This is a genomic window from Aeromonas sp. R1-1, assembly GCF_040908495.1.
Lineage (GTDB): Bacteria > Pseudomonadota > Gammaproteobacteria > Enterobacterales > Aeromonadaceae > Aeromonas > Aeromonas veronii.
Genome location: NZ_JBFODV010000211.1, coordinates 57,672 through 112,273 on the forward strand (window position 1 = coordinate 57,672; position 54,602 = coordinate 112,273).

Here is a 54,602-nt window from a genome sequence, read left to right on the forward strand (position 1 = left end):
CGAGCTGCGTGACCGGCTGTTTTCAGATACTTCATGATCAGAAGGCTTGAGTGCCTTGCCGACCGACTTCAATTTGCGACCGCCAGCCAGCTGGGCCTCGGTCAACGGAATGCCGTAAGGCACTTCCGGCCCCTTCTCGTGCTTGCGGATGAAATGCTTTACCAAGCGGTCTTCCAGCGAATGGAAGCTGATCACTGACAGACGGCCATGTGGTGCCAGCACCTCCAGCGCACCGTTGAGTGCGGTTTCGATCTCGTCCAGCTCGCTGTTGATATAGATGCGAATGGCCTGGAAACTGCGGGTTGCCGCATGCTTGCCCTTCTCCTTGCTCGGATTGACCCGGGCAATCATCTCCGCCAGTTGACGGGTACGCACATAAGGCTCGGTCACACGGTCATGCACGATGGCGCGGGCGATCTTCTTGGCAAAACGCTCCTCACCGAAGGTCTTCAGCACCCAGGCGATGTCATCCACATCGGCCTTGGCCAGCCACTCGGCGGCGCTCTGACCGGAGGTGGGGTCCATCCGCATATCGAGCGGACCATCTTTCATAAAGCTGAAGCCTCGCTCGGCATCATCCAGCTGGGGTGAAGAGACCCCCAGATCCAGCAGGAAGCCATCCACCTTGCCCAGCAAACCGCGCTCATCCAGATAGGAGGCGATACCGGAGAAGGGGCCGTGCACGATTTCGAAACGGGGATCCTGGATCTTGGCTGCTTCGGCAATCGCCTGGGGATCGCGGTCGATGGCGATCAGGCGGCCATTGGGGCCAAGGTGCTGCAGGATCAGACGAGAATGACCACCACGGCCAAAAGTACCGTCGACGTAGACACCGTCCGGCTTGATGGCCAGACCTTCAACGGCTTCGTGCAGCAGCACTGTGATGTGTTCAGCGGCTTGGGTCATTTATAAAGAGAAATCCTGTAGTCGTGGTGAGCTTGCCCAATCGTCCCCGGGCAGACCCAAGATGTCGTCATTGACCTGTTGTTGCCAGCGGGCTTCATCCCACAGCTCAAACTTGTTGAGCTGGCCCACCAGCATGATTTTCTTGTCCAGCCCCGCATGGTTGCGCAGTGGCTGACTGAGCAGCAGACGGCCATTGCCATCCAGCTCGCATTCAGTTGCATGTCCCAGCAGCAGTCGCTGCAAACGGCGCTCTTGCGGATTCATGCTGGAGAGAGTCTTGAGCTTGCGCTCGACCTCTTCCCATTCATTCAGGGGATAAAGCAGCAGACAGGGATGTGCAATATCGATGGTGCAAACCAGCTGGCCGTCGCTTTCATCGCGCAGCCAATCACGGAATTTGGTCGGAATTGCCAGCCGCCCTTTACTGTCCAGGCTGATGGCATGAGCGCCACGCAACAAATTGCAGTCCCTTGAAGGTGAGTGAGCAGGCAGATTGCCCCTCTAAAAACCACTTTGATCCACTTTTCCCCACCTTGAAGTTTAAGGACGTGCAGGGGGCTTTTCAAGCAAGGAGATGGGACAGAGGGAACATATTGACGCAGCAGTTGCATACCGCAGATTGAGTGGGTTGATTTTCCAAGAGTTATTGCTGAAAAAACAGAAAGTGATTAATAAGCAGCAAGTCGGTGAGCGGTCACTATCTGGGCGATATGATGAAACGGAACAATACCACGGCACAGAGCAAAATACTGACACATATCACTGGATAGATGATGTAACCATCTTTCGAACGGCGAGCACGCAGAGACACCAGCTGACAAAGCAACAGATTGTAAATAATCAGCAGGGATGTCAGCAGAATATTGGTGGCAAATGCCAGCTCTTGAGCGTAACCAATGTACAAGCCCATCAGAATGAAATTGGCGAGTATCAGATACAGCAAAAACTTCTGAATCGCTTTACCCGAATTTGGGCTCTTTTTTACTCGTGTTATCATGCTTGCTACGTCCTGGATTACACATGATCAGACGACCTTAAATTCAAAAAACTGTTGAGATATATCATGTTTTTATTATTGCGCGATCCTTGCTCAACAATTGCCCCATGACCAGGCTCATTTCTTTACTAATGTGCGGGATGTTAATGATATCAACATCTTGCCATGCTTATCACAATTATCAGTGGCAAGCTGGTTTCCCTGTCCCGATGCAGGGTAAAGGGGCAGATTTGGTCGGTCAGCAGCAGCAATTCTTGCTGAAGCAGCGCCCTTATCTTCAACAACGTCTTGCGGAGACACAGCCCGTTATTCGCTGGGTCGCGGAACAGGTTCACGAACGCAAACTGCCGCCCTTGCTTGCCTTTGTTCCTTTACTGGAAAGCAGTTACCGATTGGATGTGGTCTCTTCTGCTGGCGCCGCAGGCCCCTGGCAGCTGATGCCAGATACCGCCACCCGATTTGCCATTCCCATCACCAGCGAATTTGATGGGCGCTATTCACTGCCATTGGCGACAGAGGCTGCCCTTTCCTATCTGGCATGGCTGTATCGCTTCTTTGGCAATGACTGGCTGCTTGCTTTGGCCGCCTACAACGCAGGAGAAGGGCGGGTACTCAATGCGGTTTTAAAAGCGGGGACACGTAATATATGGGAACTGGAGCTTCCGACTGAAACACGCTTTTATGTCGCGCGCTTTGTTGCGCTGGCAAGACTGCTTGATATGGCTGACAGCTATCAGTTTCAACTTCCGCCATGGCACAGCGGCAATGACTTGCAAATATTCCGTCATCCGAACGGCTGCTCACTGCCCGCGTGGGCTCAGGCAAAAGGCGTATCAATGAATGAAGCCAGCCGCTGGAATCCGGCCTGGCAACTCCCTGTCGCGCAAGGGATAACCAATTGTCCGATCGTCTATAGCAAGGGCAAAGCCCCCACCGCCAACCAGAAGAAAGGGGCGACCGCCATTGTCAAAGCGGTCTCACTGGACAGTCTGCATGATCCCCTGTTGCTGAAAGCTGCCAGGGGGCTTGATATGAGTCGAGGCGAGATCAGGCTGGAACGCTTGCCTGATCCTCTTGGGATTCAGCAGAAGCGGCCGCTGATTGCGGCACCATGAAACAGTGGCGCCAATGGCTCAGTACCGGAGCCAAATCAACCTCTTCCGGATATGACCAGCGAGCACCATAAAAGCAGAGCTGCCGGCCAATGGCGCGACGATGAGTGATGTTGCAATCCAGCGCAATTCGCGGCAACAGGGCGAGCTTCACCGTTTCGGGTAATTCAAATCGAGCAGGAGCAAGGAAACCGACCCCGCCCGGACCAATATCTTTGATCACTGCGCGGCCAATGCTCTTGTCAAACAGCAATCCGGAAATCAGCAATCTGGCCGCAATACCACAACTCTGTGACTCGAAAGGCGTTGTTCCATCGTGCAGATACCAGCGCGGTACTTTTCTGCGTGGATCATTGTGCGAGGTATGCAGCGGAAACTCGATCTCAGGGTCGTCCATGGGAAATCATCTCCTTGGCATGGGTGGTTGCCGCTTGCGTTTGGGAGCTGAAAAGTTGCTCCAGATTAGTTTCTGCCTGGGTTGTCATGACCAGCAATTCAATGCGCCGATTACGGCTGCTTTGTGGATTCCGGGTATCTTCCAGCATGGTATCGGCCATCGCGACAACCTGCCCGACCCGTTCAGGTGGCATGCCTCCCGCCAGCAACACCCGTCTTGCCATCATTGCGCGGTCTGACGACAGCTCCCAGTTGCTGTAATTGTCACCGGCAAACGGTGTGCTGTCGGTATGGCCAGAAATCATGACCCGATTCTCGATACGCTGGAATATGGGGGCCAATGCCATCAACATATGGCGAAAGAAAGGGCTGATACGGGCACTGCCGCGGCTATACATTTCCCGATCCGCGTCATCACGGATCAGGATCCGCAATCCTTGGGGAACAATTTGAATCTCGAGGTTATTCTTCGCCTGCATCTGCTCAGCAAGATGGTCGATAAAGCTGGCCAGCTGCTTCATCTGGGCTTCACCTTCAAGCTTGCCTATCAACAGCTTTTCATACCCACCACCCGGGCCGTCAGAAAAAATGCTCTGATTACGGTCCATATGCTTGGGCATCAGCTGGCCCTGCTGATCGAACTTGGGATTCAACTCATCCATCACAGAGGGGTTACCCCCGAGATCGACAGGATAGGGGCTGTTGCGAATATCAAACGGGTTGGCTTCACTGTCCATGATGCTGTAGTCCCGCAGGCGGCTGGCAACGACTTCCCGCTCCTCCTGATTGGACACAGCCAGGATCCACAGCACCATGAAGAACGCCATCATGGCCAACGTGAAGTCGGCAAATGCCACCTTCCAGGCGCCTCCCCCTTTGGGACCGCTGTTACGACGCTGCTGACGCTTGACGATAATCTGTTCGTGATTGCGCATTACATCGCCCTGTTGGTCACCCAATCTTCCAGCTCAAGGAAGCTTGGTTTGACTTCAGGCTCCAGGATCTTGCGACCCGAATCGACGGCAAGCAGCGGTGTCTTGCCACGCAGCTGGGCAATCAGGATCGACTTGATGCACATCAACAGGCCGATACGGCGCTTGACCATCTCTTCCATGGCATTGCTGATTGGCTCCAGCAAGCAGTAGCAGAGGAAAATACCGATAAAGGTGCCCACCAGAGCAGCCGCCACATGGACACCGATATTGCTCAGAGGGCCATCCAGTTGCTGCATGGTGATGATGATCCCCATCACCGCAGCAAGAATGCCGAAGCCCGGGCAGGCCTCGCCGGTTTTGTGCAAGGCATGAGCAGGCTTGAGCATGTCCTCTTCAATGGCCATGATCTCCTGCTCCAGCACGGTATCCAGTTCATGGGGTGTGATCTTGCCCATTCCGAGCAGACGCAGGTTATCGATAATGAAACCAAGCAGTTGGGGATCTTCCGAAATCTGGGGATACATCAAGAAAACCGAGCTCTGCTGGGGATTTTCAATATGCTCGTCGAGCGCCTTCATCCCCTTATTGCGTGTCTCTTCAAGCAGTTGATGCATCAGAGTCAGCAGCTCACGATAGACCTCTTTCTCTTCTTTATTCGCTTTGAAGCACATCTTTATCTGCCGCCACATTTCATGCATCACCTCTTTCGAGTTGCCCAGAAACATGGAGCCTACCGCTGCGCCGATGATAATGATGAGCTCGGCTGGCTGCCACAAGGCTGCGAGGTTTCCCCCGGCCATCATGAAGCCACCCAGCACGCACACTAATATGACGCCGATGCCAATCTGTTTTTGCATGAATGTTCCCGCACGATACAAGAAGGGTCACCAGTAAAGGTGAAGCACTACTATATGGAGTCGACCAATCGCTGCTTTAGCTGAAGTACACATTGTTTGTGCAGCTGACAAACCCGGGATTCGGTTAATCCAAGCACCAGCGCGATCTCTTTCATATTGAGCTCTTGCTGGTAATAGAGGGAAAGCAATAACTGCTCGCGTTTATCCAGAGTGGCCAACACCTTGCTGATGGTCATCGCCATATCGACATCATCAGACTCTGTGGTCGGAGCTTTGCCGCCATTCTCCAGCCACTCTTCCAGACTCTGCAGCGCTTCAGCCTGGCTGGCGTAGGACAACTGACGCACCTCATCCACCGAACAGTCGAGCGCAGCAGCAAGTTCTTGCTCTGAGGGGGGGCGCCCCAAACGATTGTGCAGTTCACGCTGCGCCTGATTATGGCCGTGTACCTGCTGTCGCAGTTGGCGGGGTCGCCAGTCCAGACGGCGCAACTCATCGAGCATGGCGCCACGAATCCGTTTGAAGGCATAACTTTCAAACTGGGCATCGGGCTCGCTGCCATAACGGCGCCACGCCTCCAGCAATCCCATCATTCCCACCTGCTCCATGTCCTCCTGATCAAAACAGGCACTGACCTGGCTGCGCAGATGGCTGGCGGCTCGCTTCACCAAGGGTAGATAGCGAGCAAGAATAGCAGGCTCTCCCGTGCGAGGAAGTTGCGGAGTATCGGCAAACTCTTGTTGAGCATCCCAAACGGAATCAGTCATATCGTGGCTACTGTACCAGTACCTTGGTGATCAGCACTTCATCAAGATAGGGCTTATAGCCATATCCCTGTACCGTAGTGACCAGCTTGTCGCGCAGAGAGACTTGCAACTTGGAAATATTCTGCAGCTCGACTTTTACGTCATCATGGGAGCGGTGGCTGAAATACTGCACCATGGCATTGCGGATCAGTGGAGTCAGCTCATCCAGCTTGGCAACCTGCTCCGGGTTGTAGGTCACCAGTGCCAGCTCCAGCACCAGATAATGGGACTGTTCGCCCCCTTCCAGACTGATAACGAAGCGCTCCATCGGCTTGAACAGCGGAGTGCTGCTCAGCTCTGGCTTTGGCTCTGCCAATCCGAGCCAGACTTCAATTACATCGCGTTTCAACCAGGCACCATATGCCAGCAAAACCAGCAGACACAGGGCAATGACGACAACCATCAACCACTTCATGACACGCCGCATAATGTAAAACCACTCTCGTTATTACGTGTTAAAAATCAGACCAGAGTATTGAGCCAGTCGTGCATCGTCCCCCATTGGGACTCTGGTTCATCCAACCACTGACGGCGGCCAGCCAGGATCTTCTCCTGTTGCCACCGATCCTGCTGCCCCTGCTCGCCGCCTTGCCCCACATTGACCTCAACGCCGCCGGCATGATGGGGAGCCAGGCTCATGCGCAAGCGCTCCATCGACTGGATCATTGCATCGCGCACCGCCGGGTTAGTCACATTCAACTGGACATTGAGCCGGTCACCATCGAGCTTGACGGTCAACTCCAATCGCCCGAGCTCTGGCGGATCCAGCCGGATGTGGGCCTGTTTCACCTGTTGATTGACCTGCAGCTCAACCTTGTCCTGAAGCAGGCTAACCAACTGTTGCCCCCACTGGCTCTGGTTGTCTGACAACCGGACAGGTGCCCACTGATAGTCGGCAGGTCGCAACGGCGTCGCAGCGAGTTGGCCAACTGCCAGCTGGCGAGCATCTGGCAGCCTGTTTTCTACCGCTGCGGTATCAGGCACATTTCCAGCATCGAAACCGGCAGCCATAACCGGCAAGGTGAAGCGGCCGGGCAATACACCGGTTTGCCCATTTGATTTGGCAAGCAAGGTAGAGAGCGCCTGTTCCGCAGCGGCAGAAACCGTCTCACGACGCGGCATCACCTCTTGCTCGGGCAGCGTGGTCGCACTCCCCATCAAGGCACGAAGAGAGGGCGGCAATTTGTTATCCACCACCACCTGCTGCCCACCAGTGCTACCTTCAGCTCGGGAAAAAGTACGGCTTACACGAAAACCATCAAGATCGGCATCACTTACTCTGACAAAGAGAGGAGGCACATTGGTAAACGCTTGCAGCTGTTCAACCGGGTCGCCTTCCGCTCCTGATTGTTCGCTCTCTGCTTCGTCTACCGGAACATCACTGGCAACCAACTCGGGCAAGGGCAACGCAAGCAGAGGATCAACCACCTCATCCAGCGGTTGATATAACTCCCCTTCACTGCCGGCTTGGCCGGACAAACGGTTCAAGGCCGTGACATCTGGCGAATTCACCGCATCAAAACCGCTAAATTGAATCAATCCCATTGCTCTGTCTCACCGTAAGCAGTCAAGCCTTCACGAATCGAAGAAAGCTGCTGCCACTCCTGTTTACGAATCAAGGTCTCCTGCTCGCAAAGCTGCAATGCTTGTCGATACAACACCCGGGCTTTATCTCTTGCTGGTTGCAACGCAGCCCAGAGTTGGGGATTCCGGCTAACTTGAGAGACAAATTGCGCGAAGCGTCCATCGGTTAGCCTGACAGCTTCCCACTGGCCAGCTTGCGCTTGTTGCAGCAATAGCGTACCCAACCCCAATAACTGGCGCTGGCGCGTCTGCAGTTCGGTCTCACGTAACACGGGCGCAATACCTGACATGACGAGCCCCAAAAAGAAGATGAACCAGCCCACAAGCAAGGAGTGGGCCAGACCGAGAACCAAGAAATTTCAATATGTTGGGCGTGAGGAAGAACAGAGAGGAAGGAAGTACTACTTCCGTATTACCGAGGATGACGCGCCATTGCTTCCCAACCCTCTTTCAGCTCTTGCAGGATTTTGCGCACTTCGGCAAATCCCTCAACATTGTTGGAAACGCTGATTTCGAACAATTTCTGACCGCAGTAGTCATAAAGACGATGCAGATTGACCGCCAGTTCGCCCCCCTTATTCATATCAAGTGCACTGTCCAGCCCACCCAGGATCTGCAGACACTTGTTGATGGCCAACCCTTTGCGCTCAAACTGTTTCGCCAAGATATGCCCTTCGGCTCTGGCAATCTCGTCAAGTAAGCCATCCATCAACATCAGCACCAGCTGATATGGATCGGCACTGGCCGCCTTGGCTTCTGTGGCAGCAAATCGATAGGCGTCGTAGCCATCTTCGGATTCAAACATGGGTCACTCGCTATTGCAGGTTCAAAACCAGTTCATCCAGGGAAAAAGCTTAAAGTGCTCCCATGGTCTGCATCATCTGGTTCATGGTGGTGAATTGATTGAGGTAACGCTTGTAAACAGACTCCATCCGTTTATCCAGCGACTCCATTTTATCATCAAGTCGCTTTTGATTGGCTTCCAATGTGCTCTTGCGAGTGGCCATCACCCCGTTGCTCTTGGAGAAAGGGTCGAGCACCTTGCTCATCCGCTTGAGCAAACCGTCATCCCCCATCAGCGCCTTGCCCAGCAGTTCAGGGTCCTTCTCGAGCGACTTTTTGAAATCAGAGTCACTAAACACCAGCTTGCCCGACTTCTCAGTTTTGATACCAAGCTGAGTCAGGGTCATGCCAGCAGGAAGATTGCGAACCGCGTTGGCCAGCGCACCTTTCAAACCTCGCACCGTGGCATCAGAAGCCAGTACGCCTTTCGCCTTGATATCGGTGGATGTCTCTTTGTTCAACAGATCCAGCAACTCATTGTAACTATCAACAAATTTCTTCAATGAGCCGGTGACGGCTTCATTGTCATAAGCCACTGTCACCTGCATCGGGCCATCGGTTGGCTTTTGCACCTTGGTGAGATCCAGCGTCAGCCCTTCAACTACGTTTTCAATTTTGTTGGTCGGCGACTTGATCTCCAGCGCACCGTCACCAACCCCCATCTTGATGATGGAGTCCTGACCCGGTGTGATCACCTTGCCATTGATAAAAGCCTTGCCTAACGCAGAAGCCGGGTCGCCATCATAGGTGGGGGTAAACACCTTGGCTACTCCGCTCTCTTTGCTGGTCAGCACCAGGTTAACCTTGCCATCCGTGCGGATCAGGCTTGCCTTGACCCCAGGGTTATCCGCCGAATCATTTATCGCAGAAACCAGACTCTGGGCTGTCGCCCCCGCAGGCAAGGTCGCCAAGTCGATAGCAAACGCCTTGCCATCAAGGGTGAACGACACTTTGCCGGTGGTTGGCAATAGCGCCTTTTCATCTGCCAGTTGCACCCCGAACTGATGGGCCTGTGCCAGTTGCTTGACCTCAAAGTTGTATTGCCCCGGGGTCGCCTTGCCATTGCTGGTGACCGTCATGATCCCCTCTTGTGAGAGGCTGGCTTTCTGGGCCTGCAACGCCGCCGGCTTGTTCAAATCTTTCAGCAGAGTCTGAAAGCTGGAGAGTTTGGAGTTAATGGATGACAGCGAACTCTGCTGCGCCTTGACATTGGCTAGCTGCCCCTTGAGCAGCTTGTCCATGTTCTTGCGCTCATTGGTCACCATATTCATCGCGGCTGAAGCGGGATCGACCTGCATATATCAACTCCTTCGGTATCAGGGCAAGACTTGCTTGTTGAAAAACGCTGTTTCGCCAGCACTTTTCAACCGGCAAGGGAAAGGAAAGAGGCCGCCACACAGGTAGCGGCCCTTATAGCGATTAACGCAGCAGACCGGTGACCATACCAGTCATCTGGTTTGCCTGACCCAGCACAGACATGCCAGCTTGCATCAGCATCTGGTTCTTGGTCATGTTGGTGCTTTCGGTGGCGAAATCGGCATCCATGATACGGCCCTTGGCGATATCGGTGTTCTCTTTCATGTTGGAGAGGTTGTTAACGGTGTGCTCCAGACGGTTGATATTGGCACCGAAAGCGGAACGTACGCTGGTGATATCCTGCATAAAGGATTCCAGCTCGCCGATGGCAGCCTGGGCATGCTTTTGTGACTTCAGACCGGTTTTCAGCGTCTCGGAATCCAGACCATCACCCACAGTCATTAATTTTGCAGTCGCGCCATCAAACGCTTTGGTAGCCTCATCCATAGCGGTTTTTTTAGGAACGATCGCCGTCTCTTGTGCTTCCAGCGCTTTTTTAGCGTTTGTTACTGCTGCTTGCAATCCACCAGTTTTGGCTGGATCGGTGTTATCCAACAGTGCCTTTTCAGCATCGGTCAGTGTCAGTTGCAGGGCTGGCAACTTATTATTTTCTGTATTGAAGTCGTCGGTAGCGGTTTTAAGCTCCCCCTGCTTGGTAGTAACATCGACTGAAATACCCTGCTCGGCGGCAGTCAGTGTTCTGCCCCCCACCACCTTCTTCAAGGTATCACCGATGGACACGGTCAGACGCTCGCCGTCAGCGCCACCGATCTGGAAGGTCACTTCACCCTTGGCGAACTTGCCGTTTTTGCTATCCAGCAGGTTTTCGCCACCGAAGGTGGTGTTGCTGGCGATATTTTTCAGCTCTTTGGTCAGCTCGCCAAATTCGGCGTTCATGGCGGCAATATCTTTCTCGCTGCTGGTGCCGTTGGCAGCCTGGGTAGCCAGATCCTTCATACGCTGAACGATATTGGTCATCTCGTCCATTGCACCTTCGGCAGTCTGCATCATGGAGATGGCATCCTGGGCGTTGCGCATACCGATCTTCTGGCTGTTGGACTGGGATTGCAGACGAGTAGCGATTTGCAGACCAGCGGCATCGTCAGCGGCAGAGTTGATGCGCAGACCGGTACCCAGACGCTGCATGGCAGTGCTGGCCAGCTTGTTGGTGGTGGTCAGTTGGTTCTGGGTAACCATGGATGCAAAGTTGGTATGAATTGACAGACTCATTTTCGTTTCCTCGAAATAGATGCTGCCACAGGCAGCGTTTGGGTTGACCCCAATGAAGAACGACCACGGCGTCGTGAAAATTAAATCTTTTTTTGCTGAACGGCAGTTTCTCTTGGCCCCCCGTTCGGATGCGAAACAGTGGGCCCGCGAGCAGATAGCGTCGTCACTGGCTCAAGAGGGCATCACAGAGATAAAAAAACCGCACAAGTCAGCTTGTGCGGTTTTTTACGAGGAGACAGCCCAGCGCTATCAAGTGAGTAACGCAACCACCCCTTGCCGAGTGACGTTGGCCTGCGCCAGCAGACCGGACATGGTGCCCATATAGCCGCCTTGTGAGAGGCGGGCGGCCAGAGAGGATTGCAACTGTGCCAGCTCTTCCTGTTTCAGGTTCTGACTGCGAGCCTTGACCTTATCCAGTTGCAGCACCATCTTCTGGCGAAACTGTTTCAACTCCCGAACCGATTGCTCAATCTCGCCAAGTACTTTTTGCAGCCGCTGCCGCTCCTGACGGATCTCCCCTTTGGCAATCCCTTCGGCCATGTGAGTAAGCGCTCCGGCCCTGGGCTTGAACTGCACCGGGATCGGGTTGCCTGCCGGGATACGAATCCCCTCGCCCCGGATCAGTACCGGCTCATCCAGTTTGCGACGATGGGGGTCAGCGACAGAGAGCTCCAGCTTGCCCAGCTCATTCAGCCGAGCCCGGATATGCTCTTTGCGCAGCGCCCGATCGAGTATGGTTGCGACCTCCCCCTCTCGTGCTCCGGCGGGGATGGTCACCTCCACCGCACTACTGCTTTGGGGGAAAGAAAACACCAGTCGCTCAGTGCTATTTTTGGCGCTTAATAAATCCAGATGCTCGGCACTGAACCGGGTGCGCAGCTCCTGAGGTGACGCAAGAAGTCTGGGCTTGAGCTCATCAGTCAAAGGGCCTCTTGGTTGGGTGACTTTCTCTTCCAGCATTTTTAAGCGGTTGGCAACGTCACTGCTGGCCAGCTCACGCTGACCTAACTGGCGTTCCAGCCGCTTCAATTCGCCCCAAACCTGATTGAGTGCCTGTTCCCCACCCTGAGCATGGGCAATGCGCTGTTGCGCTGCGCCGATCAGGGCCCATCTATCCATCCGGATAATATTGGGGTGGCGCTCGTTCTGCTTTCGATTTTCCGGAGTGTGAGCCTGTGCAGTTGCGCGGCCCTGCAACTTGGGCTTTGCCTGCGCCTCGGCAACGCCCCCAAGACGGGTTTGCTGGATCTGCATCATGACTCCTTCACTCGTTACGGCATGTAGTTGAACAGGCTAAGGCCATTAACCTTGGCAAAAGCTTGCTGCTGCACCTGCAATGCCATCAGGACATGGGCCTGTCGGGTCGCGGCCTCGACATAATCCAGCGACTCTATCTGGTTGCTCACTTCCTTGCTATAGACACCTTTCTCGGCATGGCTCTCGTCAATCTGATCCAGCAGATTGATCCGGGCACCAATCGTGCTCACCGCCTGGCTGATACTATCTTGCAGTGTCTGGCTGCGGCCGAGCATGGCTCGGGCTTGATCGACGGCGTCAGGTGCTGCGTCATTAATTGCCGTCACCATGCTATCGAGTCGTTTGAAAAAATCGTCAGGCTTCAGAAACAGCTGGTCAGCAGTCTGGTTCAAGCCCACGGTGACGCCGTTTGCAATACTGACCTCACGCACCAGATTGTCCCCCTGGTAGCTGTAGTCACCACTCGCCTGCTTTACCAATGCAGTCTGATCAACCTTGCTACCGGTAAAGAGGCTGGAGCCACTCTCGTTACGCGCATTGGCCAGATCCAGCAGACCATCCTTGATAATGGCGACCTCGCTGGCTACCGCTTTACGATCCGCATCCGACAAAGAGCCTGTTGCAGCTGTCTGGGTCAACTCCCGCAAACGCATCAGCATGTTGGTCATGGTTTCAAACTGCAGCTCCCCTTGAGAGAGCTGGCTCTTGGCGTTGGCAATATTTTTCTGGTACTGCGCCATCGCCACCTGCTCTTTCTGCAAGCCCAGCAGTTGCACACTACCAACAGGATCATCAGAGGGCTGAAGAATGCGTTTTTGCGTGGAGATTTGGCGATCAAGCCGGGCATATTCACCGAAGCCATGCTGCAAATTGTCTAGCATGCTGAGCTGGATCTGGTTGGTACTGATGCGCATGGTCACCCTCCTCAGAACATATTCAGAATGGAATTGAAGAGTTGTTCCGAGGTGCTGATCACCTTGGCATTAGCCTGATAAGCCTTGGTGTAAGCCATCACTTTCACCCCTTCCTCATCGGTATTCACCCCGCTGACACTGCTCAGCTTGGCCGCCATCTGTTTTTCCATATTGGCATCGGCCTGCATGCTCGCTTTCGCCTGCCCACTCTGCACCGCCATCTTGCCAAGCAGGGCACTATAGGCATCGTATTGGCCATTTTTTATCGTCAGCAGGTCCTGCAGGTTGCGGTTATCGCCCTTGCCACCACCTGCCTTGGCAAAAGCCAGGTCGTCTCCGGTAAAACCATCAGCCACCCGCAATGTACCCAACGCATTGATGTAGTTACCATGGATATCTTTTATTTCGTCAAAAGCGAATAGCCGTTTCCCGGTTACTCCATGAAGGTCAACACCACCGGCCTGTTTGGCATTGAAATCCTCTGCCAGCTTGCCCGCTATCTGATTCAACGCCTCTCTGGTCGGCCGCAATACTGTGGTGCGATAATCCATCACCCCCGCCAGCGAACCACCGTGCAATTTAGGAACTTCAAACGTCTGACCACCGAAAGCGAGGCTGAGTTTATCGCCAGCAAGCGCGAGAGTACTGCTGCTTCCCCCCAACACCAGCGGCTGTCCTTGGGGCAGGCTGATCGCGAAAGCGCCGTCACTCTGACGATTAACCCGCACTTCCATATAGGTCGACAACTCACGAACAACCTGTTCGCGACTATCTTCCAGCGCTGAGGTATTGACTCCCTTGGCTGCTTGATCGCCAATCTGGACATTCAATTCGGCCAGTTGTGACAGGTAGCTGTTCACTTGGGAAACCGTGCTGCTCAACTGATCGTCGATCTGTTTTTCCTGGGTGACCAGGCTCTCGTCCAGCTGGGTAAAGCGGTTGGCGAGCGCCCCAGCCGAGCTGACGATCTGGCTGCGCTGTGCCGGGGTTTCCGGACTGTCGAGCGCAGCACTGAGCGAGGCAAAAAAGCTGTCGAGCCCTTTTGCGATATTCATCGACTCACTGCCCAGCAACTGCTCTGTCGTATTGATGTACTGATGAAAGGCATAAGAAGAACCGGTGGCCGAACGGCTACGCCAGTGTTGAGCAACCAGATAGTCATCCGTTACCCTGCGTACACCTGTCACCTCGACACCGGCACCATTATCCAACCGCCCGAAACCGGACAGACTGCCCATCATGGCTTCCTGACGGCTATACCCGATGGTCTTAACGTTCGCGATATTCTGGGCGGTCAGGTTCAATGCAATCTGGGCTGCATTTAGTCCGCTGGCGCCGATATTGAGCAGTGACATCAGTCAACCTTCTTCATTTTTGCCGAGTTGAGAGGCTGGCTGAACGCAGCCAGGGTCTGCTGCTCTGAAGCGACCATCCCGTCCGGATTCTTTAATGACGGAGCCAGCTGGTTGACCATCTGCTCCCGCAGACCGATGCCACCACGTTTGACCATGCTCATCGCCAACTGGCTGTCATACATATCGCGATAGAGGGATTGTCCCTTGATGATCTTGTCGTCCTCATCCTGCAGGGCATCCGTCGCCGAGCGCATATGTTTGAGCACGGTTTGCAGAAAACTGACTTCAAACTGACCGGCTGCAGCATCCAGCGCGGCACGCTGATCCGGGTTGCTTTTGATTTGCTGCAATTCATTGAGATCCTGATAAAAACCGGGATCCGAGCTAATTCTGGTCATGATAATCCTTAGATAACCACCAGCTCACCCTCAAGGGCGCCAGCCTCATTGAGCGCTTGCAAGATGGCCATGACATCATCGGGGGTTGCCCCGAGTGAATTGACAGCCTTGACGATCACTTCCAAGGAAGTGCCATCCGGCCAGACAAACATGTTGTTACGTTCCCGATCGACCTGGATCTTGGAGTTGGGGGTCGTGGTGGTTTGCCCGTTGGAGAAGGCGTTGGGCTGGCTGACCGTCTGACTCTCGCCAATGGTCACCGTCAGACTGCCATGACTGACGGCAGCCTTGTGGACCTTGACCCCCTGCCCCATCACCACAGTACCGGTTCGACTGTTGAAGACCACCTTCGGCCGCTCCTGACCCGGATCCACCTTTATATCTTCCAACAGTGCCATAAACGCGATGCGCTGACTCTCGTCCCTGGGAGCAGCAACCTGAACCCGCCCGGCACTCACCGCGCGGGCAACCGGCCCCAGCTGATGATTGATGGCACGCTCCACATTGCGGGCCGTCTTGAAGTTGGGTTGGTGTAGATTGAGGGTCACTTCCGGCTTTTCGGCAAAATTGCTGACCACCTCTCGCTCGATGGTGGCGCCATTTGGGATAATCCCGGCTGTCGGCACGTTAATCGTGACCGATGAACCTGATTGCCCTTCCGCTTTCACCCCGGCGACGACCAAATTGCCCTGCGCCACGGCATAGACTTCACCGTCGATACCACGCAGGGGGGTCAGCAACAGAGAACCGCCACGCAGACTCTTGGCATCCCCAATGGAAGTCACGGTTACATCGAGCAACTGCCCCTTGCCAGCCAAGGCTGGTAGCGTGGCTTGGACCGAAACGGCTGCCACGTTCTTGAGCTTGGGATCGAGATCGTCCGGTAACTGCACGCCAAACTGCTTGAGCATGTTGGCCATGGATTGGCCGGTAAATTTGACCTGGCTTTTGTCACCGGTCCCGGAGAGACCGACCACCAGACCATAACCCACCAGCTGGTTGGTTCTCAGCCCCTGCACATCGGCAATATCCAGCAAGGCTCGTTTGGCCGGTGCGGCAGCCTGACTAACCCAGGGCAAGCAGAGACACAGCAGGGCGATAAACCATCTGTTCATGTGATTCCTCAAAATGGCGCAAACGCCGAGCTAAAGAAGCGGCCCAGCCACCCCATCTGGTTACTGTCGGCGAGGGCACCGCGACCGGCGTAGGTGATGCGGGCATCGGCAATGCGCTGGGACGAGATACGGTTGCTCTGATCAATATCCTCGACCCGCACCATGCCGCCCAAGCGGATATACTCATCCCCCTGATTGAGACGGATCCACTTTTCACCGCGGATCCCCAGCACTCCGTTGGGCATCACTTCTGCCACGGTCACGGTAATGGAACCTGCCAGGGTATTTTGCTGACTGGAGGTCGCTCCGCCATCAAAATCCCGATCCGCACTGAGGGCGGCCCCCCAGTCGGGGCGCAGTTTACCGCCAATAGAGGGGGCCGGCACATTCATGCTGCTGTTTTTGCTCATGCTGGTATTGGCTTTCTTGCTCGACTGGGTACGCTCTTCCAGCACCACGGTGAGAATGTCACCAACACGGTAAGCACGCCGATCCTGAAACAGGGTCATCATGTAGTTGCCCCGATAGAGGCCACCATCTTCGCCCTGCGCAGTCGCGGTCACCTTGGGACGGGATGGTGCCCATTTCTCGTCACCCGGCTCGGGTGCCTGCAGCTCATAGGTGGCACAGCCGCCCAGCAACAATACCAACCAGATATAACGCAGCATCGACTTCATCATTACAGAGCCTGAGTGACAAACTTGAGCATCTGGTCGGCGGAAGAGACCACCTTGGCATTCATCTCGTAAGCCCGCTGGGTCGTGATCATGTCGACCATCTCCTCAACCACGTTCACGTTGGAACTCTCCAGCGTGAATTGCTTGACGGCCCCCATCGCCTCTTCACCCGGTACACCTTCAATGGGCTCACCGGACGCGCCGGTTGCACGGTAGAGGTTGCCACCGAGCGCTTCCAGACCGGCCGGGTTGGCGAAATTGGTCAGGGTGATGCGGCCCAGCTCGACGTTCTCTTGCTGACCGGGCAACGAGGCGCTGACAGTGCCGTCGGTACCTATGGAGATCTTGGTGGCGTTATCGGGGATCTGGATCTGCGGCACCATGGGCAAACCATCCGCGTTAACCAGTTGCCCCTCGGCATTGCGATGCCATTGACCATTACGGGTATAGGCCGTCTCGCCATCCGGGCGCTCGACGCCGAAGAAACCGGCACCGACCACCGCCATATCCAGCTCCTGATTGGTGTTCTGGAACTGGCCGGAGGTGAAGACCTTCTGGGTACCGACTACCCGCACACCATTACCCATCTGAATACCGATAGGCGCCAGATTCTGCTGATCTTGCTGGGCACCCGGCTGGCGCTGCACCTGATAGAAGAGATCTTCAAAAGCAACTCGATCGCGCTTGAAGCCGACCGTGTTCACGTTAGCCAGATTGTTGGAGATGCTGGACATCTTGGCATCTTGTGCCGATAGACCCGTTTTACTGACCCATAATGCTGCGTGCATTGTTATTTCACCTTGTTCATCAAGCCTCATCCACAGGGATGTGGCAAGGCATCGGATATCTGCCCGATGCCGTCAATATCAACCCTGACCGGAAATCAATTTGGCCCCTTGTCGAGCCTGATCATCCGCCGCTTTCATCAACTTGACCTGCAGTTCGAAATTGCGGGTCAATGACATACTGCTGACCAGCTCATCCACGGCATTGACGTTGGCCCCTTCCAAAAAGCCGGATGCCATCACCACCTGCTCGCTGCTTTCGGCATCCCCCCCCTGGCGCATCCGGAACAGACCATCGTGGCCTTTTACCAGCTCAGCCGGATCAGGATTGACCAGCTTCAGGCGGCCTACATCAAGTCGGGCGCCACCACCCGGAGGGGTGATGCTCAGGGTGCCATCCTTGCCGAAACTGATGTCACGATAAGCGGGCAGCACCAGCTCGCCACCCTCCCCCAGCACCGGCCGACCATTGAGGGTCAACAGCCCGTCGGCATCGGCCTCCAGGTTACCAGCACGGGTATAGGCCTCTTTGCCATCAGGCGTCTGCACCGCCAGAAAACCCTCGCCACGAATCGCCACATCCAGCTTGCGCCCCGTCTGCATCAGAGGGCCAGCCTTGAAGTTGGTACCTGCCATCTCTTCTCGGGCCATTACCCGGCTCTGGTAACCATCGCCCGTCAGGGCATAAGCAGAAACCCGCTCAAAGTCAGCCCGAAAACCGGCGGTATTGACGTTGGCCAGGTTATTGGCCCGGATTTGCTGGGCCATCAGGGTATGTTGCGCCCCGGACATGGCGGTGTAGATAAGCTTTTCCACGGGTTACCCTTAGAAGGAGTTGAACAGAACCTGGGTCATCTTGTCAGCGGAACTGATGGTCTTGGCGTTGGCCTGATAGTTACGCTGGGAAGTCATCAGGCTTACCAGTTCACCGGTCAGATCCACGTTGGAGCTCTCGTAGGCCCCAGCAGTCAGCTTGCCCATGGTGCCGGTTCCCGGCGCCCCCAGTACCGGCTGGCCGGAACTGAACGACTGTTGCCAGGTGGTGTTGTTGGTCTGCAGCAGACCATTGGGATTGGTGAAGTTCGCCATCACGACCTGGCCCTGCAACAGGCTCTGACCGTTGGTAAAGGTGGCATAGACACCGCCATCGGCATCAACCCGTACACCGGTCAGGTCACCTGCGGTATAACCATTGGACTGGTTACGAGTGGCGTTAAAATCGGAGGCATATTGGCTCACCTTGCTGATATCGACGGTGAGCTTGATATCCATGGCACCTGGCGGAGTCAAGTCCAGAATGGGCATAGCGGTAGACTTAGCAAGCGTGCCATCTTTCTCAAAAGTCAGTGCGGTGGTGGGCAGTCCCGTTTTGTCACCATCGAAGGTGTAGTGTACAGCCCACTCATTAGGCTTTTCTTTGACAAAATACTGAGTAACTGTGTGCTCAACCCCCAGCGAGTCATAGACCTTACTGGACTGTGAATAACTGAAAGTTTCAGATTTCTTAGGATCAAAATCGTAAGGTGGTTTGGTATCAATCTCGGTGGCATTAGCCTTCAGGTTCGCCACAAACTCCAGCTTGTCGGATGCCTTGGCTGGCAGGCTGCCCGCCTTGACCTGAATATCCCCGACCACACCGGATTGCAATTTGCCGGCGTCATCCGTGGTATAACCCTGCAGACGGGTACCACTCGCCGTGGTCAGGTAGTTACCGCTATCACGCTGGAACATGCCCGCTCTGGTGTAGGAGGTTTGTCCGCTGCCATCTTTCAGCACGAAGAAACCACTGCCAGAAATCGCCAGATCCAACCCGCGCCCGGTGCGCATCACATCACCGTTGCGATCAAAGTTCTGGGAGACGTTGTTCATCTCGACACCGCCAGCCTGACCACCACCATAGATGGCAGCAAACTCGGCACGGCTGGATTTGAAGCCTGCGGTACTGGCGTTAGCAACGTTGTTACTGATAACGCTCAATTCCTGGTTTACGGCACGCAGGCCGCTCAATCCGATACTGAAAGACACAGTGTCGCTCCTTTCTGATTACGCTGATTTGCCGAACTGGATTGCACTGAACAGCGGGACATCGCCCACACCGGCAACCTGCAGCATGATTTCTCCCGTACCGGGCAAGGCAACACGTTCAACCTTGCTCGCTACATAATTTTTGGTCGCCACCAAGGTCTTGCCCGCCGAGGCCTTGATCTCAAAGCGGTACTCTCCGGCAGGAAGGGGGGGCAGTTCATAATCCAGCCCGCCCGCCTTGCTCTCACCCCAACTCTTGCTGGCCACCAGCACGCCGTGTTGGTCATACACTTTGAGATCCACTTGCTCCGCCGCACCTTGCAGCTCGATTTGACCGCGGATCTTGTGCTCTTGCTGTTGTTTAAGGGTTTTGCTCGGCACCATGACCTCTTTGTCGACCAAAGCGGTACTCTGCAACACCTGCTGGGTATCCATCTTGGTGTTGCTCTGTAGCTGAAGCTTCTTCAGTCCTTCGACGCCCTCTACCATGCTGAACTGGGCCAGCTGGGCAACATACTGGGCTCCATCAAGTGGGTTGGTGGGATCCTGGTTCTGGATCTGCGCCACCATCATCTGCAGAAATTCGTTACGCAGTTGCATCCCGCTATTCTGATTGGCTTGCGTTTCCTGAGCAGCACCGGCGCCATTGCTGGCGATCTTGGGGTCAGCAACAGCCTGACCCGTACCACGCGCCGTATCCAGGCTACTGATCTGTGGCAAACTCATGACTTAGACTCCCTGACCAAGACGCAGCAAACCTTGCTGCATACTGTTGATCCGGTTGATCACCTCCACCGAGGTTTCAAAACCGCGAGAGGCGCTCATCATGTCAGCCATCTCTTCCACCACGTTGACGTTGGAGTAGTAGACAAAGCCATCCTGATCGGCCATCGGGTTGGTCGGCTCCAGCCGTTTCTCTACCTGACGGTCGGACTGCACGATACCCGCCACTTGCACCGACGCAGCCCCGAGGCCATCGGTATCCTGAATCTTCTGATAGAGAGTGGAAAAAACCGGCTTGATGGCACGAAACGCGGCGTCTTCACTGGCGGCCGCGCTATCCACGTTGGCCAGGTTGGAGGCAACGGTATCCAGCCGCACGGTCTGGGCGCGCATGGCACTGCCGGCGATGTCATAAATCTTGTTGAACGACATGGTTAACGGCCCTCGATCGCCTTGGCGATCCCGGTAATCTTCATATTGAGGAAAGTGAGACTGGTCTGAAAATCGGTGGCGTTGTTGGCAAATTTGCCCTGCTCAACCCCCAATTCGGCGGTATTGCCATCCATGGAGACCTGATAAGGAATGCGATAGAGGGGGTGACGCATGTCGTCACGCATGGCGCCCTGGCTGATGGCCTGACTCTCCTCGCCCGCAGCAACTTGCTGCGCGACACGGCCCAGAATCGTCTTATAATCGACATCCCGAGCCAGATAGCCCGGTGTATCCACGTTGGCCAGATTTCCCGCCAGAATACGCGCCCGCTCCGCCCTGACATCGAGGGCATAAGGGTGTACGCCGAGGGCGCTGTCAAATGAGATAGTCATGCTTCATCCTTTATCGTTCACTCAGACCGGGGTTACCCTTATCAAGACTCATGCCAACCATTAAGATACCTAGTTTCAAGCGGTTACCATGCTCCATCCGCCGCAAGCAGATGAGAAATGAGGAAGTGCGACTTCCCGTGTGGAAATGGAGTGGCATCTTCTGGCTACTGCTGAGCGCATTCGCGCACGGTGCCCCGCAGGAGCAAAGCACCATGCTTGAACAGTTGCTTGAACAAGATGCCCGCCAGAGTCTTGATGACTACGTCACTCAACAGGGATGGCCTGCAACCTCAGGGGAGTTTAAGGTCTGGCTTGCTCCTTCCGCCGAGCACCTTCCTCCCTGTCCCTCACAGTCACTCTCGTTACAAGCAGGTGGCCAGTATCGGCAACCCTGGGGACGACGCCCCTATCTCATCGAATGCACAGATCCCGTCTGGCAGGTGCGCGGGCGGGTAGAGGTCTCGCTACTGTTGCCGGTCTGGGTTGCTGCACGGGATATCGCAAAAGGTCAGGGCATCAGCGCCAGCGATCTGGTGGAGAAAGAGTTGGATGTCAGCCGCATACAGCGCGGGTTCACCCCGAGCAATCACTCCCTGCTGGGCCATAAAAGCAACCGGCATCTGAGAAGCGGACAGCTCATCGGTGAGCTGGACTTACAAAAGAGTTGGGCGGTCAAACAGGGGGAAGGGGTACTAATTCGTGCAGGGAAAGGTGAGTTCTCCGCAACAACCAGAGGGGAGGCCCTCGATAATGGCGCAATAGGCGACGGGATCAGAGTGAAAAATCTTAGCTCTGGCAAGCAGATACAGGCATGGGTGACTGATATAGGGGAAGTTGAAACCCGTTTTTGAACCAAGATCGCAATTTGATTCAAGTTCGACAAGCCTTAGGTCGCTAGTCATAAACAGACCATCAGGAAGTTACGTTATGAAAATTACCCGAACTGACCCGCTCTATATTCAAAACCAGTCTGGCCGTAAACCGGATGTAACGACCAAGCCGGAAACCAGACCTGCACAGTCATCCGAAGCGCGGATCAGCAGCACAGCACAGTCAGTAGCCAACGCCCGCAGCCAGCTTGCAACAACCCCGGATGTCGATATGGACAAGGTCAACGAGATCCGCAAAGCCATCAGTGAAGGCAAGCTGGAAATCGATCTGGATGCGCTGGGTCAGGCCATTCTGGATATGCATCGCCGATGAGCGTGGATACCAAGGCCACCGTCAAGGCATTGATCCTCGGGATCCAGCAGGATTACGGCCACTATACCGAACTCACCGCCCTGTTGCTGCGCCAACATGCACTGCTGGCAAGCCATGATGTCGATGGCCTGCAAGTCCATAACGAGCAGCAGACAGCGCTGATGGCCAAAGTGACACAACAGGCAAAGTTACGCTGCCAGCAGCTGCAGACATTGGGCCTCAAACCCGATGAGAAGGGGATGGCCACCCTGATAGCCAAGCTGCCACTTCCCCTGCGCACCACGGTAACCAATCAATGGCAACAGCTTGAACAGCTGCTGCACCAGTGTCTGCGCCAGAATGATCTCAATGGCCGCCTGCTGGCAGGCCAGATGGAGACGATTCATTCGCTGTTGGGACAAGAGTCAGGTTATCGTGACCCGGACAGCATCACGGATTAACCCTCCGTCTTACTCTTTGCGGGTCAGGTGACGCAAACTCGCCAGCTCGTCCAGCTGTAGCTGATCCCGCCTCTCCTGCTGCTGGCGAGCAACATCATCACGTCGTGCCAGCAATAGCTCCAGCCCCTTGACCCGCCCGAACTGCCGGACAAGTTCTCCTTCGTGGCGCTCCAGATCCAGTCTGGCCAGCGCAGATTGCTGCACCTGATGGGAGAGCAAACGGCGCAACTGGCCATCCATCTGTTGCTTGTTTTGCCATAGCAAAGGGTGAAACTTGTCGGAACCGGGCCGCAGCGAGGAGATCACTTCCTGCAATTTGTGTGCTCGCTGCTCTTCCCGCAACGCCAGCTCCCGCAAGCGTCGACGCTCGGCGCCAAGATTTTCCAGCTCTTCCTGTTGCAACCCCAGATAAGACTTCAGCATAACGAATCCTTATCCCTGTCCCAGCACCTGCTTGAGACCAACCATCACCTGTTCAAAGGCCATCTCTTCATGCAGGCCTTGTTGCAGAAATGCCGCAATCCCCGGATAACGCTGAACCGCTTCATCCATCTGCGGATCGGCCCCGGGTTGATAACCGCCCAGTGGCAACAGTTCACGCACCTGTTGATAGCGTCCCCATAGCTGGCGCAAGGTGACCGCCAGCTTTTGCCATTCGGCAGGCACGACTTGTGGCATGACCCGACTGACCGAGGCACCGATATCGATGGCGGGATAGTGGCCCTCTTCCGCAAGACGGCGGGTCAGCACGATATGACCATCGAGAATGGCGCGCGCCGCATCGACCACCGGATCCTGTTGGTCATCCCCTTCCGCCAGCACTGTGTAGAACGCACTCAGACTGCCATCCGGATGTGTGCCGTTACCGGCTCGCTCCACCAGCTGGGTCAGCATGCTGAACACCGAGGGTGGATACCCTCTGGTGGCAGGAGGTTCACCGATGGCCAACGCAATTTCCCGCTGTGCCTGGGCATAGCGGGTCAGCGAATCCATCAGCAGCAGCACATCCTGCCCCTGCTCACGGAAATACTCGGCAATCCGGTGGCATAGCTGGGCCGCTCGCAGCCGCATCAGGGGAGATTGATCCGCTGGCGCCGCAATGACCACGGCGCGAGCCAGACCATCAGCCCCCAGACTGTGTTCGATGAACTCGCGCACTTCACGGCCCCGCTCACCAATCAGTCCCACCACCACAATCTGGGCTGCGGTATTGCGGGTCATCATGCCCAGCAACATACTCTTGCCTACCCCCGAGCCGGCGAACAGCCCCAAACGCTGGCCCTTGCCAACCGTCAGCAGGCCATTGATGGCGCGGATACCGACATCCAGCGGCTCACGTACCGGAGTTCGCAATAGCGGATTGGGGGGAAGAGCAAACAGGGGGACACTGTCACCAACATCGGGTAACGGCTGCCCGTCGAGGGGCTGCAGCAGTCCATCGAGTACCCGCCCCAGCAGATGACGACCAAGCCGAACGGTTTCCTCTCCATCGATCGGTTCGACCTGAGCCCCCGCGAAGAGGCCACTCATCGGCTGCAGCGGCATCAGGTAAGAGATATCCCGGTTAAAACCGACGACCTCGGCCAGCAAGGGGGCGCCACTTGCCGTGCTGACACGACAACGCTGCCCCATCACAAGTTGGCAGCCGACTACTTCCAGAGTCAAACCGGTGACTCGCACCAACCGGCCAAAGCGACGAAATGCGGGTAGCTCATCCAGATTGTCCAGCGCACTGGTCAGTGCCTGCTGCAAGGCTTCATGCATCTTGCGGCACGTCCAGCGAGCTGTTGAGCTGTTCGATGCAGGTTGCCAGACGGGAGCTGGTGCTTACCTCGACGACGGCAGCACGAGTTTCGATACGGGCATCGCCTACCCCGAGCGCTGCATCGACTTGCAATGGCCACCCTTCGCAGCGAGTCACCCCCTGCTCGGCGAGTCGCTGTCGGTCTCCCTCATTGAGGTAGATCACCAGCTCTTCCGATTCACTCGGCAAGGTAGCCAACGCCTGCTCGACCTGATTCATCACCTGCTGCGGATTGAGGGTGAATTCGGCCATGATGACCCGCTTGGCCACCTGCGCCACCAGCTGGGCAATCAGCTCTTTCTGCTCGGCCATCCGGGCCCGGCTCAGTGACTCCCACTGCTCTTGCAGCTTGGCAAACGGCACCATTGCCTGTTCGAAGGCGGCTCGCCCCTCCGAAAGGCCCTGAGCAAACCCACGGGTTTGCCCTTGTTGTAAACCGGTACTCTCGCCTTCCTGCAGGCCGCTGGTCAGCCCTTGCTGGTAGCCGGCCTGATAGCCTTCATCATGACCTTGCTCCAGCCCCTGCTGATAGCCGAATTCAAACTGTTCTTGTTGACTCCGTGCCTCTTCCCCACTCTGACCGAGCGCAGGGAAACGATACAGACGGGTCACCCCAGGCATCAATTTGCGCACATTGTGACTCATGAATGCCTCCTGTTAACTGACGGTGGGCTCTTCGAACAGCTGGAACTCGATCTCGCCCTGCTCCACCAACTCGCGGACCAGTTGCATGACCTCTTCCCTTGCCTGCTCGACCTTGCGCAAAGAGACACTGCCCTGGTTCTGGATCTGATCGTCCAGCGCCTGAGCCATCCGCTTCGGCATGGCACCCAACACCACCTTGCGGAAGCTGGTTTCGGTGTTCTTGAGAGCCAATGCCAGCAATTCGCTGGGCAGCTCCTGCACCAACCGCTGCAAGGTGTCGTCGCTCTGACGGCGCAACGCCATGAAATCGAACATGTTCTTCTCGATCTCCAGCGCCATGTCACCGTCGTGTTCGCGCAACAGGGAGAGCATCTGCTCCTTGTCCCCCTGATAACGGTTGAGAATATCGGCTACCTGCCGAACCCCATTTACCTTGGCACCGGATTGATCTGCCACGTAGGTGAGGCAACGATCCAGTGTCAGCCTGAGCTCGCCCAGCACATGTTCACTGACACTGCTGAGACTGGCGACGCGCACCAGCAAATCGTCATGCACCGAGCCAGGCAAGGCATCGAGCACGGCTGATGCGGTCTGGGGCGGCAGGAAGGCCAGCAGCACGGCCTGCATCTGGGGATGTTCGTTGCGGAAGAAACGGGCCAACACATCGGCAGGCACCCACTGCAGACGCTGGATATCCTGGCTCATCACATCGCCGTACAGACTGTCGAGCAGACTACGGGAGAGTCGTTGCCCCAGAGCAAGATCGAGCGTCTGTTCCAGATACTCCCTTGAAGCACTGCCAATTCCGCTCTGCTCACGGTAGTGATTGAAGAACTGCTGCAACGTCCACTTTGCCTCCATCGAACTGACGCCAGAGAGAGAGGCCATCTTGGAAATCAAACGCTGCACCTCGTCGCGGGAGAGCTTCTGCATCACCTTGGCCGCAGATTCGGTCCCCATGCTCAGCAACAAGATGGCGGCCTTCTCAAGGTTGTCGATATCGATATCGACGGCACTCTGATTCAAGTTAACGCTGTTCATTGCCACTCACCCATGCTCTGACAACCTCCGCCACCCGGGCGGTATCTTTTTCAACCAGCAACTGCAAATGCTTTAGCTGAACCTCCAGCTCGGATCCCGGTTCCGGCAACGACTCCATATCGAGTGACGAGAACTGGGGCTCCATCTTGTTGTCAGTACGGATCAGACTATTTGAAAGTGCAGACGTCAGCTGGGGATCATCGTCATCCCTGCGCATGGACAATCCGACAGTGGGCTCCAGATCTTCCTCAGTCTCACTCATTTCCATATCCGGCTGTTGCTGGGTACGAACCAGATGTTTCACCAACGGCCGAATACCGAAGAAGACCAGTGTCAGGCCAAGCAAACCACCGACCAGATAACGCAGGGAGTCTTGCCAATAAGGGGTTTCCCACCAGCTGGATTCGGGAGCAGCTACTGGTACCGCACCATTGAAATCGAAGGCCTGCAGACTAATCTGATCGCCACGCGTCTCATCGAAACCGACAGCACGCTCTACCATCTGACGGATCTGTGTCAGTTGCTCGGCACTCCAACCACCTTTCGGAGCGATCTGCTGATTGAGCAGAATGGAGACGTTAATTCGTTCCAGACGTCCCTGCTGGTAACGGGTGTGCACTATGGTGCGACTGTTTTCGTACTGCTTGCTGACTTCCTGACGCTCGGTACGAGTGTCGTTCTGTTGTGTAGCGGTATTGGTATTGGCATTGCCTTTGTCAGCACCAGCCTTTTCATCTTTTGCCGCTGTTTCAGGCGGGCGGTTGGATAACGCCCCCGGGATCCCCATCGCCAACGCATCGATGGTCTTGTCTGACTTATTGGACTCGCGAGTCACCACCCCTTGCGGATCGAGCTGCTGCTGGGTCTCTTCGACAGCGTTGAAGTTCACGTCTGCCGCAATCTGCACCTTGAAATTGGTGCTGCCCAGCATGGGATAGAGCATGTCATTGGCACGCTGACGAATGTATTGTTCCAGCTTGCGGACATACTCCATCTGTTGAACGCTCTGCTTGCCAAAACCGACCTTGTCCCCCAGCTCTGCGCTGAGCAACTGGCCGGATTGATCAACCACGGTCACGGCGCCAGGTTTCATTCCGGAGATACTGCCCGCCACCAGATTGGCAATCGCCTCGACCTGACCCGCTTCGATGGATTGGCCCGGTTGCATATCGAGCATTACCGATGCACTCGGTTTCTCCTCATCGCGTCCAACGAATAGCGTGCGCTTCGGAATAGCCAGATGAACACGGGCACTGCGCACGGCATCGAGCGCTATGATGGTGCGAGCCAGCTCCCCTTCCAGGGCATGACGATAACGCGCCCCTTCCATAAATTCGCTGGTACCCAGTCCGGTTACGTTGTCCAGCCCTTCCAGACCAGACGGCATGGCTGCACGCACCCCTCGCGCAGCAAGTGCCATCCGGACATGAGCCAGCTGATTTTCAGGAACCAGTACCTGACCGGTGCTCTTTTCCAGACGGAAAGGTACCTGCTCTTTCTCCAGCATCTCCATGATGTTGGCGGTATCGTATAGTTCCTGTTTGCCATACAGGGGTACATAGTTTTTGCTGGAGGTCCACAGGATAACGACTATGGTGCCTGCCACAATGGCAGCCAGCAGAGCAATGGTCAGGATCGATTTGTTGTCACGGGAGAGGGTACGCCAATTGCGTAATCCCTCTTGTAGCCTGATTTTGAGCGAATCAGGGGCTGCCCCCTGAGGAGACGTTACCAGTTCAGTCATCTGTTACCTCAGAGCGGCATGCGCATAATGTCATCAAAACCGGTCATCAGCTTGTTGCGAACCTGCATCAAGGCTGAAAAACTCAAGCCGGCTTTTTGACTCGCCACCATGGCGCCCACCAGATCATCGCTCTGCCCAGCATCTACGGATGCCATTAATTTTGACGCGACATTCTGCTGTTCATTGACGCGTCCGACCACATCCCGCATGGCATCGGTAAATGATGCTCCCGACAGATCATTGGATTCGATAGAAGGGGTCTGGCTTGCGACACGCTGCATCTCCTGCATCTGCTGCAGTAGCGTCACCTGTGATGACATCATCTGAATCTTCACTTTTTATCCCTCAGCTTGAATCTGCTGCTCAATATCAATGCCTTGCTCACGCATCGCCGCAAGCTTGTAGCGCAGTGCCCTGGTTGTCATGCCCAATGCATCTGCTGTGCGGGTACGATGGCCACGAAAGCGGCGCAAGGTCTCTAATACAAATTGGAACTCGGCATGCCGCCGGGTTTCACTTAACCCCTCGGGAGCATGCCACGTGTCTGATGCGACGGTTTCTTCGGGAAGAATACAATTTGGCAACATCAAATCGACGGACTGTATATGCAAACCACGCGCCATGATTAATGACCGTTGAATGACATTATCCAGCTCTCGTACATTTCCTGGCCATTCATATGACAGCAACAACTGACAGGCACGTTCACTCAGGCGATAGCCCTGTTGGGATGCATAACGCTCAATAAAGTAGTTGGCCAGCGGAATAATATCCTCAGGACGTTCACGCAATGCGGGCCAATTCATTGGCAATACATCCAGACGATAGAAAAGGTCTTCACGAAATAGCCCACATGCAACCAGTTTGCGCAGATCTTTATTGCTGGCGGCAATGATTCGAACATCAAGAGCAATCGTTTGATTGCTGCCAAGTCGCTCAACTTCTTTTTCTTGCAGCACCCGTAATAATTTAGCCTGCAGGTTCAAAGGAAGCTCTGATATTTCATCCAGCAACAGGGTCCCCCCCTGAGCCAACTCAAATTTTCCGGGCTGGGCAGAAACAGCACCGGTAAATGCACCTTTATTGTGGCCAAAAAGAATTGACTCAAGCATTGCCTCAGGAATTGCTGCACAATTAATCGCCAGAAATGGTTTTTCCGCTCTGGCAGACATTTCGTGAATATAACGGGCCAACCGTTCTTTACCGGTTCCTGACTCACCACCGATCAGAATGGTGGCAGAAGTTTTGGCTGCTCGTCGGGCCAGTTGCAAGACCTGCAGGCTCATGGGCGACACAGCGATAAGATTGGGGATCGCCTGACGAAGGCGTAGAGCACCACGGACAGCATCGAGCAATTGCTGGGGGCAGAAGGGTTTGACAATATAGTCAACAGCCCCGGCACACATAGCTTCCGCAGCAATAGTGGCCTGGTGCTCATTGACCATGATGACACAATCAAGTCCTTCGAATTCACGCAGAATACGCGGCCCAAGCTCGGTCATAGCATCCATATCGAGCAGGATCAAATTGACATTACCATCAGCAATAATGCCCTTTGATTGTTTAACAGAATTAACGCTTGATACCCTGATGCCTTCCTTGGATAGGATTTTTTCAACCTCATTTTCGGCAACTATTAGCGGCTGAATCAATAATATATGGGGCCCAGCCAAGCTATCGCCACACAACCCGATTGTTGTATTTATTGGTAATCCCGAAGACATAGACGTCCGACACCTGTGATTGTGGATAGAACAATCAATAGAGCTGAATTATCAGACACAAAGGAGAAATACAAATTCGCACTTACAAAAGTGCAATTTGTATCTAGATGGTAACGGAATTGTATCCAAACTCACCTTGGTAACCCCGCTGTCATTAGCTTTCCTGCTGTTAGACCGGAGGCTTTGCGTCCTGACTTTTCAGTTCAGTTTGCCCTTACAATGTGATAACACGCCCAGCCTGATGGGCTAAGCGTGTGGCAACACAATTAATATTGTTTTTGTTATTTAACTTTCACACATTGCTGCGTCAATTTTCGCCACATCATATAGTATTCATACGGCAATTCAAGCAGGGGCGGAAAAAACACTTCCCTTCAGGATATTTATCCAACAGTAATTAACCAAGTGTACCAATTACCTCCACCCGTAGCTCTTCAGGTATCTCATTGTAGGAAAGCACTTTGAGGCCTTTTGCAAATGACCGGGCATAACGGGCCATAAGCGGTCTCAGTTGCGGCATAACAACCAATACGGGGGCATGTCCCAACTGCTGCAACTGCTCCTTCACCAACGGCATATTTTGCTGCAATTGGGCCAGCAGTTGTGGATCAACCGGAAAGCTGTCCAGCTGGATTTTGCCCTGCTGTTGTGACTGATTCATGGCAGCCAGCAAGGTCTGCTCAAGGCGATCATCCAGCGTAAAGGTGGCCAGCACATCGCGATTACCAATGGCCTGCCGTACAATCTGGCGCTTCAAGGCGCAGCGCACATCGGATGCCAGCAAGACAGGGTCTTTGGTCAGCTCGCTCGCATCCAGCAGCGTCGTGGCAACGGTTCGTATATCGGTAAGACTGACCTGCTCCTTTAGCAATTGACGAAACACTCTCAATTGCTGCATTTGGGTCAGCGCCAGATTCAGCTCTTCAGCCAACCGGGGGGACTGACTGGCGAGATATTGGCCCAGTTTGCCAACTTCATCGTGACCAAACAGTGCATCAAGTTGTTCACGCAACAACTTGCTGGCGTGAGTGGCAATCACGGTGGCCGAATCCACCACCGAGTAACCAAGATTAAGTGCCTTGGCCTTTTGCTCAGGGGAGATCCAGACCGCACTCATGCCGTAGGCCGGGTCCTGAGTCAACTCGCCATCTAAAGCGCCATAGGTCTCACCACTGCTGATGGCCATCAAGCGCTGACAATCCACATTCCCCATCGCTAACGCGACGCCGGACAGCTTGATCCGGTACTGATCCGGCTGCAGTTGCAGATTGTCGCGCACCCGGATCTCGGGGAGCAGAAAACCGTACTGCTCGGAGAGGGTTTTACGGATCCCGCGCACTCGTGCAAGCAGTTCAGCCCCTTTATCCGTTTCAGCCAATGGCACCAGACGATAACCAAGCTCGATGGCGACCGTATCGACTGGCGGCAAATCCTGCCACTCCAGTGCCTGCTGTTCAGGCTGAATCATTTGACGAGTCAGCTCTTGCGCTGCATCCAGATCCGGCACATTGACGGCTCGCTTGCTGACACTCCAGCCAGTCCAGGCCAGTACAGCTGCGAAACTGAGGAATGCGAGCATCGGCATCCCGGGCACCAGACCCAGGATCAGCATGATAGTTGCAGAGGTATAGATAACGCGAGGCGATGCCAGGATCTGCTGACCAACCTGATCAGCCATCTCCCCCTCATCACTGACCCGGGTCACGATAATGGCCGCAGCAGTCGACATCAGCAGGGACGGGATCTGGGCAACCAGACCATCACCAATGGTCAGCAGCGCATAACGCTGGAAGGCTTCGGCAACGGGTAAGGCATGCTGGAAAATACCGATGGCCAACCCACCCACCAGGTTGATGATCAGCACCAACATGCCAGCTATCGCGTCACCACGAACGAACTTGGAAGCACCATCCATTGCACCATAGAAGTCCGCTTCTCGCGCGATCTCCTCACGGCGAGCCCTGGCCTGATGCTGATCCATGGTACCGGCATTCAAGTCGGCATCGATGGCCATCTGCTTGCCGGGCATAGCATCCAGAGTGAAGCGAGCGGATACTTCCGAAATCCGCTCGCCACCCTTGGTGATCACCACAAAGTTGATGATCATCAGGATCACGAAGACCACCAGACCGACGACATAGTTGCCACCGATCACCACTTCACCGAACGCCTGAATGACCTTACCGGCCGCTTCATGCCCTTCATGACCGTGCAGCAACACCACACGGGTAGAGGCCACGTTCAGCGACAGCCGCATCAGGGTGGCAACCAGCAATACGGTTGGGAATACCGAGAAATCGAGTGGTCTGCGGGCCGAGACGGATACCAGCAACACCAGTACCGCCAACACGATGTTGAAGGTAAAGAGCGCATCCAGCAGCCAACCGGGCAGAGGCAGGATCATCATGGCCAGAATGGCCAATAACATCAGCGGAATTGCGGTATAGGATTGGGTGAATACACGCCAGTTCACAACTTACCTCTCAGGTTGACGTAACTCGGGCGGTACATATAACGGGGCAAGAGGGGTCGGTTTCCTTCCCTTGCCTGCCTCATACGCCCTTAACTGCAATACATGGTTCAATACATAGGCAACTGCCGTGTACAGCCCCGCAGGGACTTCCTGATCCACCCTGGTCGAGTGATAGATGGCTCGCGTCAACTCGGGCAAGCTCATCACCATCTTGTCATGCTGCTTGGCCACCTGACGGATCCGCTCGGCCATGCTGTCGACCCCTTTGGCAATAACGAAAGGGGCATTGGCACGAGCCGCATCATATTTTATGGCCACCGCATAATGGGTCGGGTTAACGATAATCACATCTGCCTGCGGTACCCGCTGCTCGATACGCGCGCGGGCAAGCATTCCCTGTACCTGGCGGATTTTGGCTTTGATTTCGGGACGCCCTTCGCTGTTCTTGTGCTCATCCTTGACCTCTTGTTTGGTCATCCTGAGCTGCTTGTTAAGCGACCAGCGCTGATAGGGCACATCCAGCACGGCAATCAGCATCTGTACACTCCCCAGCAGAATAAATGCCTGGGAGAGGATCCGTAGCGCCTGTTCGAGGGCCGCCTGAGGGGGCATCCGGTTCATCATCAACAAAGAAGGCCATTGATGATTTAACATCAACGCCAGCGTGCCGCCGATCAGCGTCACCTTGAGCAGTGACTTCAGCAACTCCATCAGGCTGTTCTTGGAAAACATCCGCCCCAGCCCCTTCAAAGGGTTCATCTTCTCGCCACTGGGTAGCAGCTTTTTCCAGGTCAGCGCCATACCGCCCGGCACTATGCTGAGCAACACCAGCATCAGGGCCAGAAAACCAAACAGGGGCAGCAGCACCCACAGCATGTTTATCAGCGCTTCACCCAACCAATGGATCATCATCTGCGGGTCACGGGCACCTTGCCAGTCAAAACGCTGCGGACGCTTCATCAACTCGGCAAAGAACTGGCCAAACCCCGGCACCATCCACTGCATCACCAACCCGCCAAGCAGCAACAAACCGGCAGAACTGAGCTCTTTTGAGCGGGCGATCTGCCCCTCATCTCTCGCTTTCTGGCGTTTCTGGCTGGAGGCCTCTTCGGTTTTGTCCTGTGCGCTGTTCTGACTCATGCCGGGGTCAAGCCTCGCAGCTGTTCAAGCACATGGGTAACCAAATCCAGATAACGGGAGGGCACACCACTGATGGAGAGCGCCATGGTGAGCAACCCGAGCAACAGGGTCATGGGAAAACCGAGAGAGAAGATATTGAGCGAAGGGGCGGTCCGGTTCATCACCCCGAAGGTCAGGTTAACCATCAACATGGCGACAACGGCAGGCAACGTCAGCAACAGGGCGGCACCGATAGACCAACCAAACAAGCCGATCACACCTTTCATATCGATCAGATCCAGAGATGAACCCGGCGGCCAGCTACGCAGGCTCTGCACCAGAATATCCAGTACCACCAGATGGCCATTTAGCCCCAGAAAGAGCAAGGCGCAAAACACCATCATGACCTGACTGATGATGGGGGCAGAATCCCCGTTGACCGGATCATTCATCACCGCCATCGCGAGCCCCATCTGCATGGAGAGGATCTGCCCCGCAGTGGTCATCACCATATAGAGCAACTGGACACACAGACCAAACAGCAAACCAAACAGCAGCTGCTCCACCGCTAGGACCAGCGCACCGGCACTGAAAGGATCGACAACCGGCATATCCTTCATCATGGGGGCGAGCAGCAGGCTGATGATGAACGCCAGCATCAGGCGAACTTGCGCAGGCACCCGGCTATCCCCAAAGACCGGCATCACCCAGAATGCCATGCCGATCCGGATAAACGGCCACCACCACTGTCCCAACCATGCGGTCAGGTCAGCAGCACTGAGTGACAGCAGCGAATTCATCCGATAAACCCGGGGATTTTAAGAAAAAGATCCTGAAACAAAGTGGTGATCTGCGACAACAGCCAGTTACCCGTAAAGATAAGGGTCATCAGAGTCACGATAAAACGGGGAAGAAAACTGAGCGTCTGCTCCTGGATCTGGGTGGCCGCCTGAAAAATACTGACCACCAAACCTACGATCAGGCCCGGTACAATCAGCACCGAGACCATAGTCACCACCAGATTGACCGCGCCACCAACCAGGGCAACGCTCTGCTCAGGGGTCATATCAGCCTCCCCCACCAAAGCTGGCAGCCAAGGTGCCGACGGTCATCGACCAGCCATCGACCAGCACAAACACCATCAGTTTGAAGGGTAACGAGATGATCAGCGGTGAGAGCATCATCATCCCCATCGCCATCAAGACGCTGGCGACCACCAAATCGATCACCAGAAAGGGGATAAACAGCATAAAGCCAATCTGAAATGCGGTATTCAACTCACTCAATACAAACGCGGGCAACAGCACCCCGAAAGGCACATCCTCTTTGGCGACCGTAGTTGGTTCGCCAGAAATACGCAGCATCTGCTCCAGATCCGGTTCACGGGTCTGGGCCAGCATGAATTTGCGCAGGGGCTTTTCTGCCTTGGCGATCCCCTCTGACAGGGTTATTTCATTCTGGTCATAAGGAACAAATGCATTCTGATACATGTCCGTCCAGACCGGTCGCATAATCACCACAGTCAGGATGAGGCTGATGCCGATAAGCACCCGGTTGGGAGGACTCTGCTGCAGGCCAAGTGCCTGTCTCAATATGGCCAGCACGATGATGATCCGGGTAAAACTGGTCATCATCAGTAACAAGGTCGGGAGCAGACCCAGCAGGGTCATGAAGAAGAGGATCTGCAACTTGATGTTGTAGTCCTCACCCCCTGAAGCGCCTGGTGATACCGAGAACAGGGTCATGTCCGCCCCCCAGCTGGGCAGCGAAAATAACAGCAGCGTCAGCAGCAGATAGCGCATCAGTCGTCCATGCCGCCCAGCAGGTTGGTATCGATGACATCGACCAGGCGCAGACCATATTTGCCATTCACGACGACGACTTCGCCCTTGGCAAGCAGACGGCCATTCACCCGCACATCCAGCGGTTCACCCGCCAGCTTGTCCAGTTCAATGACAGCCCCCTCCTCGACGCGCATCAAATCGCCGAGCGGCACTTCGGTACTGGCCACTTCCAGCGTCACCTTGACCGGGATCTGGCGAAAGAAGGAGAGATCCCGTTGTTTGCTGCTACTGGTGGGGGCCAAGTAGTCTGCGGCGCTAGGCATGCTGATGTCGTCACCAAACAGTTGATCCAGTCCATCCAGATCCAGCGGATCATTCATATTGTGCTCGCTCATGATTCAATTTACTCCTCTACAACCGTCGCAACCTGATAGACCAAGCTGCCTTTGTGTTCTGCGATTCGTCCACTGAAGCAGGGACGGCTGCCAATCAGTGCTGGCACCACCTCAGGCAAGTCCAGTGACAGCACATCACCCACCTGGAGACACTCAAGATCAGCCAGCGTCATGGACAATTGGCCCATCACCACCCGCAGACGTACCGGGACATGAGTCAGAGCCTGTTCCAGCTGACCTGCCGGCAATGAATGACTGACCGGAGAAATGGACTCCTCGGGGGGAAGCAACCACATCTGCCAGTGATGAGTGCAATTACCTGCCTGCAGGGTTGCCTGCGTGGTCCAGAGCTGACGGTGGGCGATGGAATCCCGTGGCACGACATGCAACTGCCACTTCAGATCCCCCAACCCCAGACAAGCACACCAGATATCAACCTGATACTGGCAAAGCCGCAATAACAGCCGCTGTTCGGTATCGGTCAGCCCTTTGCCAGACTGAACATGCTCCTCTTTTTGCTGCAAGGTGCCGCCGAAAAAGAGGACCGCAAGACGATAGATGACCAGAGGTGCGATCGAGAAATAGACGGCGCGCTGTGGTTCAAGCGGACTTCTCGCTTCGACCCAGATATCAGCGCCATCTGTCTCTGCCGGGCCGGAAAAGGCAAACTCGCCATAATTCAGTTCGCACTCCGCACTGTTGAACAGCTGGGCCATACAACTCGCAGCTTGCAGGGAAAATGTGCTCAACTGGCCATTGACCTGCTTCAAGCGGGCGTGATTAAGCCGCTCGACACCCAACAGATCATAATGAGGCAGGGTTCTGCCCCGTTCTGCGCTAAGCAGCCGGGAAGGTGTGAGCATTGCGCTGCTTGATGACATTAATAATCCACCTTAACCATTTCATCTCGCCTTACTGCCACAGGGTCGCTCATCAGGCCAGCAGTGTGATAGATACAGACAGTCCAGCCGACGTATATCGACCAAAAAGGGTGAGAACTTTATTACAAATTCCAGAAAGCCGCCATGCGGTGCATCTCGGTGTGAATAATAAAAATCCCGGTGCCGTTAGGCACCGGGATTTTAGCGTGACGGTTCACGCGGAATGAGGTCGGAGTCGGCCTGTAAGCCGGGTTCTGTACCGGGTTGCCCCGGGTAGCAATCATTCCTCTAGGCCAGCAATCGCTCGCTGGCTCAAGCAACCTACCCGCCCCCAACGCGGGCCGCGCCAATAGGGGCCTATTTGGTCTTGCTTCGGGTGGAGTTTACCGTGCCACGAACTGTTGCCAGTCGCGCGGTGCGCTCTTACCGCACCCTTTCACCCTTACCTGATCCCTTGCGGGCCATCGGCGGTCTGCTCTCTGTTGCACTGGTCGTAGGCTCACGCCCCCCAGGCGTTACCTGGCACCCTGCCCTGTGAAGCCCGGACTTTCCTCCCCTCCGCCCGTCTGTCCCGAGAGACACAACGACGAAGCAGCGATTGCCCAGCCAACTCCGAGGCGCGGATTATAGCCTTGCGATACGCACGGGGTAAACCGGCAATTCCCGTTTACAGCCATTTATCGCGCTTTGGCCATCGTTTACAGACTGAATGCTCGCCGGTTCGGGGGATTGCACAGGTCAGAAAAAAGTCTACTGACCTATTTCATCGGCTCAATAGTGCTCGAGACCGTATTTATAGAGGGCATTCTTCTTCACACCGTGGATCTCGGCGGTCAGGGCGGCCGCTTTTTTCAGTGGCAACTCGGCCACCAGCAGCCCCAGAGTGCGGATCGCCTCGGCCGGCAGATCCTCTTCCTCTTTGGAGGCGCCAGCCACGACCAGCACGATCTCGCCGCGGCAGCGGTTGTCATCTTCACCAAGCCAGGCCAGCATTTCGGAGGCTGGCAGACCGTGGATCGACTCAAAGGTCTTGGTCAGCTCGCGGCACACCACCACCTGACGCTCGCCGAGAATGCGAGCAATCGCTTCCACTGTATCCTGCACACGGCGCGGGGATTCGTAGAACACCAGCGAGCGGGTGTCTTCAATAACGGCTTGCAGGCGATCGTCACGCCCCTTGCTCTTGGCGGGCAGGAAGCCCTCAAAGGCAAAGCGATCGGTGGGCAGACCGGCCGCGCTCAGGGCGGTAATGGCGGCACAGGGACCGGGCAGCGGCACCACTTTGACCCCGGCTTCACGACAGCGGGTGACCAAGTGATAACCGGGGTCGCTAATAAGCGGGGTGCCGGCATCGGAGACCAGCGCAACACTCTTGCCCTCTTTGATCCGGCCGATCAGCACATCGGCTTTCTGCTGCTCGTTGTGATCGTGCAGGGCGAAGGTCGGCACCGAGATTTGGTAGTGGCTGAGCAGGATACCGGTATGACGGGTATCTTCGGCTGCCACCAGATCGACACTGCGTAAAATGTCCAATGCACGCTGGGTGATGTCCGCCAGATTGCCGATCGGAGTGGGGACTATATACAGGGTTGGGATGTCACTCATGGGATCTCCGAGTGCCCCGACAATTGTGTCGCCATATTGGCCCGTTTACACTATGGGGAACTTCAACACTGGTCGGGGAATGAACTTGAACCGGGTTACAAAGCAGCTAAGTGTATCACGACTCTTCGGCATCATACTCGCGGCAGTACTGCTCGCCGCCTGTGCGTCGGAGCCCAATCAACCGTCAGGGCAGTCAGGCATGCCCTCTGCGTTCTCCAATCTGACCAAGAATGCCCAGTGGTATCTTGAGCAGGTGGACCCTGCCAAGCCGGCCGAGGCCTTTACCTGGCAGATGCTGGCGGCACGCAGCTATCTGGCGCTGGGCCAGGCTAAACCGGCCTCGGCACTGTTCCAGCAATTGCAGAAGCAGGCCAAGGATCCCGTTCAGAAGGCGCAGTTGCAACTGCTGCAAGCCCATCTGTTGCTGGCGCAAGGCCACGCCAATCAGGCACTGATCCTGCTGGAAGGCAAACCCGAGGTGGTGCTGGATGTCGATACCCAGAAGGATTGGTATCGCCAGCGCGTGGTGCTGCAGCTAGACATCAACAACAAGTTTGGCGCAGCCAAGTCGTTGATTGCACTGGAGCCCTACCTCAATCAGAGCGAGCAGGCGACCAACCATCAGCAGATCTGGTCGTTGCTCAAAAGCATGACCCCCTCCACCCTGCAAGCGCTGGAAGAGGCACCTGCCCCTGATGTGACCACCGGCTGGTTGCGACTGGCGGCACTGGTCAACGAGTTTGGCGCCCAGCCGAACCTGCTGGCCCGCCAACTGGCAGGCTGGAAGCGCGACTTCCCCAACCATCCGGCCCAGAAAGATATGCCGGCAGGATTGGGCGATCTGGCTGCCACTGCCAGCACCTCGGTGCAACAGATCGCTGTGCTGCTGCCCCTCTCCGGCAATCTGGAGCCGCAGGGCGCCGCCATCCGTAACGGTATGCTGATGTCTTATAAGGAAAATCAGGGGCAATTCACCCTGAACTTCTACGACACCCAGAGCAAGTCGACCGGCGACCTTTATAAGCAGGCGATTCAGGAAGGGGCAGACATGATCATCGGCCCGCTGCTGAAAGACCGGGTCGAGGAGCTGCTCAAGGCCAATCCGACCGTGCCGGTACTGGCGCTCAACGAGCTGGACAAGCCGGTCGTCAACGACACCACCTACTACTTCTCCCTCTCTGCCGCCGCAGATGCCGCGCAGGCAGCCCAGTACCTCTACACCCAGGGCTACCGTAAACCGCTGCTGATCGCCGCCCAGGGTCGGATCGGTTACAGCAGTATCAAGGCGTTCGAGCAGAGCTGGGCCACCCTGAGCCAGGATAAGCCGGTGGTTGCCACCTTCGGTGCCCGCAACGAAGTACAGGGGATGGTCAAGAATGCCCTGAGTGGCCGCTCTACCGCCCGAGCTGGTGAAGTGGTGCAACTCTCTGATGCCGCACCGCGCAGCATCGATGCCGTTTATGTGGTGGCCAACAGCCTGGAAACGCGGATGATCAAGCCCTACGTGGATGTATCGGTCAATCCGATGGGCAGCCTGCCTATCTACACCAGCTCCCGTGGCTACGACAGCGCCGCAACCGAGGTCGCCTCCGAGCTCAACGGCATGCATATCGCCGATATGCCGCTGCTGCTGGGCGGCTACGAGAAACAGCGCGAGCAGATCGCCCTGCTCTGGCCGCAGACCCAGGGTGACCTGCTGCGTCTGTTTGCCATGGGCTACGATGCCGTCAGCCTGGCTGAGAACCTGCAGCAGATGCGCAAGGTGGGTGGCATGCAGCAGGCCGGCATGAGCGGTCAGCTGAGCGTGGATGCCCAAGGTAATATTGTGCGGATGCTGAGCTGGGGTACTTACCAGAACGGCAAACTGGTCGACGAGAACGCCGTTCAGCAGCTGGAGGAGCCCTCCAATGAAGGAACTATGGAAACGGATGCGCCAGCAGTTGCCGAGCCTGTTCCCCTCACCAACGAGCAAGGGACAGCACTTTGAACAAGTCGCTGAACGCTGGTTGCAGGCTCGGGGCCTGCAACCGGTAGCTCGCAACTACCGTTGTCGTGGCGGTGAAATAGATCTCATCATGCACCAGGGCCAGACCCTGGTGTTTGTTGAGGTGCGCTACCGGGCCACCGGCAGCCATGGCGGGGCCGCCAGCTCGGTCACCCGCAGCAAACAGCACAAGATCATGCTGGCAGCGCGCCACTATTTGAAGCAACATGCCATCAACGAGGCCAATCAGGCCTGCCGATTCGATGTGATTGCGTTCGAGGGCGACCAGCCAGCCTGGATCCAGAACGCATTTTAAGAGGACCCTATGACTGACCGCATCAAAGAGAACTACACCGAAAGCATCCAGACCAAGATAGCCGCCGCCGAGGCGCTGCCGGATGCCATCCATACTGCAGCCCAGATGATCACCATCTGCCTGCTCAATGGCCACAAGGTGCTGGCATGCGGTAACGGTCCTTCTGCCGCACTGGCGCAGCTGTTTATCTCCGAGCTGGTCAACTGCTACGAGACCCAGCGCCCCTCCCTGCCCGGCATGGCCCTGACCCCGGACATGGCAACCATCAGCGCCATCGCCACCGACCACGGTTTTGAAGAGGTCTACGCCAAGCAGATCCGCGCGCTGGGCCAGCCTGGCGACATTCTGGTGGTCATCACCACCTCCGGCCACAGCCGCAGCCTGATCAAGGCCGCCGAGGCTGCCCTCTCCCGCGACATGACCATAGTGGTGCTGAGCGGGGGTGACGGTGGCGAAATGGCAGGTCTGCTCGGCCCGAACGATGTGGAGATCCGTGTTCCCTCCGCCCGTCGCCCTCGCATTCTGGAAGTGAACCTGTTGACCCTGCACTGCCTGTGTGATCTCATCGACCAGACACTTTTCCCGCAACAGGAAGATTGAAACCATGAAAAAGCACACTATCCTGCTCGGTCTGCTGGTTAGCACCCTGCTGCTGCAAGGCTGCGCAGCCCTGGTTGTTGGCGGCGCCGCTGGGACTGCCAAGGCCTCTGGCGATCGCCGAACGCTGGGCGCGCAATGGGATGACCAGACCATCGAGTTGAAAGCGGCCAATCTGCTGGCCGACAACAAGCCGCTCAGCGCAGCCAGCAAGATCAGCGTCTACAGCAACAATGGCCGCGTCCTGCTGGTAGGCCAGACACCTTCTGACGTTTACAAGATTGAGGCGGGCAAAATTGTCAGTCGCATCGAAGGGGTTCGCCACGTCTACAACGAATTGCGCATCGGCCAACCTGCCAGTTTCACCACTCGCAGCAATGACTCCTGGATCACCTCCAAGGTGAAAGCCGACATGTTCGGCACCAAGAATTTCGACAGCACCAAGGTCAAGGTGGTCACCGAGAACGGCGAGGTGTTCCTGATTGGTCTGGTGACTCGCCAAGAGGGAGAGCAGGCAGTCAACATCGCCCGCCATGTCACCGGCGTGAAGCGCGTGATCAAGGCCTTCGAGTTCGCCCAGAACTAAGCTCGACCACACATAAAAAACGCAGCCAATCGGCTGCGTTTTTTATTTGATCACCTTCAGGGTCGGACGACCGCTTGGACGTGGCGGTTCCGGCTCAGGCTCCACCGGCGCTTCAGCCTGCTCAAGCCAGATATCGTAACCCGGCTCAGGCGGGAACATGGTGCCCACGCCGTTCTCCCGGGCATGAATAGCCAGTACGGCTGCCATCGGGATGTAAACCTGCTGGGAGACCCCGCCAAAGCGAGCACTGAAGCTGATAGCCTCGTTATCCATGTGAAATTGCATCACGGCTCGGGGCGCAATATTCAGCACAATTTGCCCGTCCTGAGCAAACTGCATCGGCACCATCACATGGGGAATGTTGACGTTGACCACCAGATGAGGGGTCAGATCGTTGTCCAGCAACCAGTCAAAGAACGCCCGTAACAAGTACGGGCGGCTCGGTGTCATTGTCGGTTCCATGCTCATACGCCAGCACGGATCTCGCGTTCGGCTTCGGTCAGGGAAGCCTGGAAGGACTCACGCTCGAACAGACGAACCATGTAGGCCTTCAGCTCTTTGGCGCCACGACCGGTCAGGTCGATGCCAAGGCTCGGCAGACGCCACAGCAGCGGTGCCATGTAGCAATCCACCAGACCGAACTCTTCGCTCATGAAATAGGGCATTTCACCGAAGATCGGCGCGATGGCCAGCAGGTTGTCACGCAGTTCGTTGCGTGCCGCTTCAGCATCGGTACCGGCCATGATCTTGTCGGCCAGTGAGTACCAGTCCAGCTCGATGCGGTGCATCATCAGACGGCTGTTACCACGGGCAACCGGGTAAACAGGCATCAGGGGCGGATGCGGGAAGCGCTCGTCCAGATACTCCATGATGATGCGCGAGGTGTAGAGTGCCAGCTCACGATCAACCAGGGTCGGTACAGAGTTGTACGGGTTCAGCTCGGCCAGCTCATCCGGCAGATTGGCTGGATCAACCTGGCAGATATCCACGCTAACACCCTTCTCCGCCAGGACAATACGCACCTGATGGCTGAACATATCGTTGGCACCGGAAAACAGCGTCATTACCGAACGCTTATTGGCAGCTACAGCCATTGAACCCTCCCGTCATTAAAAAGCAGAAACGGCAATGAAGCATCTTGGTCTTCATTGCCGTGCATTATATTACCCGTATCTGGTCGCTTAGTGAACGTCGCGCCAGAATTCCTTCTTCAACAGCACAGTGAAGATGAAGAAGATCACGATGAAACCAAGCACCCAGAAGCCCATGCGTTCACGCTCCTGTTGTACCGGTTCAGCCGAGTAGACCAAGAAGTTTACCAGATCCAGTACCGTCTGATCATACTCTTCGTCATCCATTTCACCATTACCGTCAGATTTGATGCTGACAACCTGCTGGGTCTCGACTCCATCGACCGTGTGAGTGACGAACTCGGCACGGGGGGTTCCCTGCAACGGCTCCAGCACATGAGGCATACCCACAGACGGGAACACCACATTATTCACCCCAAACGGACGAGTCGGATCCACGTAAAAAGAACGCAGATAGGTGTAAATCCAGTCCGCACCACGTACCCGGGCAACCAGAGTCAGATCCGGAGGGGGAGCACCAAACCACTTGGCGGCATCCTTCTCGGACATGGCGCTCTTCATCAGATCACCCACTTTGGCGCCGGTGAAGATGAGGTTCTCCTTCATCAGCTCCTCGGGGATCTCCAGATCGGCAGCAACCCGGTTGTAGCGTTGATACTGGGTAGAGTGGCAGCCTGCACAATAGTTCATGAAGGTGGCAGCTCCACGTTGCAGGGATGCCTTGTCGCTCAGATCATAATTGGCTTTGTCCAGATGCACGGCCCCAGCATTGGCAAACACCAGTGATGGCAGCAGGGTCAGCACTGCAAATATTATTTTTTTCATTTAAATGTAACCCTCTCCGGCAGCGGCTTGGTGCGTTCGTTTTTGCTGTAGAAGAACAACAGCACGAAGAAACCGAAATAACCCAAGGTACAAATCTGGGCAACCAGCGTCAGGGTCGGCGTCGACGGCAGTACACCCAGCACCCCCAGGATGATAAAGCAGACCACGAACTGGGCGATGTTAAGCTTGTGCAGCTTGCTGCGATAGCGAACAGAACGCACCTTGCAGCGATCCAGCCAAGGCAGCAGGAACAACACCACAATAGAGAGGCCCATCATGATGACGCCAAGCAGCTTGTCAGGTACCGCACGCAGAATCGCGTAGAAGGGGGTGAAGTACCACACAGGCGCGATGTGAGCAGGAGTCTTCAAGCCGTTGGCCACTTCAAAGTTCGGCTTCTCGAGGAAGTAACCCCACATATCCGGCTTGAAGAAAATGATGGCGCAGAAGAAGAACAGGAAGCCCGCCACACCGATCATGTCCTTGACGGTGAAATAAGGGTGGAACGCCACCGCATCCAGCGGCCAGCCGTTCTCGTCCTTGTGCTTCTTGATGTCGATACCGTCCGGGTTGTTGGAGCCCACTTCGTGCAGCGCCAGAATGTGCATGGCAACTAGCATCACCAGCACCAGCGGCAACGCGATGACGTGCAGCGCGAAGAAGCGGTTAAGGGTCGCACCGGAGATCACGTAGTCACCACGGATCCACAGGGTCAGATCGTCACCGATGACCGGAATGGCGCCAAACAGCGAGATGATGACCTGGGCACCCCAGAATGACATCTGACCCCAGGGCAGCAAGTAGCCCATAAAGGCTTCCGCCATCAGCACCAGGAAGATCAGCATGCCGAAGATCCACAGCAGCTCACGAGGCTTCTGATAAGAGCCATAGATCATGCCGCGGAACATGTGCATATAGACCACGATGAAGAATGCAGACGCACCAGTTGAGTGCATGTAACGCAGCAGCCAGCCGTACTCCACATCGCGCATGATGTACTCCACGGAGGCAAACGCACCTTCCGCAGAGGGGTTGTAGTTCATGGTCAACCAGATACCGGTGATGATCTGGTTAACCAGCACCAGCATGGCCAGCGAGCCGAAGAAGTACCAGAAGTTCAGGTTCTTCGGTGCCGGATACTTGGCCATGTGGTCGTTGTACATGGCCGTGAGCGGGAATCGATAATCGATCCAGCCCATCAGTTTACTCAACATGGTCAGGCCTCCTTGCCATCGGCACCGACCAGGATGGTGGTGTCATTAATGAATTGATAGGGCGGAATGACCAGGTTCAGCGGTGCAGGCACCCCCTGGAACACACGGCCGGCCATGTCGAACTTGGAGCCATGGCACGGGCAGAAGAAGCCGGACGTAACGCCCTGCACCTGCTCGCCAAAGCTGTCAGGCAGATAGGAAGGTGAACACCCCAAGTGGGTGCAAATACCGACCGCGACAAAAATTTCGGGCTTGATCGATCTGTACCCGTTATGGGCATAGTCAGGCTGCTGCGGCTCTTCAGATGAGGGATCCCGCAGCTTGTCATCATGCGCGGCCAAGGCATCCAGCGTCTGTTTGGTGCGTTTCACCACCCAGACAGGCTTGCCTCGCCACTCGACACGGATGAGCTGACCCGGTTCCAACTTGCTGATATCGACTTCAACCGGCGCACCGGCTGCTTTGGCCTTGGCGCTCGGATTCCATGACTTTATAAACGGCACTGCGGTAAACGCAGCTCCTACCCCACCAACGGCAACCGTTGACCAGGTAAGAAATCTGCGGCGACCGGTATCAACTGGCGCATTGCTCATCCAAAAACTCTCCCATGTGGACTCCGCACATTCTTATAGTGTCCCTGTTCCCCATTTTTCCCGTGACAACAGCGGCGGAAGCTGGATTTACAATTGCCACAGAAAACAGGGGAAATTTTAAAGAAAAGATAACAACTTGACAAGAAAGAGCGGTGAGCAATGAAAACAATAAAGAAACAATTTTTTGTCTTTTGTGACGCGTGGTTAGCATTGATGTCGGTAATATTACCAATAAAAAAAGCCTGGCAACCGCCAGGCTTTTTTGACACTCGAAAGAGTGAGTACCAAAAGCGAATTAACGCTTGGAGTACTGCGGACGCTTACGAGCTTTGTGCAGACCAACTTTCTTACGCTCAACCTTACGGGCATCACGAGTAACAAAGCCAGCTTTACGCAGTTCGGAACGCAGGGTTTCGTCGTACTGCATCAGAGCACGAGTGATACCGTGGCGGATCGCACCAGCTTGACCGGAGATGCCACCACCGTTAACGGTGATGTACAGGTCCAGTTTCTCGGTCATCTCAACCAGTTCCAGCGGCTGACGAACTACCATGCGGGCAGTCGGACGGCCGAAGTACTGCTCCAGGGAGCGCTGGTTGATTACGATCTTGCCGCTACCCGCTTTGATAAATACGCGAGCAGTGGAGCTTTTGCGACGGCCGGTACCGTAGTATTGATTTTCTGCCATGTTGCCAGTTCCCGATTAGATATCCAGTACTTGAGGTTGCTGAGCAGCATGAGCATGCTCGGCGCCTGCGTAAACTTTCAGTTTACGGAACATGGCACGGCCCAGAGGACCTTTCGGCAGCATGCCTTTGACGGCTGCTTCGATTACCATTTCCGGTTTACGCTGAATCAGCTTGTCGAAGCTGATTGACTTGATACCACCCGGGAAACCGGAGTGAGCGTGGTACATTTTGTCGGTAAATTTCTTACCGGTTACGTGTACCTTCTCAGCGTTTACAACGATGATGTAATCACCGGTGTCAACGTGCGGAGTGTACTCAGCTTTGTGCTTACCACGCAGACGAGCAGCGATCTCGGTTGCGATACGACCCAGAGTTTTACCTTCTGCGTCCACAATGTACCAGTCACGTTTTACGGTTTCTGGCTTGGCAACGAAAGTTTTCATTAAGTTAAACCCAATTACCTGTTACAGACCCAATTGCTTATGGGGGCTCTCCCACAAACAACAAACGATGGCCTACCTGTACCCCTTCGAATACAAGTAAAGCTTAAAGTGTTGCTGTCTTATCGACAGCTGTAACGTGGGCCGGGCGATTATAAGTGAAGTTGCCTTAAATATCACCTGCTAATTTCACTGCCATGAAACCAGCAAATGTCGCCCGGCCCTACCTGCCGCAGATGCCCATCCGACTGGCAGGCGCGGTATTGTGACTAAGGAAGGTGCACTCTGGCAAGGTATTCGTGCGATTGCATTTCCTGAAGCCGTGAAAGACAGCGTTTGAAGTCGAAATTCAGCAGCCCTTCGCCGTAAAGTTCTGTCATGGGAACCGCCGCCGACATGATGAGTTTGACGTGCCGTTCGTAGAACTCATCGACCATGGCAATGAAGCGGCGAGCCGCGTCATCCGTGCCTGTGCCCATTGGCTGAACATTGGCCAGCAGAACGGTATGGAACAGCCTGGCCAGCTCGATATAGTCGTTCTGGGAGCGGGGAGTACAGCAAAGTTGCTCAAATTCCATGTAGAGCACCCCTTCCCCCATCCCGAGCGACGCCAGCTGACGATGATTGACCTCGAACGTCCCCTCGCAAGCCGTGTGCCCACCGGTTAATTGCTGAAAATAGTGGTCAAGATTGGCTTTTGCCTGCAAATCCAGCGGGCAGTGATAAATCTCGGCTTGTTCCAGCGTACGCAGGCGATAGTCGATACCGCCATCCACGTTAAGTACCTCGCAATGACGCTCGATAAGCTCGATAGCTGGCAGAAAACGGGCTCGCTGCAGCCCGTTGCGATAAAGATCCTGCGGCGGAATATTTGAAGTGGCGACCAGCACGACACCGTGACCAAACAGCTCCTGAAACAGCGTTCCCAGCAACATGGCATCGGTGATGTCGGAGACGAAAAATTCATCGAAACAGATGATGTCTGTTTCACTGGCAAGCTTGCTGGCCACCAGCTTGAGGGGATCGGACTGCCCGCTCAGCCCCTGCAGTTCATCGTGAATGCGGTGCATGAAACGGTGGAAATGGCTGCGCATCTTGCGCGTCCCCGGCAGGCTGTCGAAAAAAGTATCCATCAGCCAGGTCTTGCCTCGGCCCACTCCGCCCCACATATAGATACCGAGGACAGGCTCCGGCGGCTTGGGCTTTTGCAGCCAACCCAGCAGCCCTCGAGATCTGGTCGGAGTCGGGCGCCGTAGCAAATCCTGATACAGTCGCTCCAGCCTGCTAATGGCCATCCCCTGCGCGGGGTCGGCCACAAAGCCGGGGCGCAGCAGATCCTGCTGGTATTTTTGCTGCGGTGTCATCCTTGAGCGCCTCTCCAAGTCCCTGAATCGAGGACAAAATGGTATCACGGCCTCAGGACGCACGGTATAGTGCCATCAAGACATGGCGGTTATGACGACCGCATAAACCCACTCTGTTTTAGCTGTAACAAGGAGCATCTATGAGTCTGTTAACTGGGATCCTGCTGGCTGTCGCGGCCTTGATTATCGGTATCGTTCTCGGCCGTTTTTCGGTGCGTAGCCGCGATGCTGGCCGTCTCGAACAGGAACTGAAGAAGGCCCACAAGGAGCTCGAGAGTTATCAGGGCCAGATCAACAGCCACTTCGCCGACAGTGCCGCCCTGATGGAGCAACTGGCCGAGCAGTATCAGACCCTCTATCGCCACATGGCCGAGCAGAGCAAATTCCTGGCCAAGGCGCAGGAACCGCTGTTCCGCGAGTCATTGGCAGAAGAAGCCCCTGCCAATGTGGCAGAAGAGCCGGGCGTTCCGCCTCGCGACTATGCTGGTGCCTCTTCCGGACTGCTCAAGCAACCAAACTAGTTCCTCGCGGAACTAATTGGCCAGTCCCGTGGTCTGACCTTGACGATTGCAATGCAACTTTTTCTGGGAGCTGTTTTTCATATGCGTAAACCTCTTTCCATGCTCAGTGTGCTAGCCCTCAGTGTCGGTATCGCCATGTCTGCGGCCCCTGCTCAGGCTGCACTGCCTTCCCTGTTAGGTTCAAATCAGGAGATGCCAAGCCTGGCGCCTGTTCTCGAACAGGTCACCCCGGCGGTGGTCAATATCTCGGTTTCTGGCAAAAAAATTACCCGTCAGCGTCTGCCGGAACAGTTCAAGTTCTTCTTCGGCCCCAACATGCCCGATGAACAGGTGAGCGAGCAGCCGTTCCAAGCGCTCGGCTCCGGTGTCATCGTCGATGCCAAGAAGGGTTACGTGATCACCAACGCCCATGTTGTTCACGAGGCGGACGAGATCAAGGTCAACCTGAAGGATGGTCGTGAGTACGCGGCCAAGAAGATCGGTGAAGACAAGCAGTCCGACATCGCCCTGCTGCAAATCAAGGCCGAGGATCTGGTACAGATCAAGTTCGCCGACTCCGACGAGCTGCGGGTAGGTGACTATGCGCTGGCCATCGGCAACCCGTTTGGTCTGGGTCAGACCGTCACCTCCGGTATCGTCAGTGCGCTGGGTCGCAGCGGCCTCAACATCGAGAATCTGGAGAACTTTATCCAGACCGATGCGGCCATCAACTCCGGTAACTCCGGCGGTGCCCTGCTCAACCTGCGTGGCGAGCTGATCGGTATCAACACCGCGATTCTGGGCCCGAACGGCGGCAACATCGGCATCGGCTTTGCCATCCCTTCCAACATGGTGCGGGATCTGACCGAGCAGATCGTCAAGTACGGTGAAGTGCGTCGCGGCCAGCTGGGTATTACCGGCACCGAGCTCACCTCCGACATTGCCAAAACCTTCGGTTACAACAAGAAGGATGGTGCCTTCGTCAATCAGGTCATGCCTGATTCGGCGGCCGACAAGGCGGGCATCAAGGCCGGCGATATCATCGTCAGCATCGATGGCAAACCGGTTCGCTCCTTCGGTGAGCTACGCGCCAAGATTGCCACCATGGGCGCTGGCAAGCAGGTCGAATTGGGGCTGATCCGCGATGGCAAGTCACAAACTGCCAAAGTGACCCTGAAGCAGGCCGATGACAGCGAAGTACGCGCCAGCGCGCTGCATCCGGCACTGGAAGGGGCCAAGCTGAGCACCACTACCGATCCGGTCTCCGGTGTCGCGGTGGCCGATATTGATCCTCGCTCTCCGGCAGCTGCTTCCGGTCTGCAGAAGGGTGACATCATCATCGGGGTCAACCGCCTGCGCATCAACACCCTGGGCGAGCTGACCAAGGCGCTCAAGAACAAGCCTGACGTGCTGGCGCTCAACATCCAGCGTGGCGACTCCTCGCTCTATCTGGTGATCCGCTAACGCTCAAGTTGTTCGCCAACCCCTCTATCACCCGCGGCCTTCACCGCGGGTGATTTTTATCCATCGATAGTGTTATTCTCTGCGCGCAGCCTGTACGGATGAGAATGACATGAAAATCCCCCCTTTAGTCAGTTACTTGGGCAAGTCTGTCGGTTTTGGATTGACCGTCGCGGCGCTGCTGTTGCTGCTGTTTCCCCATTTTCGCGGTGGTGCCCAACTGCCCGGCATCATCACCAATGCCCGTGAACTGAGTTTCTCCTATGCCGCCCATCGGGCAGGCCCTGCCGTCGTCAACATCTACACCCGCAGCTTTGCCCCCAATCAGGGCAATCAGGGGGAACTGCGCCCGCAAGGGCTGGGTTCTGGCGTCATCATGAATCAGCGCGGCTATGTGCTGACCAACTACCATGTCATCGCCGATGCCGACCAGATCATCGTCGCGTTGCAGGATGGCCGGGTCTTCAGCGCCGAGCTGGTCGGCACCGATCAGCTCACCGACCTCGCCGTGCTCTATATCGAGTCAGACAACCTGCCGGTGATCCCGCAGGATCCGGAGCGGCTACCAGAAGTGGGGGATGTGGTGCTCGCCATCGGCAACCCCTACAACGTCGGCCAGACCATCACCCAGGGCATCATCAGTGCGACCGGCCGTACCGGCCTCTCCAGCATGGGGCCCGACAGCAATGGCCGCCAGGATCTGCTGCAGACCGATGCCGCCATCAACGAGGGCAACTCGGGGGGAGCACTGGTCAACGGCCGTGGCGATCTGGTGGGCATCAACACCGCCACCTATCACCTCAACGGCAATCAGGAGAGCTACGGCATCAGCTTCGCCATCCCCTACCGGCTGGCAAAACGGATCATGGATGAGCTGATCGCCAACGGCCGGGTGATCCGCGGCTACCTCGGGGTCTCCAGCGTCGAGATCAACCCCATAGTCGCGCGGATGATGAACCTCGGCGACCTGCGTGGTCTGGTGGTGGAGAGTCTGGACCCCAACGGCCCGGCGGCCAAAGGCGGCCTGCAGCGAGGGGATGTGCTGCTCAAGATCAATGGAGAGGCCATCAGTGGCGTACGCAGCGCCATGGACAAGATTGTCGAGAGCCGCCCCGGCACCAAGCTGACCATCTCGGTATTCCGCTCCGGCAAGCCGCTGGAAGTGGTGGTCACCATAGAGGAAGACCTGCGCTATCAGCAGAGAACGGCCAACTAAGACGCCGCTCCTGCTATAGAGAGCGGCAAGCTTGTCATGAAGCTGATTGTATTACTGACGAGATAATCAACCGAGACCAGGATTCAGCGATGCAACAATGTGGTCGACTATCTCCTGCTGCCATAATGCAAATCCTGAATCATTACACAGCCGATCACTGCAGTACGGATCAAAACAAAAACGAGGAGTGACTACTCCTCATTGAAGCCGGAGGTGAACAGCTCCACCACGGCGGCCAGGGCCTCCACCTCTTCGGGGCCCTCAACCTGTACTTCCACCTGCCGCCCTTGCGCGGAATCCAGCATCAGCAGGCCAATGATGCTGTCAGCATCGGCCTCCACACCATCTTCATTGCGCAGCAGCACGTGGGCATCGAAACCCTGCACCAGCTCGAACAGCATCATGGCTGGTCTGGCATGAATACCCAGCTTGTTTTTCACTTCAACCGAGGCGGAAACAGTCATCGGGTCGTCCTATTTGTCCGTCAGGATTGGGGGGCACTCTTGTCGAGAGTGCGGTGGCGGATCTGCACGTTCTTGCCAAGCAAACGGAACGCACTGGCCAGCCGCTCTGCAATAAAGACCGAGCGGTGCTGACCACCGGTGCAACCGATGCCGACCGTGAGGTAGCTGCGATTGTTGCGCTCCAGATGGGGCAACCAGGTCACCAGCATGTTCTCGATCTGCTGGGTAAACAGCATCACGTCAGCCTGCGCCGAGAGGTAGTTGGCGACCGGCTCATCCTTGCCGGTAAACGGCTTGAGCTCGGGGATCCAGTGCGGGTTGGGCAGGAAGCGGGCATCGAACACGAAGTCGGCATCCTTGGGAATGCCGTACTTGAAGCCGAACGACTCGAACACCAGCACCAGCTCGTTCTCTTTCTTGCCGAGTACCCGGGTTTTGATGAGCTCGCTCAGGTCGTGAATGCTGAGGGTGGTGGTATCGATGCGCAGGTCAGCGGTCGAGGAGATAGGCGCCAACAGGTGGGTCTCCTCCCGGATCGCCTCATCCAGCGACAGCTTGTTGCGTGAGAGGGGGTGCAAACGGCGGCTCTCGCCATAGCGCTTGAGCAGGGTGCCGTTGTCGGCGTCGAAGAAGAAGCTGGAGAACTCTACCCGCCCCTCATTGCGCACTTGAGCCAGCAGATTTTCCAGTTTCTCCGGATCGCTCGGCAGGTTGCGCACATCGATGCTGACCGCCAGCTTGTCATACTGGCTCTCGACCGAAACAATCAGCTGGGGCAGCAGATTGACCGGCAGGTTGTCCACACAGTAGTAACCCAGATCTTCCAGCACTCGCAGGGCTACCGTTTTACCGGAGCCCGAACGTCCACTTACCACGATTAACTGCATCTTGTTCCCTCACGCCAAAACGGGTGTCTCATCCTTGGCCTGCTGTCAGGCCGAGGTCATGATCTGATAGAGCTCTTCGTCGCTGGTTGCCTGACGCAACTGGCGGCAAACCGCCTTGTCACCCAGCTTGGAAGCCATCAGAGAAAGGGTCTTGAGATGCTGCTTGCACTCGCTTTCCGGCACCAGCAAGGCAAACAGCAGGTCAACCGGTTGATTGTCGATGGAGTCGAAAGGAATAGGGTCGGCAAAGGTCATCAGGATCGCGGTTGGCGGGAACTCATCGTCAATGCGACCGTGGGGGATCGCAATACCGGCACCGATCCCGGTACTACCCATTTTTTCGCGGGCCAGCAAGCATTCAAACAGCGCCTGACGGGAGGTGCCAAGGCGTTCGGCGGCCAGCTCGCTGATGATTTCGAGGGCGCGTTTCTTGCTGGTACAAGGGACTGCACTCTTGGTGCAGTCCCGACTCAGTATGTGTTCAAGTTGCATGGTTATTTTTTATTTAACTTATCTTTGTGCTTGATGATCTGCCTGTCCAGCTTGTCGAGCAAGGTGTCTATCGCAGCATACATATCGGCATGTTCAGAGTTGGCAAACACTTCGCCACCGCTGACGTGCAATTTGGCTTCCGCTATCTGGTTCAGTTTTTCCACGCTAAGCACCACATGAACATTGTTGATGTGGTCGAAGTGACGCTCGAGTTTGGCAAATTTGTTATTCACATAATCACGCAGAGCTTCGGTGATCTCGACATGGTGTCCGGTCAGGTTAATTTGCATAACATCATCCTTTTGTTTGCCTAAACCAGGCGTTTGCGCTGATTGGAAGGTGGGATAAACAAGGATTCGCGATACTTAGCGATCGTGCGTCTCGCCACCATAATACCCTGTTCGGCCAGCAAATCCGCGATCTTGCTATCACTTAACGGCTTGGCAGGATTCTCTGCCGTGACCAGCTTCTTGATGAGCGCGCGAATTGCGGTCGATGAGCACTCTCCTCCTCCTTCGGTGTTCACATGGCTGGAGAAAAAAAACTTCAATTCGAAGATACCACGGGGGGTATGCATGTACTTCTGGGTCGTCACCCGGGAGATGGTCGACTCATGCATCTCTACCGCTTCGGCGATGTCATTGAGCACCATCGGCTTCATCGCCTCTTCACCATACTCGAAAAAGCCCTGTTGCTGCTCGACAATGCAACTGGCCACTTTCAGCAGGGTGTCATTGCGACTTTCCAGACTCTTGATGAACCACTTGGCTTCCTGCAAATGGGAGCGGATAAACTGGGTGTCGGTGCTGCTGCGGGAGTTGCGGGCCATGGCGGCATAGGTCTCGTTGACCCGGATGCGGGGGGCGGAGTCGGGATTGAGCTCGACCACCCACTTGCTGCCCTTCTTGACCACGGAGACGTCGGGGATCACGTACTGGGAGTCGCTCTGGATGATGCCGTTGCCGGGGCGCGGCTCCAGCAGCTGGATCAGATCCAGCACCTCCTTGAGGTCGCTCTCCTTGAGTTTTGTCTTGCGGGCGAGGGTGCGGTAATCCCGGTTGCCGAGCAGCTCCATGTGCTCGAGGATCACCTCCTTGGCCTCGTTGAGCCAGGGGGTCTGCGGGTCATACTGATCCAGCTGGATCAGCAAACACTCCTGCACAGAACGGGCAGCAATGCCGACCGGATCGAAGTGCTGCACCCGCTTGAGTACCGCCTCGACCTCATCGAGCTCCACCTCTACGTCATCACTGGTGACGGCAGCCTGGATATCCTCCAGCGCAACGGTCAGATAACCGGATTCGTCGATGGCATCGATGATGGCGAGCGCGATGGCGGCATCCACATCGCTGAAAGGTGTGAGCCGCATCTGCCACAGCAGATAATCCTGCAGGTTTTCGGTAGTTTCACCCTGATAGACGCTATCTTCCCCATCGTGGATGGGGCCCGCACTTTGGGCAGTGCCGGCAGAGTAAACCTCGTCCCAGGTGGTATCCACCGGTAACTCGTCCGGCATCTGCTCCTGAGCCATGGCATCGCTGGAATCCAGCTGGCTGGCATCGACCGGCGCTTCCGGACTGGTCTCTTGCGCCTCGCTCTCTTCCTGCTCCAGCAGAGGGTTGTTTTCGAGCGCTTGCTGAATTTCCTGCTGAAGTTCCAGAGTGGAGAGCTGGAGCAGACGAATCGCTTGTTGTAATTGCGGCGTCATGGTCAGGGACTGACCGAGACGCAACTGTAATGTCGGCTTCATCTACGTCGGGATATCCTTATGTTCAGCGAGGCACTCGTCAAAGGAAATGAAGGCATGCCCCCTTACTATAGACTGAATTGATCGCCCAAATAGACGCGCTTGACCTGCTCATCGGCAAGGATGTCAGCCGGTGCACCTTCGGCAATCATCTTGCCGTGGCTGACGATATAGGCCTTCTCA

65 protein-coding genes, 1 other RNA gene, 1 pseudogene and 1 riboswitch (2 of these 68 cut by a window edge) are annotated in these 54,602 nt (G+C 55.8%); of the genes and pseudogenes, 12 read left to right on the top strand and 55 right to left on the bottom strand.

The features are described from left to right. Together rsmH and mraZ are read right to left on the bottom strand one after the other, a co-directional pair. A protein-coding gene (rsmH, locus tag AB5Y92_RS14035) for a 16S rRNA (cytosine(1402)-N(4))-methyltransferase RsmH (protein ID WP_005336168.1) crosses the window boundary here: on the bottom strand, positions 1-906 show its 5' portion. Its footprint begins 33 nt before the window's first position; 906 of the gene's 939 nt are visible here — the first part of the coding sequence; the start codon lies at positions 904-906; its stop codon lies beyond the left edge, outside the window. Beyond that, complete coding sequence (mraZ, locus tag AB5Y92_RS14040) at positions 907-1,365, bottom strand: division/cell wall cluster transcriptional repressor MraZ (protein WP_013723406.1); 459 nt, start codon at positions 1,363-1,365, stop codon at positions 907-909. It lies immediately after the preceding gene. Positions 1,366-1,480: 115 nt separating this feature from the next. Between mraZ and AB5Y92_RS14045 the strand changes: the two genes are divergently transcribed. Together AB5Y92_RS14045 and AB5Y92_RS14050 are read left to right on the top strand one after the other, a co-directional pair. Beyond that, positions 1,481-1,930, top strand: a complete 450-nt coding sequence (locus AB5Y92_RS14045; RefSeq protein ID WP_368227001.1) for a hypothetical protein — start codon at positions 1,481-1,483, stop codon at positions 1,928-1,930. Positions 1,931-2,010: 80 nt separating this feature from the next. Next, the gene (locus AB5Y92_RS14050; protein WP_368227002.1) at positions 2,011-3,018 is read left to right on the top strand and encodes a lytic transglycosylase domain-containing protein; all 1,008 of its coding nucleotides are present in this window, start codon (positions 2,011-2,013) and stop codon (positions 3,016-3,018) included. Here AB5Y92_RS14050 and AB5Y92_RS14055 read toward each other — a convergent pair. The 23 genes and pseudogenes from AB5Y92_RS14055 to lfgB all read right to left on the bottom strand — a co-directional run bounded on the left by AB5Y92_RS14055 (position 2,951) and on the right by lfgB (position 21,095). Continuing rightward, the gene (locus AB5Y92_RS14055) at positions 2,951-3,412 is read right to left on the bottom strand and encodes a hypothetical protein (RefSeq protein ID WP_081990729.1); all 462 of its coding nucleotides are present in this window, start codon (positions 3,410-3,412) and stop codon (positions 2,951-2,953) included. The genes AB5Y92_RS14050 and AB5Y92_RS14055 overlap by 68 nt on opposite strands. Next, the gene (gene lafU, locus AB5Y92_RS14060) at positions 3,399-4,346 is read right to left on the bottom strand and encodes a lateral flagellar motor protein LafU (RefSeq protein WP_047438670.1); all 948 of its coding nucleotides are present in this window, start codon (positions 4,344-4,346) and stop codon (positions 3,399-3,401) included. Before lafU ends, AB5Y92_RS14055 begins: the two co-directional genes overlap by 14 nt. After that, entirely contained in the window at positions 4,346-5,203 is an 858-nt protein-coding gene (gene lafT, locus AB5Y92_RS14065) for a lateral flagellar motor stator protein LafT (RefSeq protein ID WP_019444796.1), read from the bottom strand. Before lafT ends, lafU begins: the two co-directional genes overlap by 1 nt. A 50-nt stretch (positions 5,204-5,253) precedes the next feature. Next, the gene (gene lafS / locus AB5Y92_RS14070) at positions 5,254-5,970 is read right to left on the bottom strand and encodes a lateral flagellar system RNA polymerase sigma factor LafS (RefSeq protein WP_047438672.1); all 717 of its coding nucleotides are present in this window, start codon (positions 5,968-5,970) and stop codon (positions 5,254-5,256) included. A gap of 7 nt (positions 5,971-5,977) precedes the next feature. Beyond that, positions 5,978-6,358: a flagellar basal body-associated protein FliL gene (gene fliL / locus AB5Y92_RS14075; RefSeq protein WP_368227003.1), complete on the bottom strand. Its 381-nt coding sequence runs from the start codon at positions 6,356-6,358 to the stop codon at positions 5,978-5,980. Positions 6,359-6,471: 113 nt separating this feature from the next. Next, complete coding sequence (locus AB5Y92_RS14080) at positions 6,472-7,554, bottom strand: flagellar hook-length control protein FliK (protein WP_368177725.1); 1,083 nt, start codon at positions 7,552-7,554, stop codon at positions 6,472-6,474. Then, the gene (locus AB5Y92_RS14085) at positions 7,545-7,946 is read right to left on the bottom strand and encodes a LafX (RefSeq protein ID WP_342401366.1); all 402 of its coding nucleotides are present in this window, start codon (positions 7,944-7,946) and stop codon (positions 7,545-7,547) included. The genes AB5Y92_RS14080 and AB5Y92_RS14085 overlap by 10 nt, the downstream gene beginning before the upstream one ends. Positions 7,947-8,005: 59 nt before the next feature. Beyond that, positions 8,006-8,398: a lateral flagellar export chaperone LafC gene (gene lafC / locus AB5Y92_RS14090; protein ID WP_005336195.1), complete on the bottom strand. Its 393-nt coding sequence runs from the start codon at positions 8,396-8,398 to the stop codon at positions 8,006-8,008. A gap of 49 nt (positions 8,399-8,447) precedes the next feature. Next, a complete protein-coding gene (gene lafB / locus AB5Y92_RS14095; protein ID WP_139400322.1) occupies positions 8,448-9,734 on the bottom strand; it encodes a lateral flagellar capping protein LafB in 1,287 nt (428 codons plus the stop codon). Positions 9,735-9,855: 121 nt separating this feature from the next. Further along, complete coding sequence (locus AB5Y92_RS14100) at positions 9,856-10,239, bottom strand: flagellin (RefSeq protein ID WP_204524140.1); 384 nt, start codon at positions 10,237-10,239, stop codon at positions 9,856-9,858. A gap of 297 nt (positions 10,240-10,536) precedes the next feature. Beyond that, positions 10,537-11,022, bottom strand: a pseudogene (locus tag AB5Y92_RS14105) (Lateral flagellin); the annotation flags it as partial. A 249-nt stretch (positions 11,023-11,271) separates the two neighbouring features. Beyond that, positions 11,272-12,279 carry a hypothetical protein gene (locus AB5Y92_RS14110; RefSeq protein ID WP_342401365.1) on the bottom strand — a complete coding sequence of 336 codons (1,008 nt, stop codon included), beginning with the start codon at positions 12,277-12,279 and terminating at the stop codon, positions 11,272-11,274. A gap of 14 nt (positions 12,280-12,293) precedes the next feature. Next, positions 12,294-13,193 (bottom strand): lateral flagellar hook-associated protein LfgL, encoded by a 900-nt coding sequence (gene lfgL / locus AB5Y92_RS14115; RefSeq protein WP_368176150.1) that lies wholly within the window; start codon positions 13,191-13,193, stop codon positions 12,294-12,296. 11 nt (positions 13,194-13,204) lie between these two features. Then, on the bottom strand, positions 13,205-14,548 hold the full coding sequence (lfgK, locus tag AB5Y92_RS14120; RefSeq protein ID WP_139494764.1) for a lateral flagellar hook-associated protein LfgK: 1,344 nt from the start codon (positions 14,546-14,548) through the stop codon (positions 13,205-13,207). Next, on the bottom strand, positions 14,548-14,946 hold the full coding sequence (locus tag AB5Y92_RS14125) for a rod-binding protein (RefSeq protein WP_118854516.1): 399 nt from the start codon (positions 14,944-14,946) through the stop codon (positions 14,548-14,550). Before AB5Y92_RS14125 ends, lfgK begins: the two co-directional genes overlap by 1 nt. A gap of 8 nt (positions 14,947-14,954) precedes the next feature. Further along, a complete protein-coding gene (gene fgIL, locus AB5Y92_RS14130; protein ID WP_047438683.1) occupies positions 14,955-16,061 on the bottom strand; it encodes a lateral flagellar basal body P-ring FlgIL in 1,107 nt (368 codons plus the stop codon). 8 nt (positions 16,062-16,069) lie between these two features. After that, positions 16,070-16,741 carry a flagellar basal body L-ring protein FlgH gene (gene flgH, locus AB5Y92_RS14135; protein ID WP_040068881.1) on the bottom strand — a complete coding sequence of 224 codons (672 nt, stop codon included), beginning with the start codon at positions 16,739-16,741 and terminating at the stop codon, positions 16,070-16,072. After that, complete coding sequence (gene lfgG / locus AB5Y92_RS14140) at positions 16,741-17,526, bottom strand: lateral flagellar basal-body rod protein LfgG (RefSeq protein WP_005336212.1); 786 nt, start codon at positions 17,524-17,526, stop codon at positions 16,741-16,743. Before lfgG ends, flgH begins: the two co-directional genes overlap by 1 nt. Before the next feature lie 78 nt (positions 17,527-17,604). Further along, positions 17,605-18,339 (bottom strand): lateral flagellar basal-body rod protein LfgF, encoded by a 735-nt coding sequence (lfgF, locus tag AB5Y92_RS14145; RefSeq protein WP_005336213.1) that lies wholly within the window; start codon positions 18,337-18,339, stop codon positions 17,605-17,607. A 9-nt stretch (positions 18,340-18,348) separates the two neighbouring features. After that, the gene (gene flgEL, locus AB5Y92_RS14150) at positions 18,349-19,548 is read right to left on the bottom strand and encodes a lateral flagellar hook protein FlgEL (RefSeq protein WP_076493211.1); all 1,200 of its coding nucleotides are present in this window, start codon (positions 19,546-19,548) and stop codon (positions 18,349-18,351) included. A gap of 18 nt (positions 19,549-19,566) precedes the next feature. After that, positions 19,567-20,274 (bottom strand): flagellar hook assembly protein FlgD, encoded by a 708-nt coding sequence (locus AB5Y92_RS14155; protein WP_076493213.1) that lies wholly within the window; start codon positions 20,272-20,274, stop codon positions 19,567-19,569. A gap of 3 nt (positions 20,275-20,277) precedes the next feature. Then, positions 20,278-20,703, bottom strand: coding sequence for a lateral flagellar basal body rod protein FlgCL (flgCL, locus tag AB5Y92_RS14160; RefSeq protein WP_005336216.1), 426 nt, complete (start codon positions 20,701-20,703; stop codon positions 20,278-20,280). 2 nt (positions 20,704-20,705) lie between these two features. Further along, entirely contained in the window at positions 20,706-21,095 is a 390-nt protein-coding gene (gene lfgB / locus AB5Y92_RS14165) for a lateral flagellar basal body rod protein LfgB (protein WP_139494762.1), read from the bottom strand. A 212-nt stretch (positions 21,096-21,307) separates the two neighbouring features. On the opposite strand from lfgB, the gene flgA reads away from it, so the two are divergent. The 3 genes from flgA to AB5Y92_RS14180 all read left to right on the top strand — a co-directional run bounded on the left by flgA (position 21,308) and on the right by AB5Y92_RS14180 (position 22,738). Further along, positions 21,308-21,946, top strand: a complete 639-nt coding sequence (gene flgA / locus AB5Y92_RS14170) for a flagellar basal body P-ring formation chaperone FlgA (RefSeq protein ID WP_272868843.1) — start codon at positions 21,308-21,310, stop codon at positions 21,944-21,946. Between the two features lie 76 nt (positions 21,947-22,022). After that, a complete protein-coding gene (gene flgM / locus AB5Y92_RS14175) occupies positions 22,023-22,298 on the top strand; it encodes a flagellar biosynthesis anti-sigma factor FlgM (RefSeq protein WP_139494761.1) in 276 nt (91 codons plus the stop codon). After that, positions 22,295-22,738 carry a flagellar protein FlgN gene (locus AB5Y92_RS14180; protein WP_047438702.1) on the top strand — a complete coding sequence of 148 codons (444 nt, stop codon included), beginning with the start codon at positions 22,295-22,297 and terminating at the stop codon, positions 22,736-22,738. Before flgM ends, AB5Y92_RS14180 begins: the two co-directional genes overlap by 4 nt. Positions 22,739-22,747: 9 nt before the next feature. On the opposite strand, the gene lfiJ is transcribed toward AB5Y92_RS14180, so the two are convergent. From lfiJ to rsmI, 16 genes are all read right to left on the bottom strand, one after another. Next, positions 22,748-23,161 (bottom strand): lateral flagellar protein LfiJ, encoded by a 414-nt coding sequence (gene lfiJ / locus AB5Y92_RS14185; RefSeq protein ID WP_005336226.1) that lies wholly within the window; start codon positions 23,159-23,161, stop codon positions 22,748-22,750. Between the two features lie 9 nt (positions 23,162-23,170). Further along, a complete protein-coding gene (gene lfiI, locus AB5Y92_RS14190) occupies positions 23,171-24,502 on the bottom strand; it encodes a lateral flagellar FliI-like assembly ATPase LfiI (RefSeq protein WP_139478374.1) in 1,332 nt (443 codons plus the stop codon). Continuing rightward, the gene (lfiH, locus tag AB5Y92_RS14195; RefSeq protein WP_164535930.1) at positions 24,495-25,187 is read right to left on the bottom strand and encodes a lateral flagellar assembly protein FliH; all 693 of its coding nucleotides are present in this window, start codon (positions 25,185-25,187) and stop codon (positions 24,495-24,497) included. The genes lfiI and lfiH overlap by 8 nt, the downstream gene beginning before the upstream one ends. Before the next feature lie 12 nt (positions 25,188-25,199). Further along, a complete protein-coding gene (fliGL, locus tag AB5Y92_RS14200; protein ID WP_005336238.1) occupies positions 25,200-26,228 on the bottom strand; it encodes a lateral flagellar motor switch protein FliGL in 1,029 nt (342 codons plus the stop codon). Beyond that, positions 26,215-27,963 carry a lateral flagellar M-ring protein FliFL gene (gene fliFL, locus AB5Y92_RS14205; protein ID WP_368227010.1) on the bottom strand — a complete coding sequence of 583 codons (1,749 nt, stop codon included), beginning with the start codon at positions 27,961-27,963 and terminating at the stop codon, positions 26,215-26,217. Before fliFL ends, fliGL begins: the two co-directional genes overlap by 14 nt. 17 nt (positions 27,964-27,980) lie before the next feature. Continuing rightward, positions 27,981-28,307, bottom strand: coding sequence for a lateral flagellar hook-basal body complex protein LfiE (gene lfiE / locus AB5Y92_RS14210; RefSeq protein WP_005336241.1), 327 nt, complete (start codon positions 28,305-28,307; stop codon positions 27,981-27,983). Positions 28,308-28,310: 3 nt separating this feature from the next. Then, complete coding sequence (gene lafK, locus AB5Y92_RS14215) at positions 28,311-29,696, bottom strand: lateral flagellar response regulator transcription factor LafK (RefSeq protein ID WP_257700064.1); 1,386 nt, start codon at positions 29,694-29,696, stop codon at positions 28,311-28,313. A gap of 135 nt (positions 29,697-29,831) precedes the next feature. Further along, positions 29,832-29,919, bottom strand: a riboswitch (cyclic di-GMP riboswitch). A 174-nt stretch (positions 29,920-30,093) separates the two neighbouring features. After that, positions 30,094-32,169, bottom strand: coding sequence for a lateral flagellar biosynthesis protein LfhA (gene lfhA, locus AB5Y92_RS14220; RefSeq protein ID WP_064335284.1), 2,076 nt, complete (start codon positions 32,167-32,169; stop codon positions 30,094-30,096). Between the two features lie 3 nt (positions 32,170-32,172). Next, entirely contained in the window at positions 32,173-33,309 is a 1,137-nt protein-coding gene (gene flhB / locus AB5Y92_RS14225) for a flagellar biosynthesis protein FlhB (RefSeq protein WP_005336244.1), read from the bottom strand. Continuing rightward, positions 33,306-34,088 (bottom strand): lateral flagellar biosynthetic protein LfiR, encoded by a 783-nt coding sequence (gene lfiR / locus AB5Y92_RS14230; RefSeq protein WP_368227004.1) that lies wholly within the window; start codon positions 34,086-34,088, stop codon positions 33,306-33,308. Before lfiR ends, flhB begins: the two co-directional genes overlap by 4 nt. Then, positions 34,085-34,354 carry a flagellar biosynthesis protein FliQ gene (gene fliQ / locus AB5Y92_RS14235; protein WP_005336246.1) on the bottom strand — a complete coding sequence of 90 codons (270 nt, stop codon included), beginning with the start codon at positions 34,352-34,354 and terminating at the stop codon, positions 34,085-34,087. The genes lfiR and fliQ overlap by 4 nt, the downstream gene beginning before the upstream one ends. Position 34,355: 1 nt before the next feature. Then, positions 34,356-35,090: a flagellar type III secretion system pore protein FliP gene (gene fliP, locus AB5Y92_RS14240; protein WP_257700061.1), complete on the bottom strand. Its 735-nt coding sequence runs from the start codon at positions 35,088-35,090 to the stop codon at positions 34,356-34,358. Beyond that, positions 35,090-35,467 (bottom strand): lateral flagellar motor switch protein LfiN, encoded by a 378-nt coding sequence (gene lfiN, locus AB5Y92_RS14245; RefSeq protein ID WP_019444828.1) that lies wholly within the window; start codon positions 35,465-35,467, stop codon positions 35,090-35,092. The genes fliP and lfiN overlap by 1 nt, the downstream gene beginning before the upstream one ends. Positions 35,468-35,475: 8 nt before the next feature. Next, positions 35,476-36,348, bottom strand: coding sequence for a lateral flagellar motor switch protein LfiM (lfiM, locus tag AB5Y92_RS14250; RefSeq protein ID WP_368227005.1), 873 nt, complete (start codon positions 36,346-36,348; stop codon positions 35,476-35,478). A gap of 227 nt (positions 36,349-36,575) precedes the next feature. Then, an RNA gene (rnpB, locus tag AB5Y92_RS14255) (RNase P RNA component class A) lies at positions 36,576-36,962 on the bottom strand. Between the two features lie 157 nt (positions 36,963-37,119). After that, complete coding sequence (rsmI, locus tag AB5Y92_RS14260) at positions 37,120-37,953, bottom strand: 16S rRNA (cytidine(1402)-2'-O)-methyltransferase (protein ID WP_236367736.1); 834 nt, start codon at positions 37,951-37,953, stop codon at positions 37,120-37,122. Between the two features lie 199 nt (positions 37,954-38,152). Here rsmI and AB5Y92_RS14265 point away from each other — a divergent pair, with 199 nt between their 5' ends. From AB5Y92_RS14265 to dolP, 4 genes are read left to right on the top strand one after another with little or no spacing between them, the layout of a single operon-like run. Further along, the gene (locus AB5Y92_RS14265; protein WP_368227006.1) at positions 38,153-39,940 is read left to right on the top strand and encodes a penicillin-binding protein activator; all 1,788 of its coding nucleotides are present in this window, start codon (positions 38,153-38,155) and stop codon (positions 39,938-39,940) included. Beyond that, positions 39,861-40,253 (top strand): YraN family protein, encoded by a 393-nt coding sequence (locus AB5Y92_RS14270; RefSeq protein WP_085941981.1) that lies wholly within the window; start codon positions 39,861-39,863, stop codon positions 40,251-40,253. The genes AB5Y92_RS14265 and AB5Y92_RS14270 overlap by 80 nt, the downstream gene beginning before the upstream one ends. Before the next feature lie 9 nt (positions 40,254-40,262). Continuing rightward, positions 40,263-40,853, top strand: a complete 591-nt coding sequence (locus AB5Y92_RS14275) for an SIS domain-containing protein (RefSeq protein ID WP_005336275.1) — start codon at positions 40,263-40,265, stop codon at positions 40,851-40,853. Between the two features lie 4 nt (positions 40,854-40,857). Beyond that, entirely contained in the window at positions 40,858-41,436 is a 579-nt protein-coding gene (gene dolP / locus AB5Y92_RS14280; RefSeq protein WP_005336277.1) for a division/outer membrane stress-associated lipid-binding lipoprotein, read from the top strand. A 42-nt stretch (positions 41,437-41,478) separates the two neighbouring features. Here dolP and AB5Y92_RS14285 read toward each other — a convergent pair whose 3' ends face one another. The 8 genes from AB5Y92_RS14285 to zapE all read right to left on the bottom strand — a co-directional run bounded on the left by AB5Y92_RS14285 (position 41,479) and on the right by zapE (position 47,652). Continuing rightward, on the bottom strand, positions 41,479-41,904 hold the full coding sequence (locus AB5Y92_RS14285) for a ClpXP protease specificity-enhancing factor (RefSeq protein WP_005336278.1): 426 nt from the start codon (positions 41,902-41,904) through the stop codon (positions 41,479-41,481). Continuing rightward, positions 41,901-42,530: a stringent starvation protein SspA gene (gene sspA / locus AB5Y92_RS14290; protein ID WP_005336279.1), complete on the bottom strand. Its 630-nt coding sequence runs from the start codon at positions 42,528-42,530 to the stop codon at positions 41,901-41,903. The genes AB5Y92_RS14285 and sspA overlap by 4 nt, the downstream gene beginning before the upstream one ends. An 87-nt stretch (positions 42,531-42,617) precedes the next feature. Then, positions 42,618-43,352, bottom strand: coding sequence for a cytochrome c1 (locus tag AB5Y92_RS14295; RefSeq protein WP_040068844.1), 735 nt, complete (start codon positions 43,350-43,352; stop codon positions 42,618-42,620). Next, positions 43,349-44,566 carry a cytochrome bc complex cytochrome b subunit gene (locus AB5Y92_RS14300; RefSeq protein WP_040068842.1) on the bottom strand — a complete coding sequence of 406 codons (1,218 nt, stop codon included), beginning with the start codon at positions 44,564-44,566 and terminating at the stop codon, positions 43,349-43,351. Before AB5Y92_RS14300 ends, AB5Y92_RS14295 begins: the two co-directional genes overlap by 4 nt. A gap of 2 nt (positions 44,567-44,568) precedes the next feature. Next, a complete protein-coding gene (gene petA / locus AB5Y92_RS14305) occupies positions 44,569-45,159 on the bottom strand; it encodes a ubiquinol-cytochrome c reductase iron-sulfur subunit (RefSeq protein WP_040068840.1) in 591 nt (196 codons plus the stop codon). Positions 45,160-45,454: 295 nt separating this feature from the next. After that, complete coding sequence (gene rpsI, locus AB5Y92_RS14310) at positions 45,455-45,847, bottom strand: 30S ribosomal protein S9 (RefSeq protein ID WP_005336286.1); 393 nt, start codon at positions 45,845-45,847, stop codon at positions 45,455-45,457. 15 nt (positions 45,848-45,862) lie between these two features. Further along, on the bottom strand, positions 45,863-46,291 hold the full coding sequence (gene rplM / locus AB5Y92_RS14315) for a 50S ribosomal protein L13 (protein WP_005336289.1): 429 nt from the start codon (positions 46,289-46,291) through the stop codon (positions 45,863-45,865). A gap of 266 nt (positions 46,292-46,557) precedes the next feature. Continuing rightward, positions 46,558-47,652 carry a cell division protein ZapE gene (gene zapE, locus AB5Y92_RS14320; protein ID WP_368227007.1) on the bottom strand — a complete coding sequence of 365 codons (1,095 nt, stop codon included), beginning with the start codon at positions 47,650-47,652 and terminating at the stop codon, positions 46,558-46,560. A gap of 140 nt (positions 47,653-47,792) precedes the next feature. On the opposite strand from zapE, the gene AB5Y92_RS14325 reads away from it, so the two are divergent. The 3 genes from AB5Y92_RS14325 to degS all read left to right on the top strand — a co-directional run bounded on the left by AB5Y92_RS14325 (position 47,793) and on the right by degS (position 50,829). Continuing rightward, complete coding sequence (locus tag AB5Y92_RS14325) at positions 47,793-48,173, top strand: YhcB family protein (protein WP_164535922.1); 381 nt, start codon at positions 47,793-47,795, stop codon at positions 48,171-48,173. Between the two features lie 81 nt (positions 48,174-48,254). Continuing rightward, positions 48,255-49,616 (top strand): Do family serine endopeptidase, encoded by a 1,362-nt coding sequence (locus AB5Y92_RS14330; RefSeq protein ID WP_005336295.1) that lies wholly within the window; start codon positions 48,255-48,257, stop codon positions 49,614-49,616. Positions 49,617-49,725: 109 nt separating this feature from the next. Continuing rightward, positions 49,726-50,829, top strand: a complete 1,104-nt coding sequence (gene degS, locus AB5Y92_RS14335) for an outer membrane-stress sensor serine endopeptidase DegS (RefSeq protein WP_164535920.1) — start codon at positions 49,726-49,728, stop codon at positions 50,827-50,829. A gap of 191 nt (positions 50,830-51,020) precedes the next feature. Here degS and npr read toward each other — a convergent pair whose 3' ends face one another. The 6 genes from npr to lptB all read right to left on the bottom strand — a co-directional run. Further along, on the bottom strand, positions 51,021-51,293 hold the full coding sequence (gene npr, locus AB5Y92_RS14340) for a PTS phosphocarrier protein NPr (RefSeq protein WP_005336318.1): 273 nt from the start codon (positions 51,291-51,293) through the stop codon (positions 51,021-51,023). Between the two features lie 20 nt (positions 51,294-51,313). Further along, positions 51,314-52,180: an RNase adapter RapZ gene (rapZ, locus tag AB5Y92_RS14345; RefSeq protein WP_021231839.1), complete on the bottom strand. Its 867-nt coding sequence runs from the start codon at positions 52,178-52,180 to the stop codon at positions 51,314-51,316. Between the two features lie 45 nt (positions 52,181-52,225). Further along, on the bottom strand, positions 52,226-52,672 hold the full coding sequence (ptsN, locus tag AB5Y92_RS14350; protein WP_005336322.1) for a PTS IIA-like nitrogen regulatory protein PtsN: 447 nt from the start codon (positions 52,670-52,672) through the stop codon (positions 52,226-52,228). Positions 52,673-52,674: 2 nt separating this feature from the next. Then, positions 52,675-52,962 (bottom strand): ribosome hibernation promoting factor, encoded by a 288-nt coding sequence (gene hpf, locus AB5Y92_RS14355; RefSeq protein ID WP_005336323.1) that lies wholly within the window; start codon positions 52,960-52,962, stop codon positions 52,675-52,677. Positions 52,963-52,982: 20 nt separating this feature from the next. Further along, positions 52,983-54,422: an RNA polymerase factor sigma-54 gene (locus AB5Y92_RS14360; RefSeq protein WP_265773877.1), complete on the bottom strand. Its 1,440-nt coding sequence runs from the start codon at positions 54,420-54,422 to the stop codon at positions 52,983-52,985. Positions 54,423-54,487: 65 nt separating this feature from the next. Beyond that, positions 54,488-54,602 carry the end of an LPS export ABC transporter ATP-binding protein gene (gene lptB, locus AB5Y92_RS14365; protein ID WP_005336333.1) on the bottom strand. Its footprint extends 611 nt past the window's final position, so only the last 115 of its 726 coding nucleotides appear in the window; its start codon lies off the right edge, out of view — the gene reads right to left on this strand; it ends in the stop codon at positions 54,488-54,490.

Excerpts from the sequence above, each read along its gene's own strand:
- AB5Y92_RS14360 (WP_265773877.1), bottom strand. The coding sequence starts at position 54,422 with ATGAAGCCGACATTACAGTTGCGTCTCGGTCAGTCCCTGACCATGACG.
- lfgG (WP_005336212.1), bottom strand. The coding sequence starts at position 17,526 with ATGCACGCAGCATTATGGGTCAGTAAAACGGGTCTATCGGCACAAGAT.
- lfiM (WP_368227005.1), bottom strand. The coding sequence starts at position 36,348 with ATGTCATCAAGCAGCGCAATGCTCACACCTTCCCGGCTGCTTAGCGCA.
- AB5Y92_RS14045 (WP_368227001.1), top strand. The coding sequence starts at position 1,481 with ATGGGACAGAGGGAACATATTGACGCAGCAGTTGCATACCGCAGATTG.
- zapE (WP_368227007.1), bottom strand. The coding sequence starts at position 47,652 with ATGACACCGCAGCAAAAATACCAGCAGGATCTGCTGCGCCCCGGCTTT.
- AB5Y92_RS14330 (WP_005336295.1), top strand. The coding sequence starts at position 48,255 with ATGCGTAAACCTCTTTCCATGCTCAGTGTGCTAGCCCTCAGTGTCGGT.
- degS (WP_164535920.1), top strand. The coding sequence starts at position 49,726 with ATGAAAATCCCCCCTTTAGTCAGTTACTTGGGCAAGTCTGTCGGTTTT.
- lfiN (WP_019444828.1), bottom strand. The coding sequence starts at position 35,467 with ATGAGCGAGCACAATATGAATGATCCGCTGGATCTGGATGGACTGGAT.
- lafC (WP_005336195.1), bottom strand. The coding sequence starts at position 8,398 with ATGTTTGAATCCGAAGATGGCTACGACGCCTATCGATTTGCTGCCACA.
- AB5Y92_RS14295 (WP_040068844.1), bottom strand. The coding sequence starts at position 43,352 with ATGAAAAAAATAATATTTGCAGTGCTGACCCTGCTGCCATCACTGGTG.
- AB5Y92_RS14265 (WP_368227006.1), top strand. The coding sequence starts at position 38,153 with ATGCCCTCTGCGTTCTCCAATCTGACCAAGAATGCCCAGTGGTATCTT.
- AB5Y92_RS14300 (WP_040068842.1), bottom strand. The coding sequence starts at position 44,566 with ATGTTGAGTAAACTGATGGGCTGGATCGATTATCGATTCCCGCTCACG.
- fliGL (WP_005336238.1), bottom strand. The coding sequence starts at position 26,228 with ATGAACAGCGTTAACTTGAATCAGAGTGCCGTCGATATCGATATCGAC.
- AB5Y92_RS14055 (WP_081990729.1), bottom strand. The coding sequence starts at position 3,412 with ATGGACGACCCTGAGATCGAGTTTCCGCTGCATACCTCGCACAATGAT.
- flhB (WP_005336244.1), bottom strand. The coding sequence starts at position 33,309 with ATGAGTCAGAACAGCGCACAGGACAAAACCGAAGAGGCCTCCAGCCAG.
- flgCL (WP_005336216.1), bottom strand. The coding sequence starts at position 20,703 with ATGTCGTTCAACAAGATTTATGACATCGCCGGCAGTGCCATGCGCGCC.
- rplM (WP_005336289.1), bottom strand. The coding sequence starts at position 46,291 with ATGAAAACTTTCGTTGCCAAGCCAGAAACCGTAAAACGTGACTGGTAC.
- AB5Y92_RS14180 (WP_047438702.1), top strand. The coding sequence starts at position 22,295 with ATGAGCGTGGATACCAAGGCCACCGTCAAGGCATTGATCCTCGGGATC.
- fliP (WP_257700061.1), bottom strand. The coding sequence starts at position 35,090 with ATGCGCTATCTGCTGCTGACGCTGCTGTTATTTTCGCTGCCCAGCTGG.
- rsmI (WP_236367736.1), bottom strand. The coding sequence starts at position 37,953 with ATGAGTGACATCCCAACCCTGTATATAGTCCCCACTCCGATCGGCAAT.
- lfiH (WP_164535930.1), bottom strand. The coding sequence starts at position 25,187 with ATGAGTCACAATGTGCGCAAATTGATGCCTGGGGTGACCCGTCTGTAT.
- lfiR (WP_368227004.1), bottom strand. The coding sequence starts at position 34,088 with ATGAATTCGCTGCTGTCACTCAGTGCTGCTGACCTGACCGCATGGTTG.
- AB5Y92_RS14125 (WP_118854516.1), bottom strand. The coding sequence starts at position 14,946 with ATGACCAGAATTAGCTCGGATCCCGGTTTTTATCAGGATCTCAATGAA.
- ptsN (WP_005336322.1), bottom strand. The coding sequence starts at position 52,672 with ATGCAACTTGAACACATACTGAGTCGGGACTGCACCAAGAGTGCAGTC.
- AB5Y92_RS14275 (WP_005336275.1), top strand. The coding sequence starts at position 40,263 with ATGACTGACCGCATCAAAGAGAACTACACCGAAAGCATCCAGACCAAG.
- sspA (WP_005336279.1), bottom strand. The coding sequence starts at position 42,530 with ATGGCTGTAGCTGCCAATAAGCGTTCGGTAATGACGCTGTTTTCCGGT.
- rapZ (WP_021231839.1), bottom strand. The coding sequence starts at position 52,180 with ATGCAGTTAATCGTGGTAAGTGGACGTTCGGGCTCCGGTAAAACGGTA.
- dolP (WP_005336277.1), top strand. The coding sequence starts at position 40,858 with ATGAAAAAGCACACTATCCTGCTCGGTCTGCTGGTTAGCACCCTGCTG.
- hpf (WP_005336323.1), bottom strand. The coding sequence starts at position 52,962 with ATGCAAATTAACCTGACCGGACACCATGTCGAGATCACCGAAGCTCTG.
- AB5Y92_RS14110 (WP_342401365.1), bottom strand. The coding sequence starts at position 12,279 with ATGATGCAGATCCAGCAAACCCGTCTTGGGGGCGTTGCCGAGGCGCAG.
- fliQ (WP_005336246.1), bottom strand. The coding sequence starts at position 34,354 with ATGACCCCTGAGCAGAGCGTTGCCCTGGTTGGTGGCGCGGTCAATCTG.
- AB5Y92_RS14270 (WP_085941981.1), top strand. The coding sequence starts at position 39,861 with ATGAAGGAACTATGGAAACGGATGCGCCAGCAGTTGCCGAGCCTGTTC.
- lafU (WP_047438670.1), bottom strand. The coding sequence starts at position 4,346 with ATGCGCAATCACGAACAGATTATCGTCAAGCGTCAGCAGCGTCGTAAC.
- petA (WP_040068840.1), bottom strand. The coding sequence starts at position 45,159 with ATGAGCAATGCGCCAGTTGATACCGGTCGCCGCAGATTTCTTACCTGG.
- lafK (WP_257700064.1), bottom strand. The coding sequence starts at position 29,696 with ATGTCTTCGGGATTACCAATAAATACAACAATCGGGTTGTGTGGCGAT.
- lafS (WP_047438672.1), bottom strand. The coding sequence starts at position 5,970 with ATGACTGATTCCGTTTGGGATGCTCAACAAGAGTTTGCCGATACTCCG.
- AB5Y92_RS14100 (WP_204524140.1), bottom strand. The coding sequence starts at position 10,239 with ATGGATGAGGCTACCAAAGCGTTTGATGGCGCGACTGCAAAATTAATG.
- AB5Y92_RS14155 (WP_076493213.1), bottom strand. The coding sequence starts at position 20,274 with ATGAGTTTGCCACAGATCAGTAGCCTGGATACGGCGCGTGGTACGGGT.
- AB5Y92_RS14285 (WP_005336278.1), bottom strand. The coding sequence starts at position 41,904 with ATGAGCATGGAACCGACAATGACACCGAGCCGCCCGTACTTGTTACGG.
- flgA (WP_272868843.1), top strand. The coding sequence starts at position 21,308 with ATGCTTGAACAGTTGCTTGAACAAGATGCCCGCCAGAGTCTTGATGAC.
- rpsI (WP_005336286.1), bottom strand. The coding sequence starts at position 45,847 with ATGGCAGAAAATCAATACTACGGTACCGGCCGTCGCAAAAGCTCCACT.
- flgH (WP_040068881.1), bottom strand. The coding sequence starts at position 16,741 with ATGATGAAGTCGATGCTGCGTTATATCTGGTTGGTATTGTTGCTGGGC.
- lafB (WP_139400322.1), bottom strand. The coding sequence starts at position 9,734 with ATGCAGGTCGATCCCGCTTCAGCCGCGATGAATATGGTGACCAATGAG.
- npr (WP_005336318.1), bottom strand. The coding sequence starts at position 51,293 with ATGACTGTTTCCGCCTCGGTTGAAGTGAAAAACAAGCTGGGTATTCAT.
- AB5Y92_RS14080 (WP_368177725.1), bottom strand. The coding sequence starts at position 7,554 with ATGGGATTGATTCAATTTAGCGGTTTTGATGCGGTGAATTCGCCAGAT.
- lfgL (WP_368176150.1), bottom strand. The coding sequence starts at position 13,193 with ATGCGCATCAGTACCAACCAGATCCAGCTCAGCATGCTAGACAATTTG.
- lfgK (WP_139494764.1), bottom strand. The coding sequence starts at position 14,548 with ATGTCACTGCTCAATATCGGCGCCAGCGGACTAAATGCAGCCCAGATT.
- AB5Y92_RS14050 (WP_368227002.1), top strand. The coding sequence starts at position 2,011 with ATGACCAGGCTCATTTCTTTACTAATGTGCGGGATGTTAATGATATCA.
- lfiI (WP_139478374.1), bottom strand. The coding sequence starts at position 24,502 with ATGCATGAAGCCTTGCAGCAGGCACTGACCAGTGCGCTGGACAATCTG.
- lfiJ (WP_005336226.1), bottom strand. The coding sequence starts at position 23,161 with ATGCTGAAGTCTTATCTGGGGTTGCAACAGGAAGAGCTGGAAAATCTT.
- fgIL (WP_047438683.1), bottom strand. The coding sequence starts at position 16,061 with ATGAACAGATGGTTTATCGCCCTGCTGTGTCTCTGCTTGCCCTGGGTT.
- lfgB (WP_139494762.1), bottom strand. The coding sequence starts at position 21,095 with ATGACTATCTCATTTGACAGCGCCCTCGGCGTACACCCTTATGCCCTC.
- AB5Y92_RS14325 (WP_164535922.1), top strand. The coding sequence starts at position 47,793 with ATGAGTCTGTTAACTGGGATCCTGCTGGCTGTCGCGGCCTTGATTATC.
- lafT (WP_019444796.1), bottom strand. The coding sequence starts at position 5,203 with ATGCAAAAACAGATTGGCATCGGCGTCATATTAGTGTGCGTGCTGGGT.
- flgM (WP_139494761.1), top strand. The coding sequence starts at position 22,023 with ATGAAAATTACCCGAACTGACCCGCTCTATATTCAAAACCAGTCTGGC.